At 70.3% G+C, this 56,063-nt stretch carries 55 protein-coding genes and 1 tRNA gene (1 of these 56 running past the window's edge); 29 read left to right on the top strand and 27 right to left on the bottom strand.

The annotated features are described in order from the left end of the window. On the top strand, positions 1 to 180 hold the 3' portion of the coding sequence (locus IA22_RS0106510) for a helix-turn-helix transcriptional regulator (protein WP_014155379.1). 834 nt of this gene lie to the left of the window's left edge; 180 of the gene's 1,014 nt are visible here — the last part of the coding sequence; its start codon lies off the left edge, out of view; the stop codon is at positions 178 to 180. Positions 181 to 208: 28 nt separating this feature from the next. Here the strand turns inward: IA22_RS0106510 and IA22_RS0106515 are convergent, their stop codons facing one another. From IA22_RS0106515 to dnaK, 4 genes are all read right to left on the bottom strand, one after another. After that, positions 209 to 655 (bottom strand): heat shock protein transcriptional repressor HspR, encoded by a 447-nt coding sequence (locus IA22_RS0106515; RefSeq protein WP_014155378.1) that lies wholly within the window; start codon positions 653 to 655, stop codon positions 209 to 211. Between the two features lies 1 nt (position 656). Then, entirely contained in the window at positions 657 to 1,850 is a 1,194-nt protein-coding gene (gene dnaJ, locus IA22_RS0106520; RefSeq protein ID WP_014155377.1) for a molecular chaperone DnaJ, read from the bottom strand. Between the two features lie 93 nt (positions 1,851 to 1,943). Next, entirely contained in the window at positions 1,944 to 2,594 is a 651-nt protein-coding gene (grpE, locus tag IA22_RS0106525; RefSeq protein ID WP_014155376.1) for a nucleotide exchange factor GrpE, read from the bottom strand. Continuing rightward, positions 2,591 to 4,444, bottom strand: coding sequence for a molecular chaperone DnaK (gene dnaK / locus IA22_RS0106530; protein WP_014155375.1), 1,854 nt, complete (start codon positions 4,442 to 4,444; stop codon positions 2,591 to 2,593). The genes grpE and dnaK overlap by 4 nt, the downstream gene beginning before the upstream one ends. A 393-nt stretch (positions 4,445 to 4,837) precedes the next feature. Between dnaK and IA22_RS0106535 the strand changes: the two genes are divergently transcribed. From IA22_RS0106535 to IA22_RS0106545, 3 genes are all read left to right on the top strand, one after another. Continuing rightward, positions 4,838 to 5,467 carry a sugar transferase gene (locus IA22_RS0106535; RefSeq protein ID WP_014155374.1) on the top strand — a complete coding sequence of 210 codons (630 nt, stop codon included), beginning with the start codon at positions 4,838 to 4,840 and terminating at the stop codon, positions 5,465 to 5,467. 92 nt (positions 5,468 to 5,559) lie between these two features. Further along, positions 5,560 to 7,827: a (Fe-S)-binding protein gene (locus tag IA22_RS0106540; protein ID WP_030122991.1), complete on the top strand. Its 2,268-nt coding sequence runs from the start codon at positions 5,560 to 5,562 to the stop codon at positions 7,825 to 7,827. A gap of 245 nt (positions 7,828 to 8,072) precedes the next feature. Next, positions 8,073 to 8,999, top strand: coding sequence for a Yip1 family protein (locus tag IA22_RS0106545; RefSeq protein WP_014155372.1), 927 nt, complete (start codon positions 8,073 to 8,075; stop codon positions 8,997 to 8,999). A 98-nt stretch (positions 9,000 to 9,097) separates the two neighbouring features. Here IA22_RS0106545 and IA22_RS0106550 read toward each other — a convergent pair whose 3' ends face one another. Further along, positions 9,098 to 9,598 (bottom strand): phosphoribosyltransferase, encoded by a 501-nt coding sequence (locus IA22_RS0106550; protein ID WP_014155371.1) that lies wholly within the window; start codon positions 9,596 to 9,598, stop codon positions 9,098 to 9,100. Between the two features lie 6 nt (positions 9,599 to 9,604). Beyond that, on the bottom strand, positions 9,605 to 10,180 hold the full coding sequence (gene dcd, locus IA22_RS0106555; protein ID WP_014155370.1) for a dCTP deaminase: 576 nt from the start codon (positions 10,178 to 10,180) through the stop codon (positions 9,605 to 9,607). 465 nt (positions 10,181 to 10,645) lie between these two features. Between dcd and IA22_RS0106565 the strand changes: the two genes are divergently transcribed. Continuing rightward, positions 10,646 to 10,719 (top strand) — tRNA-Gly (locus IA22_RS0106565). 446 nt (positions 10,720 to 11,165) lie between these two features. After that, the gene (locus IA22_RS0106570; RefSeq protein ID WP_030122992.1) at positions 11,166 to 12,587 is read left to right on the top strand and encodes an ATP-binding protein; all 1,422 of its coding nucleotides are present in this window, start codon (positions 11,166 to 11,168) and stop codon (positions 12,585 to 12,587) included. 835 nt (positions 12,588 to 13,422) lie between these two features. On the opposite strand, the gene IA22_RS0106575 is transcribed toward IA22_RS0106570, so the two are convergent. Beyond that, complete coding sequence (locus IA22_RS0106575; RefSeq protein WP_030122993.1) at positions 13,423 to 14,541, bottom strand: fatty acid desaturase family protein; 1,119 nt, start codon at positions 14,539 to 14,541, stop codon at positions 13,423 to 13,425. A gap of 7 nt (positions 14,542 to 14,548) precedes the next feature. Continuing rightward, the gene (locus IA22_RS0106580) at positions 14,549 to 15,604 is read right to left on the bottom strand and encodes a ferredoxin reductase (RefSeq protein ID WP_030122994.1); all 1,056 of its coding nucleotides are present in this window, start codon (positions 15,602 to 15,604) and stop codon (positions 14,549 to 14,551) included. Positions 15,605 to 15,690: 86 nt separating this feature from the next. On the opposite strand from IA22_RS0106580, the gene IA22_RS0106585 reads away from it, so the two are divergent. The 6 genes from IA22_RS0106585 (at position 15,691) to IA22_RS0106610 (ending at position 20,676) form a co-directional block, all read left to right on the top strand. Continuing rightward, complete coding sequence (locus IA22_RS0106585) at positions 15,691 to 16,830, top strand: PucR family transcriptional regulator (protein ID WP_030122995.1); 1,140 nt, start codon at positions 15,691 to 15,693, stop codon at positions 16,828 to 16,830. 259 nt (positions 16,831 to 17,089) lie between these two features. Beyond that, on the top strand, positions 17,090 to 17,428 hold the full coding sequence (locus IA22_RS0106590; RefSeq protein ID WP_030122996.1) for a thioredoxin family protein: 339 nt from the start codon (positions 17,090 to 17,092) through the stop codon (positions 17,426 to 17,428). Between the two features lie 711 nt (positions 17,429 to 18,139). Further along, complete coding sequence (locus IA22_RS0106595) at positions 18,140 to 18,520, top strand: hypothetical protein (protein ID WP_157840920.1); 381 nt, start codon at positions 18,140 to 18,142, stop codon at positions 18,518 to 18,520. 349 nt (positions 18,521 to 18,869) lie between these two features. Further along, positions 18,870 to 19,085, top strand: coding sequence for a DUF6243 family protein (locus tag IA22_RS0106600; protein WP_030122998.1), 216 nt, complete (start codon positions 18,870 to 18,872; stop codon positions 19,083 to 19,085). 200 nt (positions 19,086 to 19,285) lie between these two features. Beyond that, on the top strand, positions 19,286 to 19,657 hold the full coding sequence (locus IA22_RS0106605; RefSeq protein WP_030122999.1) for a DUF4259 domain-containing protein: 372 nt from the start codon (positions 19,286 to 19,288) through the stop codon (positions 19,655 to 19,657). Between the two features lie 185 nt (positions 19,658 to 19,842). Next, positions 19,843 to 20,676 carry a PIG-L family deacetylase gene (locus IA22_RS0106610; protein ID WP_030123000.1) on the top strand — a complete coding sequence of 278 codons (834 nt, stop codon included), beginning with the start codon at positions 19,843 to 19,845 and terminating at the stop codon, positions 20,674 to 20,676. 149 nt (positions 20,677 to 20,825) lie between these two features. Here IA22_RS0106610 and IA22_RS0106615 read toward each other — a convergent pair whose 3' ends face one another. Together IA22_RS0106615 and IA22_RS0106620 are read right to left on the bottom strand one after the other, a co-directional pair. After that, positions 20,826 to 21,587, bottom strand: a complete 762-nt coding sequence (locus tag IA22_RS0106615) for a polysaccharide deacetylase family protein (protein WP_030123001.1) — start codon at positions 21,585 to 21,587, stop codon at positions 20,826 to 20,828. A 268-nt stretch (positions 21,588 to 21,855) separates the two neighbouring features. Further along, the gene (locus tag IA22_RS0106620; protein WP_015577817.1) at positions 21,856 to 22,452 is read right to left on the bottom strand and encodes a hypothetical protein; all 597 of its coding nucleotides are present in this window, start codon (positions 22,450 to 22,452) and stop codon (positions 21,856 to 21,858) included. 287 nt (positions 22,453 to 22,739) lie between these two features. Between IA22_RS0106620 and IA22_RS0106625 the strand changes: the two genes are divergently transcribed. Next, positions 22,740 to 23,486 carry a DUF1838 family protein gene (locus IA22_RS0106625; protein ID WP_030123002.1) on the top strand — a complete coding sequence of 249 codons (747 nt, stop codon included), beginning with the start codon at positions 22,740 to 22,742 and terminating at the stop codon, positions 23,484 to 23,486. A 202-nt stretch (positions 23,487 to 23,688) separates the two neighbouring features. On the opposite strand, the gene IA22_RS37980 is transcribed toward IA22_RS0106625, so the two are convergent. After that, positions 23,689 to 24,897: a S8 family peptidase gene (locus IA22_RS37980; RefSeq protein ID WP_030123003.1), complete on the bottom strand. Its 1,209-nt coding sequence runs from the start codon at positions 24,895 to 24,897 to the stop codon at positions 23,689 to 23,691. 377 nt (positions 24,898 to 25,274) lie between these two features. Between IA22_RS37980 and IA22_RS0106635 the strand changes: the two genes are divergently transcribed. The 3 genes from IA22_RS0106635 (at position 25,275) to IA22_RS0106645 (ending at position 29,204) form a co-directional block, all read left to right on the top strand. Beyond that, positions 25,275 to 26,393 carry an NADH:flavin oxidoreductase gene (locus IA22_RS0106635; RefSeq protein ID WP_030123004.1) on the top strand — a complete coding sequence of 373 codons (1,119 nt, stop codon included), beginning with the start codon at positions 25,275 to 25,277 and terminating at the stop codon, positions 26,391 to 26,393. A gap of 383 nt (positions 26,394 to 26,776) precedes the next feature. Beyond that, positions 26,777 to 28,441, top strand: coding sequence for an ABC-F family ATP-binding cassette domain-containing protein (locus tag IA22_RS0106640; RefSeq protein WP_030123005.1), 1,665 nt, complete (start codon positions 26,777 to 26,779; stop codon positions 28,439 to 28,441). Positions 28,442 to 28,559: 118 nt separating this feature from the next. Then, positions 28,560 to 29,204 carry a class E sortase gene (locus IA22_RS0106645; RefSeq protein ID WP_038271881.1) on the top strand — a complete coding sequence of 215 codons (645 nt, stop codon included), beginning with the start codon at positions 28,560 to 28,562 and terminating at the stop codon, positions 29,202 to 29,204. 29 nt (positions 29,205 to 29,233) lie between these two features. Here IA22_RS0106645 and IA22_RS0106650 read toward each other — a convergent pair whose 3' ends face one another. From IA22_RS0106650 to IA22_RS37985, 3 genes are all read right to left on the bottom strand, one after another. After that, on the bottom strand, positions 29,234 to 31,663 hold the full coding sequence (locus IA22_RS0106650) for a glycoside hydrolase family 65 protein (RefSeq protein ID WP_030123007.1): 2,430 nt from the start codon (positions 31,661 to 31,663) through the stop codon (positions 29,234 to 29,236). Continuing rightward, a complete protein-coding gene (locus tag IA22_RS0106655; protein WP_015577823.1) occupies positions 31,663 to 32,424 on the bottom strand; it encodes an HAD family hydrolase in 762 nt (253 codons plus the stop codon). The genes IA22_RS0106650 and IA22_RS0106655 overlap by 1 nt, the downstream gene beginning before the upstream one ends. 406 nt (positions 32,425 to 32,830) lie before the next feature. Beyond that, complete coding sequence (locus IA22_RS37985; protein WP_015577825.1) at positions 32,831 to 33,676, bottom strand: LysM peptidoglycan-binding domain-containing protein; 846 nt, start codon at positions 33,674 to 33,676, stop codon at positions 32,831 to 32,833. 125 nt (positions 33,677 to 33,801) lie between these two features. Between IA22_RS37985 and IA22_RS0106665 the strand changes: the two genes are divergently transcribed. After that, on the top strand, positions 33,802 to 34,167 hold the full coding sequence (locus IA22_RS0106665; protein WP_014155349.1) for a PH domain-containing protein: 366 nt from the start codon (positions 33,802 to 33,804) through the stop codon (positions 34,165 to 34,167). Positions 34,168 to 34,181: 14 nt separating this feature from the next. On the opposite strand, the gene IA22_RS0106670 is transcribed toward IA22_RS0106665, so the two are convergent. Together IA22_RS0106670 and IA22_RS0106675 are read right to left on the bottom strand one after the other, a co-directional pair. Then, complete coding sequence (locus IA22_RS0106670; RefSeq protein ID WP_030123009.1) at positions 34,182 to 34,916, bottom strand: peptidoglycan recognition protein family protein; 735 nt, start codon at positions 34,914 to 34,916, stop codon at positions 34,182 to 34,184. Between the two features lie 95 nt (positions 34,917 to 35,011). Continuing rightward, the gene (locus tag IA22_RS0106675; protein WP_014155347.1) at positions 35,012 to 35,653 is read right to left on the bottom strand and encodes a ScbR family autoregulator-binding transcription factor; all 642 of its coding nucleotides are present in this window, start codon (positions 35,651 to 35,653) and stop codon (positions 35,012 to 35,014) included. A 90-nt stretch (positions 35,654 to 35,743) separates the two neighbouring features. Here IA22_RS0106675 and IA22_RS0106680 point away from each other — a divergent pair, with 90 nt between their 5' ends. Next, a complete protein-coding gene (locus IA22_RS0106680) occupies positions 35,744 to 36,670 on the top strand; it encodes a ScbA/BarX family gamma-butyrolactone biosynthesis protein (RefSeq protein ID WP_030123010.1) in 927 nt (308 codons plus the stop codon). Positions 36,671 to 36,684: 14 nt separating this feature from the next. Here the strand turns inward: IA22_RS0106680 and IA22_RS0106685 are convergent, their stop codons facing one another. Next, the gene (locus IA22_RS0106685; RefSeq protein WP_030123011.1) at positions 36,685 to 37,449 is read right to left on the bottom strand and encodes a glucose 1-dehydrogenase; all 765 of its coding nucleotides are present in this window, start codon (positions 37,447 to 37,449) and stop codon (positions 36,685 to 36,687) included. Positions 37,450 to 37,710: 261 nt separating this feature from the next. Between IA22_RS0106685 and IA22_RS0106690 the strand changes: the two genes are divergently transcribed. Continuing rightward, positions 37,711 to 38,619 carry a quinone oxidoreductase family protein gene (locus tag IA22_RS0106690; RefSeq protein ID WP_015577828.1) on the top strand — a complete coding sequence of 303 codons (909 nt, stop codon included), beginning with the start codon at positions 37,711 to 37,713 and terminating at the stop codon, positions 38,617 to 38,619. Positions 38,620 to 38,650: 31 nt separating this feature from the next. Continuing rightward, positions 38,651 to 39,721, top strand: a complete 1,071-nt coding sequence (locus IA22_RS0106695; RefSeq protein ID WP_030123012.1) for an acyltransferase family protein — start codon at positions 38,651 to 38,653, stop codon at positions 39,719 to 39,721. Between the two features lie 50 nt (positions 39,722 to 39,771). On the opposite strand, the gene IA22_RS0106700 is transcribed toward IA22_RS0106695, so the two are convergent. From IA22_RS0106700 to IA22_RS0106715, 4 genes are all read right to left on the bottom strand, one after another. Next, positions 39,772 to 39,972: a hypothetical protein gene (locus IA22_RS0106700; RefSeq protein ID WP_014155342.1), complete on the bottom strand. Its 201-nt coding sequence runs from the start codon at positions 39,970 to 39,972 to the stop codon at positions 39,772 to 39,774. 203 nt (positions 39,973 to 40,175) lie between these two features. After that, entirely contained in the window at positions 40,176 to 41,744 is a 1,569-nt protein-coding gene (locus IA22_RS0106705; RefSeq protein ID WP_030123013.1) for a DEAD/DEAH box helicase, read from the bottom strand. Between the two features lie 305 nt (positions 41,745 to 42,049). Beyond that, on the bottom strand, positions 42,050 to 42,253 hold the full coding sequence (locus IA22_RS0106710) for a cold-shock protein (protein WP_014155340.1): 204 nt from the start codon (positions 42,251 to 42,253) through the stop codon (positions 42,050 to 42,052). Between the two features lie 304 nt (positions 42,254 to 42,557). Continuing rightward, positions 42,558 to 42,902 carry a MerR family transcriptional regulator gene (locus tag IA22_RS0106715; protein WP_030123014.1) on the bottom strand — a complete coding sequence of 115 codons (345 nt, stop codon included), beginning with the start codon at positions 42,900 to 42,902 and terminating at the stop codon, positions 42,558 to 42,560. 323 nt (positions 42,903 to 43,225) lie between these two features. On the opposite strand from IA22_RS0106715, the gene IA22_RS0106720 reads away from it, so the two are divergent. After that, entirely contained in the window at positions 43,226 to 43,810 is a 585-nt protein-coding gene (locus tag IA22_RS0106720; RefSeq protein ID WP_014155338.1) for a hypothetical protein, read from the top strand. 137 nt (positions 43,811 to 43,947) lie between these two features. Beyond that, complete coding sequence (locus IA22_RS0106725; RefSeq protein ID WP_015577832.1) at positions 43,948 to 44,166, top strand: hypothetical protein; 219 nt, start codon at positions 43,948 to 43,950, stop codon at positions 44,164 to 44,166. 14 nt (positions 44,167 to 44,180) lie between these two features. Here the strand turns inward: IA22_RS0106725 and IA22_RS0106730 are convergent, their stop codons facing one another. From IA22_RS0106730 to IA22_RS0106740, 3 genes are all read right to left on the bottom strand, one after another. Further along, entirely contained in the window at positions 44,181 to 44,579 is a 399-nt protein-coding gene (locus tag IA22_RS0106730; RefSeq protein ID WP_030123015.1) for a YunG family protein, read from the bottom strand. A gap of 83 nt (positions 44,580 to 44,662) precedes the next feature. Beyond that, entirely contained in the window at positions 44,663 to 46,357 is a 1,695-nt protein-coding gene (locus IA22_RS0106735; protein ID WP_030123016.1) for a SpoIIE family protein phosphatase, read from the bottom strand. A gap of 75 nt (positions 46,358 to 46,432) precedes the next feature. Then, on the bottom strand, positions 46,433 to 47,176 hold the full coding sequence (locus tag IA22_RS0106740; protein WP_014155334.1) for an alpha/beta hydrolase: 744 nt from the start codon (positions 47,174 to 47,176) through the stop codon (positions 46,433 to 46,435). Positions 47,177 to 47,336: 160 nt separating this feature from the next. On the opposite strand from IA22_RS0106740, the gene IA22_RS0106745 reads away from it, so the two are divergent. From IA22_RS0106745 to IA22_RS0106770, 6 genes are all read left to right on the top strand, one after another. Continuing rightward, positions 47,337 to 47,822, top strand: a complete 486-nt coding sequence (locus IA22_RS0106745) for a peroxiredoxin (RefSeq protein WP_030123017.1) — start codon at positions 47,337 to 47,339, stop codon at positions 47,820 to 47,822. Between the two features lie 106 nt (positions 47,823 to 47,928). Continuing rightward, the gene (locus tag IA22_RS0106750; protein ID WP_015577837.1) at positions 47,929 to 48,450 is read left to right on the top strand and encodes a hypothetical protein; all 522 of its coding nucleotides are present in this window, start codon (positions 47,929 to 47,931) and stop codon (positions 48,448 to 48,450) included. An 85-nt stretch (positions 48,451 to 48,535) separates the two neighbouring features. After that, positions 48,536 to 49,969 carry a flotillin family protein gene (locus IA22_RS0106755; RefSeq protein WP_014155331.1) on the top strand — a complete coding sequence of 478 codons (1,434 nt, stop codon included), beginning with the start codon at positions 48,536 to 48,538 and terminating at the stop codon, positions 49,967 to 49,969. Positions 49,970 to 50,418: 449 nt separating this feature from the next. After that, positions 50,419 to 50,832: an ATP-binding protein gene (locus IA22_RS0106760; protein ID WP_014155330.1), complete on the top strand. Its 414-nt coding sequence runs from the start codon at positions 50,419 to 50,421 to the stop codon at positions 50,830 to 50,832. Between the two features lie 164 nt (positions 50,833 to 50,996). Beyond that, positions 50,997 to 51,467, top strand: coding sequence for a cation:proton antiporter regulatory subunit (locus IA22_RS0106765; RefSeq protein ID WP_014155329.1), 471 nt, complete (start codon positions 50,997 to 50,999; stop codon positions 51,465 to 51,467). Positions 51,468 to 51,469: 2 nt separating this feature from the next. Then, positions 51,470 to 52,717 carry a cation:proton antiporter gene (locus IA22_RS0106770; protein ID WP_014155328.1) on the top strand — a complete coding sequence of 416 codons (1,248 nt, stop codon included), beginning with the start codon at positions 51,470 to 51,472 and terminating at the stop codon, positions 52,715 to 52,717. An 18-nt stretch (positions 52,718 to 52,735) separates the two neighbouring features. Here the strand turns inward: IA22_RS0106770 and IA22_RS0106775 are convergent, their stop codons facing one another. Both IA22_RS0106775 and IA22_RS0106780 read right to left on the bottom strand, forming a co-directional pair. Further along, positions 52,736 to 53,704, bottom strand: coding sequence for a M56 family metallopeptidase (locus IA22_RS0106775; RefSeq protein ID WP_015577839.1), 969 nt, complete (start codon positions 53,702 to 53,704; stop codon positions 52,736 to 52,738). An 11-nt stretch (positions 53,705 to 53,715) separates the two neighbouring features. Next, positions 53,716 to 54,216, bottom strand: a complete 501-nt coding sequence (locus IA22_RS0106780; RefSeq protein WP_015577840.1) for a BlaI/MecI/CopY family transcriptional regulator — start codon at positions 54,214 to 54,216, stop codon at positions 53,716 to 53,718. A 135-nt stretch (positions 54,217 to 54,351) separates the two neighbouring features. Between IA22_RS0106780 and IA22_RS0106785 the strand changes: the two genes are divergently transcribed. Next, positions 54,352 to 54,807, top strand: coding sequence for a tellurite resistance TerB family protein (locus IA22_RS0106785; protein WP_014155325.1), 456 nt, complete (start codon positions 54,352 to 54,354; stop codon positions 54,805 to 54,807). 49 nt (positions 54,808 to 54,856) lie between these two features. On the opposite strand, the gene IA22_RS0106790 is transcribed toward IA22_RS0106785, so the two are convergent. Continuing rightward, positions 54,857 to 55,924, bottom strand: a complete 1,068-nt coding sequence (locus tag IA22_RS0106790) for a PucR family transcriptional regulator (protein WP_014155324.1) — start codon at positions 55,922 to 55,924, stop codon at positions 54,857 to 54,859. Between the last annotated feature and the right edge of the window lie 139 nt (positions 55,925 to 56,063).

The raw sequence follows: 56,063 nt of genomic DNA on the forward strand, positions 1-56,063 counted from the left end.
GACGCGGTGGCACGGAAGCTGGGCATCAGTGTCCGCACCTGCCGTGCCCACATCGCCAAGCTGATGCAGGCCCTGGGCGCCGACAGCCGTACCCATCTCGGGGCCCTCATCGTGCGGTCCGGCATCGTCGACGAGGCGACCGCCCCGGGCACGCGGAAAGGGCCCGCCTCCGAGTCGTGAGACTCGGTGCGGGCCCTTTCCTGCCGACTCAGTCCTTGGGCCTCTTGGGCCGCCAGACCACCAGCGCGCTCGTCTGCTGCACGTCCTGGTACGGCACCAGGTCACGCCGGTAGGAGGCGTGCACCTGGGCCTCACGCTGCTGCATGGCCACGGCCGCGCCGTCCACCGCCGCGGAGAGCTCGGCGACGCGCTGCTGGAGCGCGGCGACCTGGTTCTCCAGCTCGATGATCCGCTTGATACCCGCGAGGTTGATGCCCTCGTCCTGCGACAACTGCTGCACGGTGCGCAGGAGTTCGATGTCACGGGCCGAGTAGCGCCGGCCGCGCCCGGCCGTACGGTCGGGCGAGACCAGGCCGAGACGGTCGTACTGGCGCAGTGTCTGCGGGTGCAGGCCCGAGAGCTGGGCCGCGATCGAGATCACGTAGACCGGTGATTCGTCGGTCAGCTGGTACGGATTGCGTCGACGGCCGTCCATCTCAAGCTCCCTTCGCGGCCTGGAACAGCTCTGCCCGCGGGTCCTCCCCCGCGGTCGCCTTCCGGTAGGCCTCCAGCGCGTCCTGGGCGTCCGCGCCGAGGTCCGTGGGCACGGACACCTCCACGGTGACCAGGAGGTCGCCGCGAGTGCCGTCCTTACGCACGGCGCCCTTGCCGCGGGCCCGCATCGTACGCCCGTTGGGCGTGCCCGCCGGGAGTTTCAGGGTGACCGGGGGCCCGCCGAGCGTGGGGACCTTCACCTCGCCGCCGAGCGCCGCCTCCGGGAAGGTGACGGGCACGGTGACGGTGAGGTTGTCGCCCTTGCGTCCGAACACCGGGTGGGCGTCGACGTGGACGACGACGTAGAGGTCGCCGGCCGGTCCGCCGCGCTCGCCCGGGCTGCCCTTGCCGCGCAGCCTGATCCGCTGGCCGTCCGACACCCCCGCCGGGATCCTGACCTGCATCGTGCGGGCGGACTTCGCCCGTCCGCTGCCCTTGCAGACGTCGCAGGGGTCCTGGGCGATGAGGCCCCGGCCCTTGCAGTCCACGCAGGGATCGGTCAGCGAGAAGCCGCCGCCGCTGCCGCGCGACACCTGGCCGGTGCCGACACACGTCGGGCAGACCCTCGGGGTGCCGTTCTTGTCGCCGGTGCCCGAACACGCCTTGCAGGGGGCCTGGCTGGACATACGCAACGGGACCGTGGCCCCGTCGACCGCCTCGGTGAAGCTGAGCGTCACCTCGGACTCGATGTCCTGACCGCGCCGCGGCTGGACACGGGTGCCCGCACCGCCGCGGTTGAACAGTCCGCCGAAGACGTCCCCCAGGCCGCCACCGCCGCCACCGCCGAAGCCACCGGCGCCGGCGGTCTGGCCACCGCCCGGGGCGCCTCCGAAGAGGTCGCCCAGGTCGAAGTTGAAGTTGCCGCCCGCACCGCCGGGACCGGCCCGGAACCCTCCGCTGCCGAAGAGGGCGCGCGCCTCGTCGTACTCCTTGCGCTTCTTGGGGTCGCCGAGGACGTCGTTCGCCTCGGAGATCTCCTTGAAGCGTTCCTCGGCCTTGGCGTCACCCTTGTTGGCGTCCGGGTGGTACTCGCGGGCGAGCTTCCGGTACGCCTTCTTGACCTCGGCGTCGGTGGCGTCCTTGGGGACGCCGAGAACCTTGTAGTAGTCCTTCTCGACGAAGTCCTTCGTGCTCATCGACGTCCCTCCTTCCGGACGATCGGCCGTGCGGCCGGCCCCGTGGCCGGCCGCACGCCCCGTCGGTGTTCACCGCAGTGGTCGGACGCGATGTCAGACCTCCTCGGTGCCACCGCTCTCCTCGTCGTCTGCCTTCTCTTCCTTCGCCGCCGCGGGCGTGGCGCCCGGCTGCGGCTCGGCCACGGCCACACGCGCGGGGCGGATGGTGCGCTCCCCGATGCGGTACCCGGGCTGCAGGATCGCCACGCAGGTCGTCTCGGTGACGTCCGGCGCGTACGAGTGCATCAGGGCCTCGTGGATCGTCGGGTCGAAGGGCTCGCCCTCCTTGCCGAACTGCTGGAGGCCCAGCTTCGCGACGACCGTCTCCAGGGATTCGGCCACCGACTTGAACCCGCCGACGAGCTCGCCGTGCTCACGGGCCCGGCCGACGTCGTCGAGCACGGGCAGGAGTTCGGTCAGGAGACTCGCTGCCGCGACCTCCTTGACCATCACCCGGTCGCGCTCGACGCGGCGACGGTAGTTCTGGTACTCGGCCTGAAGCCGCTGGAGGTCGCCCGTGCGCTCGGTGAGCGCGGTACGGACCTGGTCCAGCTGAGCCGTCAGTGCCGCTGTCTGCTGTACGTCCCCGGCCGGGGCCGCCGCCTCCTCCTCGGAGGGGGTGGCGGCCTTCGGCTCGGCGTCGTCGGAGCTCGCGCCGGAGGGGACGTCAGGCTTCTCGTCGAAGCCCGGAGTCTCCTCGGTCACGCCGCACCGCCCTTCGTGTCCTTCTCGTCGTCGACGATCTCGGCGTCGACGACGTCGTCGTCGGCCTTGCCCTGGGCGTCGCCCGGAGCCTCGGCACCCGGGGCCGCACCCTCGGCCTGGGTGTTGGCGTACATCGCCTGGCCCAGCTTCTGGGAGACGGCCGCGACCTTCTCGGTGGCGGTGCGGATCTCGGCGGTGTCCTCGCCCTTGAGCTTCTCCTTCAGCTCGGTGAGCGCGGTCTCCACCTCCGTCTTCACGTCGCCGGGGACCTTGTCCTCGTTGTCCTTGAGGAACTTCTCCGTCTGGTAGACGAGCTGCTCGCCCTGGTTACGGGACTCGGCGGCCTCACGACGACGGTGGTCCTCGTCGGCGTACTGCTCGGCCTCTTCGCGCATCCGGTTGACCTCGTCCTTCGGCAGCGAGGAGCCACCGGTGACGGTCATCTTCTGCTCCTTGCCGGTGCCGAGGTCCTTGGCGGCGACGTGCATGATGCCGTTGGCGTCGATGTCGAAGGCGACCTCGATCTGCGGCACGCCACGCGGGGCCGGCGGCAGACCGGTGAGCTCGAACATCCCGAGCTTCTTGTTGTACGCCGCGATCTCGCGCTCGCCCTGGTAGACCTGGATCTGCACGGACGGCTGGTTGTCCTCGGCCGTCGTGAAGATCTCGGAACGCTTGGTCGGGATCGTGGTGTTGCGCTCGATGAGCTTCGTCATGATCCCTCCCTTGGTCTCGATACCGAGGGACAGCGGGGTCACGTCGAGGAGCAGGACGTCCTTGACCTCGCCCTTGAGGACACCGGCCTGGAGCGAGGCGCCGATGGCGACGACCTCGTCCGGGTTCACACCCTTGTTGGCGTCCTGACCGCCCGTGAGCTCCTTGACGAGCTCGGCGACGGCCGGCATACGGGTCGAGCCACCGACGAGAACGACGTGGTCGATCTCGGAGAGCTGGATGCCCGCGTCCTTGATGACGTTGTGGAACGGGTTCTTGCAGCGGTCCAGGAGGTCCGCGGTCAGCTGCTGGAACTGCGAGCGCGTGAGCTTCTCGTCCAGGTGCAGCGGGCCCTCGGCGGACGCCGTGATGTAGGGGAGGTTGATCGTGGTCTCGGTCGAGGACGAGAGCTCGATCTTCGCCTTCTCCGCGGCCTCGCGGAGACGCTGGAGAGCCATTTTGTCCTTGGACAGGTCCACGCCGTGGCCGTTGGCGAACTGCTTCACCAGGTAGTCGACGACCCGCTGGTCCCAGTCGTCACCACCGAGGTGGTTGTCACCGTTGGTGGCCTTCACCTCGACGACGCCGTCACCGATCTCCAGGAGCGACACGTCGAAGGTGCCGCCACCGAGGTCGAAGACGAGGATCGTCTGGTCGTCCTTGTCGAGGCCGTACGCCAGGGCGGCGGCGGTCGGCTCGTTGACGATGCGCAGGACGTTCAGGCCCGCGATCTCACCGGCCTCCTTGGTCGCCTGACGCTCGGAGTCGTTGAAGTACGCCGGAACGGTGATCACCGCGTCGGCGACCTTCTCGCCCAGGTAGGACTCGGCGTCGCGCTTCAGCTTCTGCAGGATGAAGGCGCTCATCTGCTGCGGGTTGAAGTTCTTGCCGTCGATCTCGATCTTCCAGTCAGTGCCCATGTGGCGCTTGACCGAACGGATCGTCCTGTCGACGTTGGTGACCGCCTGGCGCTTGGCGACCTCGCCGACGAGCACCTCGCCGTTCTTGGCGAAGGCGACGACGGACGGCGTGGTCCTGGCGCCTTCGGCGTTGGTGATGACGGTGGGCTCGCCGCCTTCGAGAACGCTGACGACGGAGTTAGTCGTGCCCAGGTCGATGCCGACCGCACGTGCCATTTCAATTCCTCCAACTGACTACTTGAGTGGATCTGACTCAAGGATGCACGACACCCACCCCGGAGTCAAAGGACCTGAGCCACTTACGCTCAACTTATGTGCTCACACATGCCCTGAGCAGGCAATTCTCGTATGGAGTGGTGACGAAGCCGCACCGGGAGCGGCGGCCTCAACCCGCTCCGACCCCCGGACCCGCGACACCTTCCCGGCGTGGCGCGCCGCACACACCCACCCACCATCGCACCGTGGGATCGTTCTGTCACAAAATGCATCGAGACGGTCATACCGTCACGTCATCGACTCCGGGCAGGCGCAATGCGGAACGCGAGGCAGACTGCGGCACGAGGTGGACGGCGCCCCACCGCGCCGAGGGCCGGCCCGTCACCGGCGACCGTGGCGGCCCGGCGCCTCGCCCTGGTGGCGGACCGCGCCGCGCGCGCACTGGGGACCCTGACCGTCAAACGGACCCTGGACCTGGTGCTCGGCTCGACGCTCCTGCTCCTGGCGGCCCCGGCACTCACCCTGGGCGCCCTGGCCCTGGCGCTCCGCGCACCTGCCGGCAGAAGGGGCGGCCGGAGCGGCGTACTGAGGCGCGAGGTACGGGTCGGCCTCGGCGGCCGGACCTTCGAACTGCGCTCACTGCGCACCCGGCGGTTCCGGCTGGACCTGCTCTCCCGGCTGCCCCATGTCGTACAGGGGGAGCTCTCCCTCGTCGGCCCGGCCCCGCTCACCCCGGAGGAGTCCGCCGCCCTGGGTGCCGCCGCCGGGCGGTGGCGGGAGCGGCTGCGGCCCGGACTGACCGGCCTGGCCCAGGTCAGGGCACGCTCCGGAATGCCCTGGGACGAACCCGCCCTCCTCGACGCGCACTACGCAGAGCATCATGGGACCGGGCTCGACCTGGCGATCCTGGCGCACTCCGCACGCATCCCCCTCCGGGCGGCGGTACGTGGACTGCGGCTCCCGGGAAAGGCTCACCTGAGCGACACAGATCACCGACTGCCCGGCTACAGCGTGGCGGAATAAGTGGATAGTGTCAGCACAGACTGATTAAGTTACTGCTTAGTAATCGCTTGTACGCGCTGGATCCCACCCTCGCAGGCCCGAGGAGCCCCCAAATGCAACTCGCCGCGATCATCGTGTCGCTGGTTCTGATCGTGGTCGGCGTGGCACTTTTCGCCCGCGCCCTCCTGCAGATCTACACCTTCATGCGGCTCGGCCAGAACGTGCCCGCGGGCACCCGCACCGATGAGCCCGTACAACGCACCGTCACCGTGGCCAAGGAGTTCCTCGGCCACACCCGCATGAACCGCTGGGGCATCGTCGGTGTCGCGCACTGGTTCGTGGCGGTGGGCTTCTTCTCGCTGCTGCTGACGATCGTCAACGCCGTCGGCCAGCTGTTCCAGGCCGACTGGCTGCTCCCGATCGTCGGCGAGTGGGCTCCGTACAACGTCTTCGTCGAGTTCATCGGCACGATGACGGTGCTCGGCATCGTGGTCCTGATCGTGATCCGCCAGCTCAGCAGGCCGGACAAGCCGGGGCGCAAGTCCCGCTTCGCGGGCTCCAACTTCGGCCAGGCGTACTTCGTCGAGGCCGTCATCCTCATCGTCGGCGTCTGCATCTTCATGCTCCACGCCCTCGAAGGCGCCCAGCACCACGTGGACAGCTACGAGGCGTCGTTCTTCATCTCGTACCCGGTGGTCTCCTGGCTCGAGGGCATGGACGTCTCCACGCTCCAGAACCTCACCTACTTCTTCGCCGGGCTGAAGATCGCGACCTCCTTCATCTGGATGATCACGGTCGCCCTGAAGACCGACATGGGTGTCGCCTGGCACCGCTTCCTCGCCTTCCCGAACATCTGGTTCAAGCGGAACGCCGGCGGCGCGGTCTCGCTCGGCGCGCTGCTGCCGATGACCTCGGGCGGCAAGGAGATCGACTGGGAGGACCCGGGCGAGGACGACACCTTCGGTGTCTCCCAGGTCGAGCAGTTCTCCTGGAAGGGCATCCTCGACTTCTCCACGTGCACCGAGTGCGGCCGCTGCCAGTCGCAGTGCCCCGCCTGGAACACCGGAAAGCCACTGTCCCCGAAGCTCCTGATCATGTCCCTGCGCGACCACGCGCACGCCAAGGCCCCCTATCTGCTGGCCGGCGGCGGCAAGGACATGGAGGGCAACGAGAAGGCCACGGAGGAGCAGCTCAAGGACGTTTCCGCGGCCGCCCTCGCGGAGGCCGAGCGCCCGCTGATCGGTACCGCCGAGGAGAACGGCGTCATCGACCCGGACGTGCTGTGGTCCTGCACCACCTGCGGTGCGTGCGTGGAACAGTGCCCGGTCGACATCGAGCACATCGACCACATCGTCGACATGCGTCGCTACCAGGTGATGATCGAGTCCGCGTTCCCGTCCGAGGCGGGCACGATGCTCAAGAACCTGGAGAAGAAGGGCAACCCCTGGGGGCTCGCCAAGAAGCAGCGCGTCGAGTGGACCAAGGAGGTCGACTTCGAGGTCCCGATCGTCGGCAAGGACGTCGAGGACCTCAGCGAGATCGACTACCTGTACTGGGTCGGCTGCGCCGGCGCCCTGGAGGACCGCGCCAAGAAGACCACCAAGGCCTTCGCGGAGCTGCTCCACATCGCGGGCGTCAAGTTCGCGATCATGGGCGGCGACGAGAAGTGCACCGGTGACTCGGCCCGCCGCCTCGGCAACGAGCCGCTGTTCCAGCAGCTCGGCCAGGAGAACGTCGCGATGCTGAACATGGCGTTCGGCGAAGATGACGAGGACGACTCGACCAAGAAGTCGAAGGCGTCGAAGAAGATCGTCGCGACCTGCCCGCACTGCTTCAACACCATCGCGAACGAGTACCCGCAGCTCGGCGGCGAGTACGAGGTCATCCACCACACGCAGCTGCTCCAGCACCTGGTGGACGAGGGCAAGCTCGTGCCGGTCACCCCGGTCGAGGGCCTGATCACGTACCACGACCCCTGCTACCTGGGCCGTCACAACAAGATCTACACGCCCCCGCGCGAGATCATCGCCAAGGTCCCGGGTCTGCGGAACGAGGAGATGCACCGCCACAAGGAGCGCGGCTTCTGCTGCGGCGCCGGTGGTGCCCGGATGTGGATGGAGGAGCGGATCGGCAAGCGCATCAACAACGAGCGCGTCGACGAAGCCCTCTCGCTCAACCCGGACATCGTCTCCACCGCGTGCCCCTTCTGCCTCGTCATGCTGACCGACTCGGTCAACGGCAAGAAGAACGACGGCAAGGCGAAGGAGTCGGTGCAGGTCGTCGACGTGTCGCAGCTGCTCCTGGAGTCGGTGAAGACGCCCGCCGACCCGGCGGGCGACGAGGAGTCGGCCGACCAGCCGGAACCGGAACCCGTCCAGTAGCTGTCTCCCACCACGGAAGCGGCCGGACCTGCCTCGGGGGCAGGACCGGCCGCTTCGGTCTTCCAGGAGCCGCTCGGGGCGTTCCTGGACACCACCGGCCGCCCCGGGAGGGACGCGGACGTCACTCCGCGGGGTGGGGCCGGCCCCCCGGGGTCCCCCTAGGGGATGTCACAGCTAGGCCGCAATGGGCCCCTTGTTCCCCCGGCCCCCACACCGCACCCGCAGGGACCAGGTACGTTCGACGTGTGGCTGGATTCAGGATCGGACGCGGCCGGGACAACCGCACACCGCAACAACACCCGCAGCAGCAACAGCCGTACGGCGCACCGGCATCACCGCCGCCGCACGGCGGGCAGTCGTGGCCTCCGGCAGGAGGCGGCGGCACACCGTACAGAGGCTCCCAGGGCGCTCCGTACGGCGGCGGGCACGGCGGCAACGGACACGGGGGTGGGAACGGACACGCAGGCGGACACGGCGAACCGGAGTACTTCGGCGACCCGCACCACCAGCCCTCGCAGCACGACCCGTATGCCAACGCCCCGGGTCACACCCAGGCGTTCAGCATCCACGAGGACCCGTACGGCGACGGGAACACCTACCAGGCCGGCCAGGCCCCCGCACAGCCCTCGGGGCCCAGGCTGCACTGGAAGCAGCTGCTGAGCGGCATCGTGCTGCGGCCGGGTCCGACGTTCTGGCAGATGCGCGACTACCCCGTGTGGGGCACCGCGATCGCCGTCACGTTCGTCTACGGGCTGCTCGCGCTCTTCGGCTTCGACCAGGCGCGCGACGAGGCGATCCACGCGGAGGTCTCGACGGCCGCCCCGTACGTGATCTTCACCGGGGTCGGTTTCGTCATCGGCGGCCTGGTGCTCGGCGCCGTCACCCACACCCTGGCCCGCCAGCTCGGCGGCACGGGCGCCTGGCAGCCGACCGTGGGCCTGTCGATGCTCATCATGTCGATCACGGACGCGCCCCGCCTGATCTTCGCCCTGTTCCTCGGCGGCGAGAACTCCCTGGTGCAGATCCTCGGCTGGATCACCTGGCTGGCGGCCGGAGCGCTCTTCACATCGATGGTGAGCAAGTCGCACGACCTGCCCTGGCCGAAGGCCCTGGGCGCCTCGGCGATCCAGCTGATCGCGCTGCTCTCGATCATCAAGCTCGGCACGATCTGACCCGACCCGGTCCGACGTGCGAAGGGGCCCCGGTGCACTGCACCGGGGCCTCTCCTGCGTCCACGCACACCCCGCGGTCCGGGGCGTGCGGACGACGTCTACGAGTCGAGGACCTGGCCGTCACGGCGTACGACGGGCTTCTCCACGCTCCACGGGAAGTTGATCCACTGGTCGGTCTTCTTCCACACGTACTCGCACTTCACGAGCGACTGCGGCTTCTCGTAGATGACCGCGCTGCGCACCTCGGCCACATGGTCGATGCAGAAGTCGCGGACCAGCTTCAGCGTCTTGCCGGTGTCGGCGACGTCGTCGGCGATCAGGACCTTCTTCTGCGTGAAGTCGATGGCGTTCGGGACCGGCGCCAGCATGACCGGCATTTCCAGGGTCGTCCCGACGCCGGTGTAGAACTCGACGTTCACCAGGTGGATGTTCTTGCAGTCCAGGGCGTATGCCAGACCGCCGGCGACGAACACCCCGCCGCGCGCGATGCTCAGCACGACGTCCGGCTCGAAGCCGTCGTCGGCCACCGCCTGTGCCAGCTCACGTACGGCATGCCCGAAGGCCTCGTACGTCAGATTCTCCCGCGCTTCACCAGCCATGCCGTATCACACCTGAGTCCGATGGAAGTTCATGTAGGAACGCGAGGCGGTAGGCCCTCGCTGGCCCTGATAACGCGATCCGTAACGCTCGGATCCGTACGGGAATTCGGACGACGAGGAAAGCCGGAACATGCACAGCTGCCCGATCTTCATTCCCGGCCAGAGCTTTATCGGCAACGTCGCCAGATTGGACAATTCGAGGGTGACGTGGCCCGAGAAACCGGGGTCGATGAACCCGGCGGTGGAATGCGTCACCAGCCCGAGCCGGCCGAGCGAGCTCTTCCCCTCCAGCCGCGACGCGAGGTCGTCGGGGAGCGAGATGACCTCGTACGTCGAGGCCAGGACGAACTCCCCGGGGTGGAGGATGAACGCCTCGTCGCCGTCCGGCTCGACCTGACGGGTCAGGTCGGTCTGCTCGACGGCGGGATCGATATGCGGATAGCGGTGGTTCTCGAACACCCGGAAGTAGCGGTCCAGCCGCACGTCGATGCTCGAGGGCTGCACCATCGAAGCGTCGAACGGGTCAATGCGAACCCGCCCGGCATCGATCTCGGCCCGGAGGTCCTTATCTGAGAGAAGCACGCACCGAGGATACGCAGAACGCGCGAGTCGCCCCCAACCGGACCGCCCCGCGCGCCTGCGTCATTGCTCTAGCGCTCCTCGAACGCCACGGGAACAGCCTGCCGCAACCGAGCACAGCGCGGGCATCGGATCAGCCGCCCGGGCCCGATCCGCTGCGACCCGAGCTGCTGCATCGGGAACGACGACGCGGCAAAAACGTGCCCTTCGGCACAGCGGACGACGGTGCGCTCCATCGACTCCATCAAGTCCCTTCCCCAACCAGCTATGGACGAGACCGCCACATTAGGGGATGAACAGGACGCCACTCCAGGCGGCACTCCGCCCACCCACGCTACGCCCTCAACTCCCGCCACCCACAACCGCGTCCACCCCGCGGAACGACACACAGGCCCCACGGCGGACACGCCGGGGGCCTGCGATGGGGTACAGTGTGGGACGGTGCACAGCCGATCATCGGTGCGCTTCGCGGGTGTAGTTTAATGGTAGAACATGAGCTTCCCAAGCTCAGAGCGCGAGTTCGATTCTCGTCACCCGCTCCATGAAAAAGCCCCAGGCCAGCGGCCGGGGGCTTTCTTGCTGTTTCAGACCGGCCTGACCATCCCGTATCACCTCCGCACCTTGCCCCTCTTCCCGCTGTTCAGCGCCCTTCCGCCCGGCCATTACGCCCCAAGCCCGGCTTCAAACAACATCTACAAGGCGAGTCCGGTCTGGCGGGTCGGCATGCGCCGACTGCCGGAGGCGCGCGGACGCAGCCCTGTCACGCACACCTCCCGGCACCCGGCGCCCGCCACTGACGCCGATCGACCCCGGGCACCGACGAGTTGGCGTGCCATAACACGGGCCCACTGCATGCAAACCGGCCTTGATCTTCTCGAGTCTCACGGGACGTCGGCAGCAACTGCACCAGAAGCATTGCATTTGCGCAACTTGCATTGAAGAACGTAACATGCCCTGCAGAGGATGAACGATCGGCGAGGTGGAACCTGTGAACGGATTCGTTGGGCGTCGTACGGAGCTCGGCCTTCTTGATGACCTACTGGCTCCTGTACGGACTGGCGGACGCAGCGGGCGGCCCGGGCGCGCCGTACTGATCCGAGGGCGCCGACGTGTCGGCAAGTCCCGGCTCGTGGAGGAGTTCCTGGAACGCTCCGGGCTTCCTCATGTCTTCTTCACCGCAGTGGGCGGCGCGAAGGCCGAGGACCTGGCAGGCTTCGCCGCCGAGCTCGCCGTCTCTCCACTCCCCGACGCCGGCCGCGTCGCGGACTTCGCCACCCCGCAGACCTGGGACGCGGCTTTGAGCCTGCTCGCCAGTGTCCTGCCTCCGGACACGCCCAGCGTGGTCGTGCTCGACGAGATGCCCTACCTCGTACGCGAGGACCCCGCTTTCGAGGGCGCGCTCCAGAAGGCATTCGACCGGACGTTGTCCAAGCTCCCCGTACTGCTCGTCCTCATCGGCTCGGACATCGCGATGATGGAGCAGCTGAACACCTACGGTCGCCCCTTCTACCAGCGCGGCACCGAGATGGTCGTACCTCCGCTCAATCCGACCGAGGTCGCCGCCATGCTCGACCTCCCGCCGGCTGAGGCGTTCGACGCCTTCCTGGTCTCTGGCGGCCTCCCGCTCGTCCTTGAGGAATGGCCTCCGGGTGCCACCCTCTGGGACTACCTGGAGCAGGCGCTGGCCCGTCCGACGTCCGCCCTCCTCGTCAGCGGCGAGCGCACTCTGGCCGCCGAGTTCCCCACAGAGGCACAGGCCCGCACCGTGCTGAGTGCCATCGGACACGGGGAACGCACCTTCACCCTGATCGGCCGGGCAGCCGGCGACCTCAATCCAGGCTCTCTGAAACGTTCCCTGGGGCTACTCACCAGCCGACGCATGGTGGCGGCCGACCTTCCGCTGTCCACCAGGCCGAGCCGCGAGAGCCGCTACCACGTAGCCGATCCATACCTGCGCTTCTGGCTCTCCTTCCTCGGGCCCGGCATCCCCATGATCGAGCGCGGGCGTGGACACCGTGTACTCGAATCGATCCGCACCAGTTGGACGTCCTGGCGAGGCCGCGCCGTCGAGCCTGTGATCCGCGAGGCTCTGTGGCGCCTGACCGACGACCGGCTGCCCGAGGCCACCAACGTGATCGGCGGCTACTGGACCCGCACCAACGACCCTGAAATCGACCTCGTCGGCGCCGACCGATCTCCTATCGCCAAGAAGATCACCTTCGTCGGATCCATCAAGTGGCTGGAGAACAAGCCCTTCGACAACCGCGACCTCGCCCGACTCGTCACCCACCGCTCACAACTGCCCGGCACCGACGACTCCACCCCCCTGCTCGCCGTCGCCCGCAGCGGAAGCAGTGCCAACGGCGTCCTCAGCCTCACCCCCGACGACCTCATCACCGCTTGGGCGTGACACGCCAAGGGCCGTCTCCCCCGCAGTGACCGCGTTCGTGCCCCATCCGTGCCCTTCGGAGCGGACAACAGCGGTCAAGCCCGGTGCCCGGAGACCACACCGGCCTTGCCCGACCCGGCCAAACATGCAGGGCAGAGTCACTGCAGCCGTTCAAGGACCGTTGATTCCCAAGCTCAGAGCGCGAGTTCGATTCTCGTCACCCGCTCCATGAAAGAGCCCCAGGCCAACGGCCAGGGGCTTTCTTGTTGGCCCGGAGCGGAATCCGGATGTCGCCGACTGGCTTCGGTCAGCCAGGCCGGGGTGTACATCGGCTCACCATGGGGCCAGCCGCGCCGCCCCGCCCTCGTGCTGTACCAGCGACCTGCTCACGACACTGTCGCGTTCGATGCCGTGCGGTCCATCGGGTGACGTGCAGCCGAGCCCCAGGGCGCGCACCGGGTACGAGTGGCGGGCTGCGAGTTGCTGGGCCAGGTGTCGGCCCGTGGACGTGCCGTAGACGCCGGCCCCGTCGACTTCTTCCCTCTCACAGGCCGGATTCAGCACGCGTCACGGCGCCGAGAGCGTCCGGCCGGCCCTTTGCCGATCGGAACCACCCACCATTCGATACGGCAGGCACCGTGTCATCAGAGCGTTCACCGCGGTCATGGTCCACGTCGTCACCCTTCGCATCTGGCGTGGACTTCTCGTGGAAGCCGGAGAGAAGCGCCCCTTCAGTTGCTGTCCGGCGTGCGCTCACCAAGCTGTAGGCCCCGGCAGCAGGAAACTCCACTGGCCGAGCAGGCCGTCGTGTCGCAGCAGTGACGTCACACCAAGGGCTTGAGGCGCGGCCAGGGAGTCAGGCGGCGATGAGGTCCTGCTCGCGGTCCGGCGTTCCGGCCTTGGGCTGCTTGTTCGGCAGCGCGAGCCGGAAGACCTTGTGCCACGCGGAGAACACCTGCTTGGGCAGCTGGCCGGTGACGTACTCCAGCTCGTACTTCTCGAAGAGCGCGCGCACCTTCACCGCGACCTCGGCGTACCGGTTGCTCGGCAGGTCCGGGAACAGGTGGTGCTCGATCTGGTGCGACAGGTTGCCGGTCATGAAGTGCATGGCCTTGCTGCCGCTGATGTTCGCCGAGCCCATCATCTGGCGCAGGTACCACTGGCCGCGTGTCTCGCCCGTGATCGACCGGCGCTCGAAGACCTGTACGCCCTCGGGGAAGTGCCCGCACATGATCACCGAGTGGGTCCAGAGGTTGCGGACCAGGTTCGCGGTGAACGTGGCGGCGAGTGTGGTGAGGAACGAGGGGCCCGACAGCAGGGGGTGGATCACGTAGTCCTTGAGCACCTGCTTGCGGATCTTGCGGCCCACGGCCCTGGCCCGCGCGCGGAACTCCGGGTTCTTGCGGCGGCGCTTGTGGAGGTTCTTGCCGAGCTCCAGGTCGTACGCCGCGATGCCGTACTCGAAGAAGCAGGCGTTGAGGAAGTTCCACAGCGGCTGGCCGAGGTGGAAGGGGTGCCACTTCTGGTCCTCGTCGACGCGCATGATGCCGTAGCCGAGGTCGTTGTCCTTGCCGATCACGTTGGTGTACGTGTGGTGCAGCTCGTTGTGCGAGTGCTTCCACTGATCGGACGGCGAGACGTGATCCCACTCCCAGGTGGTGGAGTGGATCTTCGGGTCGCGCATCCAGTCCCACTGGCCGTGCAGGACGTTGTGGCCGATCTCCATGTTGTCCATGATCTTCGCCACGGACAGCCCGGCGGTGCCGATCAGCCACGCGGGCGGGAAGATCGAGAACAGCAGCAGACCCCTGCTGACCAGCTCCAGCTTGCGCTGCGCCGAGATGACCCGGCGGATGTAGGCGGCGTCCTTCTCGCCGCGGTTGGCGATCACCTCGTCGCGGATGGCGTCCAGCTCGCGGCCCAGGTCCTCGATCTGCTCCGCGGTCAGGTGGGTGGTGGGGTCGATGGCGGTCAAGGTGCTCCTACCGTTCGATGTCGCAGGGGCCCGCCGCGGCGGACACACAGGTCTGGATGAGGACGCCCGGCTCGGCCTCGGTGATCTCGCCCGTACGCAGGTCGCGGACAGCGCCGGCCTTGAGCGGCGTGACGCAGCCGAAGCAGATGCCCATGCGGCACCCGGAGGGCATGAGTACGCCGCCCTCCTCGCCGATGTCGAGCAACGGCGTGGCGCCGTCCGCGTCGATGGTCTTGCCGGTGGCGCTGAACGTGACCTCGCCGCCTTCGCCGGCGAAGATGATGCCCGTGCGGAACCGTTCGGTGTGCAGGCGTTCTTGGACGCCCTGTTCGGTCCAGTGCTCTTCGGCGGCGTCGAGCAGACCTGCGGGCCCGCAGGCCCAGGTCTCGCGCTCGGCCCAGTCGGGCAGGAGTTCCCGGAGACGGGCGATGTCGAGCTTGCCGTCGGTGTCGGTGTGCACCTCGGTGAGCCGAAGCTTCTTGTCCGCGACCAGGCTGTGCAGTTCATTGCGGAAGATCACGTCCTGAGGCTGTGGCGCGCAGTGGACCATGACGACGTCGTCGAGTTCGGTGTCGCGCAGCATGCCCATCACGGGTGTGATGCCGCTGCCGGCCGTCAGGTAGAGCACCTTGGCGGGCTTGGCCCGCGGCAGGACGAAGTCACCGGTCGCCTGGTCGAGCTGGATCAGCGTGCCCGGTTTCGCTCTGCGGACCAGATGATTGCTGACCTTGCCGTCCGGGATCGCCTTCACGGTGATCGTGATGCGGCCGTCCTGGCGGTTCGTCGGCGAAGTGATGGAGTAGGCACGCCACAGGCGCACCCCATCGACGTCGACCCCGATCCGCACGTACTGGCCGGCCGTGTGGCCGCGCCAGCCCCGCCCCGGCCTGATCACGACAGTCGCGGCGTCACTCGTCTCGGGGTGCACGGCCTCGATGCGCCCCCGTAGGTCAGCGCCCGTACGGAGCGGGCTGACCAGGTCGAGGTAGTCCGACGGCAGCAGCGGCGTCGTGACCATCTCCAGCAGTTTCCACGCCCTGCCGCGAAGGGCTGTACTCGTCATGACCCCAGCTTGCTGTGCCCCCAGGCGTAAAGTCCTGACCACAGGACGTAAATCTGGTCGACTGAATTGTTCACAGGGGACAAAAAATGAGCTATGCAACCCGGAGAGCCAGCGAACTGACCCTGGATGAGACGACGGTCACCGTCCTTCGGGCCGCACTGAAAACCACCGCCGACGAAGTCGTCCAGGCGATCATCGAGGAGGTTCCTCCCTACGCCCGTGCCTTGTCGGGCCGCATGGGCGCCACCATCCGCAGAGCCGTCCGCACCGCCCTGGGGCACTACCTGGATCTTGCGAGCGGGAACACCACAGGCGGCGACGCCGGGGACGCCGCCTACGAGCTGGGCCGCGGCGAGGTGCGCGACGGCCGATCGATGGACGCCCTGCTCAGCGCCTACCGCGTCGGCGCCCGGGTCGCCTGGCGATGTCTGGCAGCGGGTGCCGTACCCGCAGGTCTGCCCGCCGCCGAGGTCGCAAAGTTCGCCGAGCTGACCTTCGCCTACATCGACGAGCTCTCCGCCGCGAGCGCCGCGGGCCACGCCGACGAACTGGCTGCCTGGGGCAGAGACCACGAGCGCCATCTGGAACACCTGGCCCGCGATCTCCTCGCCGGCGCGAGCCCGGACGCGCTGCTGGCCTCCGGCCACCGGGCCAGGTGGCAGCCTCCGGTTTCGCTAACCGCCGTCCTGCTGCCCGCCGCCCAGGCCCGGCCTGCCTACCGGACAGTCGACCCGAACACCCTCGTCCTCGACGATCTGCCGGATGACACCGGTGTGCTCCTCGTCCCCGATGCCGACCGATCACGTCTCCTACGGCAGCTGACCGACCGCGCCGCCGTGGTCGGCCCGGCCCGGCCGTGGACCCACGCGTCCGCCTCGTACGCACGGGCCCTACGCGCGCGCTCCCTTTCCTCCGACATTCGCGACACCGAGGACCACCTGCCCGACCTGGTGCTCAGCGCCGACGCGGACGCGTTCGCAGACCTGCGCGCCGGAGCCCTCGCACCGTTGCAGACCTTGCCTGCCGCAACGGCACGACGGCTGGAGGAGACGTTGCGGGCGTGGCTGCTGCACCAGGGCAGGCGGGACGAGGTCGCGGCGGCGTTGTTCGTCCATCCCCAGACGGTCCGATACCGGATGTCGCAGCTGCGGGAGCTGTTTCCCGATCTCGTATCACCACGCCGGGTCCTTGAACTGACGCTGGCGGTCGGTCTCCGGGTCAGCTGACGCGTCACCTCGTCTACCGCCGCGTCCACGAGCGTCCAGAAATCGTGCTCGTTCCCGGTGCCAGACCGTTATGCCCCTGGAAACGGCCTTCCGGGCGCCGTGACAAGGGCCGGGCCGCTCGGCCCAGGGGCCGCCGCCGCCCTGCGGCGGCCCGTGCCTACCTCCTCCCGGCAGCCGGCCGGACGACCGGCCAGGGCCGAGCTGGCACCCGCGCGAGGGATGATGGGATGGAGTACGAAGCGTGAGGTCAGGAGCTCCCATGACAAAGCTGGTTCACCGACCTCGTGAGGACGCGGAGTTCGATTTCATCCTCGGGAGAAGCAAGGTTCCGGTTCTCGCGTATTTCACCGGGGCATGGCCCAAGGCAATCGAGCCCTGTCGGGTGATGGATGTCGTCGTGGGCGACATCGCCGCCGCCTACACGGGCCGCCTGACGGCCGTCCGGACCGACATCACGCGTTGCCCGATGGCAACCGAGCGATACGGGATCACCGGAGCCCCGTCCTGCCTCCTGCTGAAGGAGGGAGCGGCGGTGGCGCACGGCACGGGGCCTATGACCATCGACGAGGTACGGAAGTTCCTCGACGTTCACCTCTGAGCAGCCGCTGCGGCGCCCGGACCGCCGCTTCTCGTCGCGTTCGAAGCGGACGCGGGCGGTTGGCAGCCCACCTCCCGCATCACCACCGCAGGGCGGTTCGAGGTCGTACGCGAGACCGTGCTCAGGTATTGGCGGGACCATGCGGCCTCTGGTCAGAGCTTCGCTTCGTGAGCCGGTCATCGGGCCGGTCGGGTGGTGGCGAGTTCGCAGGCGCATTCAGTGCCGATAACCGCTGTACGTTCGATCTTCGACCCCGTTTCCGGGTCCACGGGTCAGGAATCGACATCGAATTCGCCTTCGTCGTGACGGCGCTCCGCGATCTGCTCCCGAGAACTCTCGTCACGACGTCCACCCCCACACCTACATCCCGCCTGGAGACTGTCTCGTACGCGGCCGTCGCGGAGGTGGTCTCGCTGGGGAACTGCTCGACTCGGCCGTTGAAGCCCTTGGCCGCCGCCTCCGCTCGTGCCCATCAGTGCCCAGCAGAACGGGCACCAGCGGTCAGGGACGGTGCATCGACCCGTCGCGCTGAGCCGCAAGCTCCTCGCGATGCTGGGAGACTCCGAAACAGATCAGGTCGCGGTGGCCTGACCGTCGCCAACCTTCCCGAAGGGCTGCGGGCCGCCATCGGCGGCCCCGCTCACGGTCTGTGACAGGAAAATGATTCAGGCATTCAAGTTTCGGTTTCGGTGTGCGGCGGGCGGGCTCGCGGTGGATCTGCGGGCAGAGGCCTGCGGGACCGAGGCCGGCATCCCCGCACACAGCGTGCGGATCCACAGGAACATCTGGCTCGGCCTGCCCGCATCCGGCCTGTACTGGAAGGACGCGGCCTGGTTGGCGTTCGGCGTCTCCCTCAACGCCCACGCACTGAGCGAACTCCTGCCCGACGGAATCCTCGTCCAAGTCACCTCGCTCGAATGCCCGTTGAGTGACCACCGGTCCCAAGCAGCAGCGCTGGCGATGGACGGGTGGCTGCACCAGCAGTTCGCTGTGCGCAGCTCAGGGGCCGGCGTCACATACGACCTCGCACAGGGCCGGTTCGCCTTCACCTGGGGGCAGACCGCTCAACCGTTCTCCGACGCGCCTCGGTGAAAAGCTCGGCCCTCACCGTCACAGACGTCGTCCCATCTCCCTCCGCCGGTACCGACGAGGCGCCGCCGGCCTGGGGCGGCCCGCCGCTTCGGGCCGAGCGGGAGGCATCGCGCACGTCCGCGTGGATCACCGCTGCCTCCCCCTGGTGCCGGCTGATCGCCCGGCGGACTTCGGGGCGGAAAAACGTGGCGTGCGGGGGCGTGGGAACCGGGTAACGTCATTGGCATGTTCTTCCAGACGCCGATTTACGAGTGAGAGCGTGACGGGCCCCTGCTGACGTCCCTCGATGTCGCCGGGTCCGTCCCCCACCGAGAATCCGTAGATCACTTCACATCACTCGGGAGAACCCATGACCGTGAGCAAGAACATCAACAACCCCGTGGGTATGGGCGGCGGTAAGCGCAAGAGGCTGTCCCGCGCCGAGCGGCAGAACAACGGTCCGCACCGCAATCTCGACCGCAAGGGTGCCGCCGACCTGAAGGCGGATCTGGTGCGCAAGATGCGCGAGAAGACGGGCGCGGCCGAGGCCGCCGGAGAGTCAGGCGACGACACCGCACAGAGCTGACGCACCGCCGCCGGACGGCGGCATACGGAGCAGGGCCCGGACCGCTACGCACGGTCCGGGCCCTGCTGCCGTACCGGGCGCCGCGCTCCAACCCGTGCGGAGGGGGAGGATTCCCGGGCTCCGCGTTCCGGCCCCCGCTGTCAGTGCCCTCTGCTGTGATGGCCGCAGGGAACGACGGCGCACGACGAGGAGGCGGACCGGTGGGCACGTGGGGCGCGGGGAACTTCGACAGCGACGCGGCGGCGGATCATCTCGCGGGGCTGGTCGACCGGCTGGTGACCGAGGTCACGGACGTCATGAACGGCGATCCCGTGGAGCTGGAGCCGGACGAGTACGGGGGCATGACCGTCCCCTGCAATCTGGAGCTGCTGCTCGTCCTGGCCCGGCAGGGGTGGGTGGGCGTGGCCCTGCCGTCGCCCGAGGTGATCCGGGCCTGGCAGGAGACGTTCCTGGCCGTGTGGGAGCGGACGATCGACGGCCTGGAGCCGAGTCCCGCCTACAAGGACGAACGCAGGGCGGTGCTCAACGGGACGTTCGAACAGCTCGCCGCGGCGTCGGCGGCGGTGACGTAGCGGCCGCGCCGGGAACAGGAGGTCCGGCCCGCGCGGTTGCATCGACCGAGGACCGGCTCCGTACGGGCGGGACGCACGGAGGCCGCGAGGCCGGCCGCCCGCCACGATCCGGGCCCGCCCCCAGGACCGTGGTGAGCCCGCCGCGTGTCCGGACCAGGACATAGTTCCGCAGGAGGACTTTTCTCATGACTGACCGGCCCTTGACGCTGATGGCAGTACACGCCCACCCCGACGACGAGGCCACCGGAACCGGAGGAGTCCTCGCGCGGTACGCCGCCGAGGGCGTCCGCACGGTTCTGGTGACCTGTACCGACGGCGGTTGCGGTGACGGGCCGGGGGGCGTCAAGCCGGGCGACCCCGGGCACGACCCGGCGGCCGTCGCGGCGATGCGCAGGAAGGAGCTGGAGGCGAGCTGTGAGGTCCTGAAGATCAGCGATCTGGAGATGCTCGACTACGCCGACTCCGGGATGATCGGCTGGCCGAGCAACGACGCCCCCGGCTCCTTCTGGAACACACCCGTCGAGGAGGGCGCCGCCCGGCTCGCGGAACTCATCGAGCACTACCGGCCCGACGTGGTCGTCACCTACGACGAGAACGGCTTCTACGGCCACCCCGACCACATCCAGGCCCACCGCATCACGATGGCGGCGCTGGAGAGGACCGCGCTCACCCCGAAGGTGTACTGGACGACGATGCCGCGCTCGATGATGCAGCGGTTCGGGGAGACGATGCGCGAGTTCCAGGAGGACATGCCGGAGCCGGATCCCGCCGAGGCCGCCGCGATGGCCGAGATCGGCCTCCCCGACGACCAGATCACCACATGGGTGGACACCACCGCGTTCAGCGACCAGAAGTTCGATGCGCTGGCCGCCCACGCCAGTCAGGGCGAGAACATCTTCTTCCTCAGGATGGGCAAGGAGAGGTTCGGCGAGCTGATGGGCACGGAGACCTTCGTCCGCGTCAAGGACGCCACCGGCGCCGCCGTACCCGAGACCGATCTGTTCGCCGGGTTGCGCTGACCCGCCCGCCCGGGCCCGTCTCCGGAACCGCTCGCCGGTCTCCTCGACGCCCGTGACCCGCCCATGCAGAAGCCCCCGGCCGGGCGGCCGGGGGCTTCGGGACGTTCGCGGCGGTCGGGTGTGTCTGTCGCAGCGTGCGGGGTCCGTGGTCAGCGCACGGGGAAGCCGAAGGAGTACCCCTGCTCCTTCAGCCAGGGCAGCACCTCGCGCAGAGCGGCCAGGGTCTCGGAACGCTCGCCGCCCGCGTCGTGGAAGAGGATGGTCGGTCCGTTGGAGATCTCGCTCTTGACGGTGGCGACCATGTTGTCCACGCCGGGGTGCTCGAAGTCCTTGGTATCGACGTTCCAGCCCAGCGGGCGCATTCCCCGGGACGCGGCGAGCTGCCGGCTGTACGGGGTGAAGGCACCACCAGGGGCCCGGTAGTACTGGGGCCGGACACCTCCGGACGCCTCCGTGATCATGCGTTCGGCGTCCAGGATCTGCTGGGACTGGTAGGCCTCGGACTTGGTGTCCATGGCGGTGTCGTGCGAGACGGTGTGGTCGCACAGCCTGTGTCCGTCCGCCACGACCTTCTTGACCAGCTCGGGATAGGCCTTGGCCTGCGTGCCCACCATGCAGAAGGTGGCCTTCACCCCGCTGTCCTCGAGCAGTTCGAGCACCTGCGGCGTCCAGACCGGGTCAGGCCCGTCGTCGATGGTGATGTTGACGCCCCGGGGCCCGCGGTCCGATGCGTGCGCGATGTCGGCCGCCACCTCGGTCACGGCCTGCTCCTGGGACCGGGCCTCGGGCTTCCGCCCCCCGGTGGGGTCGGCCTGAGCGGTCCACACGGAGGTGGCTGCGGCCAGCGCCGTCACTCCGAGCCCTGCCGCGAGAAGCCGGCTGTGCCATCCCCTTCCCTTGTGCTTCGCCATGTCCGCCCCGCCCCTTTTTACTGACTCCACCGATGCCGAGCCCCATCAAGTCACACGAACACCCTGATCAGGTGCCTCTGTTACGGATCGCTTACGAACCCGCCGGGGAGCAGCGACAAACGAAGAGGTTCCGCGACAGACGCAGAGCCAACGCAGAGGCAACGGACGAGGCCCACGGCGAACGGGAGGAGCACGTCAGCAAACGGGAGGAGCCCGTCAGCGAACTGACGGGCTCCCACGGGGCAATGACGCCTAACCTGCTGTCAGATCAGATCGTCGGTGTGTCGTCCACGACCTCCTTGTGCGGCTCCACCACGAACTTCCAGCCTTCGCTGGGCTCCAGGAACCGCACGCGGGTCGGGTAGATGTCCAGGGCACGGCGGTCACGGTTCTGGGCACCGTTCTTCCGCCCCCGGGCCGGCTCCTCGTAGAGGTCGATCTTGACGTCCGGTACGGCGACGGTCTCCTCGCTCCAGCGCTGGACGATGCCCGCGCCGAACGCGTCACGCGCGGCGGCGTAGAGCGAATCCAGGGATGCCGCTCCGCCGTCGGGCACGAAAAGGGCGAGGTTCAGGAGGACACCGGCGCTCCGCAGGACCTCGATCTCCTCCCCCGTCTTGTCAGCGACCCATATTCCACGCTCTTCGGCGTTGTCCGGGAGGACATGAATTTCCTTGCCGAAGATCGTCCTCGCGGCGAAGGAACCGCCCTCGAAGTTCTTACCCGGCTCCGTGAGAAATGCCGGGGCAAAGCAGTCGAGAGGAAGGTCATCCATCTCCGCCGAGACGAAGATGCCGTCCTGGAGGCCCAGTTCCGCAACCTGTTCGGCCGTGAGACGTCGAGCCGTAACCTTCTCGGTATTCACGCCATTCCCCTTTTTTCGAGGCGTCCTGTAAATTCATTATGACTATATCACGGAAATGATCACCCAGTTCCATGCGGGAGCCTTGGCACGCTCAGCGACACGACGGATGTGCCCTGTAATTCCATCCGCGGAGGCGCGGGAGGTGAATAACTGCGCATTGCCGGAGAAATTCGACCTCCGTCGAGAATTCACGGGGCGTGACGCGCCGCACCGGTCCGCCGGGGAGGCGCCGACGGGGCCGCGGAGGTACTTTCGCCGGACCCCGGCGGCCGCGCAGAGTGGTCCGTATGACGACACCCGCGGAGCTGCTCCGCTCCTTCGCCCGCACCCGCGCCTCGCTCGACGGCGAGGAGATCACGTACTGGTGGTCAGGGGACGTGTACGCATGGGCCCCGGACGAGCCCTACCGGCGCGTCTTCGGCTTCGAGGGGCTGAACGTCGCCCGTCTGGTCGAGGACGTCGAAGCCGGCCCGGACGCCTGGCAACTCCTCACCCGCGAGGCCGCCTTCTATCTGGACCCGGCCTCCCGCGAGATCCTGGAGACCTGGCAGGACCAACCGGTGGTGCACGTCTGGAACGATCCGGCGAACCAGAAGTGGCGCCCCTTCCCGGTCCCGACGACCGAGCTGGGCGGTCAGGTCTGCTTCAGCCTGGAGATCCCGCTCTCCTACCCCTCGCCGCTGCCGGTCGCCCAGTACCCCGTCCACTCGGCCGGCGACACGTACAAGGCCCTGGAGCTCTTCCAGTTCTTCGCCGACCGCGCCGATCTGGAGGGAACGGCCGCAAGCGTCCCGGCCACCATGTCGTGGACCCGGATGTCCCCCTGGCTGCCGTGGATGGCCCGCGGGCAACGGCCCGGCGGCCTCACCTTCCACTGCCGGGGACGCAAGCTCGCTTCGTACACGGAGGTACCCGGGCGGACCCGGGCCTACATCGCGGAGCACCACCCGGAGTTCGCCCACGCACCCGAGAGCTGGACCGAGCCGAACGAGACCAGCTGGACGTACTTCCGCAGGCTCAACCCACCGGAGTAGCGGCACGGCGGGCGGCTCCGAGGTCTTCCGCGCGCCCTCCCGCGGAGCCGGGGCTCCTGCCCTCGGAGCGGGGTGGAGCCGGCTCCCGGACGACGTGGGCCGGGGTCGCGTACGGCGGGTTTCCCCGTACGCGCTCCCGGCCGGCCGTGTCCCGTGCCTTCACGGGACCGGTGTCACAGGACCGGCCTTCACAGGGCCGGCATCACGGAACGAGCTTGAGGAGCTTGTTCGGGGAGCCCGTCCCGACGCCGGTGAGGACACCGGACGTCGCGCCGTTCACGAGTGCCGAGGCCACGGTCGCCGGGGCGGCTCCCGGGTGGCTCGTCAGGTAGACCGCCGCCGCCCCGGAGACGTGGGGCGCGGCGAAGGAGGTGCCGTTACCGGTGTAGGTGGCGGAGTCGGAGGTGTTCCAGCCGGCCGTGATGGCGGATCCGGGGGCGAAGATGTCGACAACGGGGCCGTAGTTCGAGTAACTCGCCCTGGCGTCGGTGCGGGTGGTGGCGCCCACGGTGATGGCGGTGTCCACCCTGGCCGGGGAGTACGCCGACGCGAGCGCGCCCGAGTTGCCCGCCGCGACCGAGTAGGTGACCCCGGAGGCGATCGACCGGCGTACCGCGTTGTCCAGTGTGGTGCTCGCGCCGCCGCCGAGCGAGACGTTGGCGACGGACGAGGCGACGTGGTTGGCGGTGATCCAGTCGACGCCGGCGATGACACCCGCGGTGGTGCCGGAGCCGTCGTTGCCGAGGACCCGGACCGCGACGATCTTCGCCTTCTTCGCCACGCCGTAGGTGCTCCCCGCGACGGTCGTGGCGACATGGGTGCCGTGGCCCGCGCCGTCCTGTGCGGTGCTGTCGTTGTCGACGAAGTCGTAGCCGTACGAGGCCCGGCCGGCGATCTCCTGGTGGGTGATGCGTACGCCGGTGTCGAGGACGTACACGGTCGCGCCGCCGCCACCCGTGTCCGGGTAGGTGTACGTGCCGCTCAGCGGGAGGTTCGTCTGGTCGATCCGGTCGAGGCCCCAGGGCGCGCTGCTCTGGGTGGCGGTCGAGTGGACCCTCTGGTCCTGCTCGACCGAGGCGACCGCCGGGTCCGCGGCGAGCCGCTTCGCCTCGGCGCTGCTGAGCGTGGCGGCGTAGCCGTTCAGCGCCGACGTGTAGGTCCGCTCGATCGTTCCGCCGTGGTCGGCTATCAGCCGCTTGCCCTCCGCCGCGGACGCCTTGAGCCCGGACGTCGGCGCGAGCGTGACGATGTAGCTGCCCGGCACCGCCCCGGCCGCCCCCGCGTGCAGGACTCTGCCCTCGGGTCCGGCCGCCTGGGCGGGTAACGCCGCCGCGCCGGCCGCCCATGCCGCGGTCGTCGCGACCGCGATCGCCAGCGCGATCCGCCTCCTGGTGTTGCGCACTGCTGCCATCGAGAGGTCCTCCTCGAACAGGGGCGCGCCACGGGTTCGACGCGCCGTCGGGTCGCGGCGTACGGACTCGTACGCCGCGGTCCGACGATGGCGGGGTGCGTCCGGGCGGACAAGGAATCCCGGGAAGCTGTCATGGGCGCGCCATACTGGTGACCGTGCGTCCATCCGGCGTCACACGGGGCAACACGCGCTTCACAGGGGCGCTGTCCCGCGGCGGGCCGCAGGACGGACCCGCACCGCACCGCGCCGCGTACGGACCTCCCTCGCGCCGTCCGGACGGGGAGACCTTGACCACATCCGGGGAGGCGCCGGGATGCCGGGGAGGCGTCCCCGTGTTGGCGACGGGTGGACCTGACCCCACCCGAACAGGACACGCAGTGACTGACGAGAACGCCCGACGCGCGGCAGACGCCCTCTCACGCCCCTTCTCCGTCCGCGGACTGACCTCCCGCAACCGGATCGCCATGGCGCCCATGACCCGGCAGTTCTCCCCGGGCGGCGTCCCGGGCCAGGACGTCGCGGAGTACTACGCGCGCCGGGCCGCCGGAGGCGTGGGGCTGATCATCACCGAGGGGACCTACGTCGATCACGCGTCCGCCGGTACGAGCGGACAGATCCCGGTGTTCCACGGCGAGGACGCGTTCGCGGGCTGGTCCGGCGTGGTCGACTCCGTGCACCGGGAGGGCGGGGCGATCATTCCGCAGCTGTGGCACGTGGGCGTCACGCGCGCCGAGGGCGCGCCGCCCGTGGCGGAAGCGGAACCGGTCGGCCCGTCGGGTGTCTCCCTGTCCGGCGAGCCCAAGGGCCGCGCGATGACGCAGCAGGACCTCGATGACGTCATCGCCGCGTTCGCGGACGCGGCCGCCGCCGCGGAGCGCCTCGGCTTCGACGGTGTCGAGCTGCACGGTGCGCACGGCTACCTGATCGACCAGTTCCTGTGGGAGGGCAGCAACCGCCGCACCGACGCGTACGGCGGCGGCATCGTCGCGCGTACCCGTTTCGCGGCGGAGATCGTGGCGGCGTGCCGCGCGGCCGTGTCCGACTCCTTCCCCCTCTTCTTCCGCATGTCCCAGTGGAAGATGGACGCCTACGAGGCGAAGCTCGCCCGGACCCCCGAGGAACTGGACGCCCTCCTCACGCCGTTGGCGGAGGCCGGCGTCGACGTCTTCCACGCGTCCACCCGCCGCTACTGGCTGCCGGAGTTCGAGGACTCCGACCTGAACCTCGCCGGGTGGGTGAAGAAGATCAGCGGCAGGCCGACGGTCACCGTCGGCTCGGTCGGCCTGGACGGGGACTTCTTCAGCGCCTTCCAGGGCGACAGCTCCTCGGTCACCGGCATCGACCAGCTGCTGGACCGGATGGAGCGGGACGAGTTCGACATGGTCGCCGTGGGCCGTGCGCTGATCGCCGACCCCGAGTGGGCCGCCAAGACCCTGCTCGGGCGCACGGCGGACATCACACCGTTCGGGGCGGAGATGCTGAAGACCCTGCGCTGACGTGACCGGGCCGCACGGAGTCGCGGCCCACGACGTCGCCCGGACGCGGGACAGGACCTGTGAACGCTCCAGGCCCTGTCCCGCGCCGTTCCGCCCCCGCCCGGACGCGGCGCGGTGTACTGTTTTCGAGTCCTGTTGTCTCCGATAGAGGTGGACGTTGCGCATCTGAGGTCCGCGATCATCGCGCGGTACGGCCCCTGCCGTAGCCCGTCACGCCCTGTCGGCTTTCCTGCCGCCCCGTGACCCTCCGCGTGGATGCGACCTCGGTGCATGAGCCGTCCCCCGTATGTCCGGGCAGGCCTCACCCATCCCGTCCCGGCCGGTCGCCGCGTGGTGCTCGCACACGAAGCCCCTGTTCACACGCTTGCGACTGCGAGGACCACATGTCACACCCCACCGCACCCGCCGCCTCCCTCACCTGCTCCGCCCTGTCCTTCCGGTGGCCGGACGGCACCGAGGTCTTCGACGGGCTGTCCCTCGCCGTCGGCAGGGGCCGCACCGGGCTCGTCGGGACCAACGGCTCCGGCAAGTCCACCCTGCTGCGGCTGCTGGCCGGCCGGCTGAAGCCTTCCGCGGGCTCGGTGGCCGTCGGCGGGCATCTCGCCTACCTCCCGCAGAACCTCACCCTCGACACGGACCTCCGCGTCGAGGACGCCCTCGGCATCACGGAGCGGCGTACGGCGCTGCGCGCCATCGAGGCCGGCGACGTCGCCGAGAAGCACTTCGAGACGGTCGGCGACGACTGGGACGTCGACGAGCGGGCCCTGGCCACCCTGGGATCGCTCGGTCTCACGGACATCGGTCTCGACCGCACCGTGGGGCAGATGTCCGGCGGCGAGACCGTGCTGCTGCGGCTCGCGGCGCTGCTGCTGGAGCGTCCCGACGTCCTGCTGCTGGACGAACCGACCAACAACCTCGACGTGTTCGCGCGCCGACGGCTGTACGAGGCCGTCGAGTCGTGGCGCTCCGGCGTCCTCGTCGTGGTCAGCCACGACCGCGACCTGCTGGAACGCGTGGACCGCATCGCCGAGCTGCGCACCGGGACGGTCAGCTGGTTCGGCGGCGGCTGGTCCGCCTACGAGGAGGCCGTGGCCACCCAGCAGGAAGCGGCCGGACGCATGGTGCGGTCCGCCGAGTCCGACGTACGCCGTCAGAAGCGCGAGCTGGAGGAGGCCCGGATCAAGGTGGCCCGCCGCCAGCGGCACAACAAGAAGCTGGACGCCCAGCGGCGTGCGCCGAGGATCGTCGCGGGCGCGCACAAGCGGTCCTCGCAGGAGGCGGCGGGCAAGCTCCGCGGCCTGCACGAGGACCGGCTCCAGGAGGCACGGGAGCGGCGCGACGCGGCGTCGGAAGCCGTCCGGGACGACGACGAGATCAGGGTGCGGCTCCCGCACACCGCCGTCCCGGCGGGTCGTACGGTCCTGAGCGCGCAAGGGCTCCGCCTCCGTTTCGGTTCCCTGCGCGACGGGACGCTCCACGTCCAGGGCCCCGAGCGCATCGCCCTGATCGGGCGCAACGGGGCGGGAAAGACGACCCTGCTGCGCACCCTCACCGGGGAGCTCGCACCCGCCTCCGGAGAGGCCAGGGCCCACGTTCCGCTGCGCTTCCTGCCGCAGCGGCTCGACGTGCTCGACGACGCGCTGAGCGTCGCCGGGAACGTGGCTCGGACGGCGCCCGGGACCACCGACAACGAGATCCGCAGCCAGCTGGCCCGCTTCCTGTTCAAGGGGGCGCGCGCCGAACAGCCCGCGGGCACCCTCTCCGGCGGTGAGCGCTTCCGCGCCGCCCTCGCCGCCACGATGCTCGCCACACCGGCCCCGCAACTGCTGGTGCTGGACGAGCCGACCAACAACCTCGACCTGGCCGGCGTGCGGCAGCTGACCGGCGCGCTCACGTCCTACGAGGGCGCGCTGATGATCGCCGGGCACGATCTGGCGTTCCTCGAGTCGGTCGGGATCACCCGCTGGCTGCTCGTGGGTGAGGAGATCACGGAACTGACCGCGGAGGAGGTCCACGAGCTGCTCGACGCACCCGACACGTTCGTCTGACCGGTGGTGTACTGGAGGGTGCGGGCCGCGTCCGGGGCCCGCACCAGGTACCCACCGGCTACCGAAACCGGGTCCCGCCATGCACCCTGCTCATGCTTTCCGAGGCGTTCCCCGGGCCGTGGCGGGCACGGCCGTCGTGCTGCTCGCGGTCGCCGGCCCCGCCGACGCGGCCGGTGCGGACGCTCCGCCGACCGCCCCTCCGGCCGCCACCGCCCCGTCTCCCGGTCCGCCGTCCGACCGGACCGACCCGCGCTCGGAGACCGCCGAGCTCGGCATCCCGTCGATCGGAGTGCGCGACCTGCGCGTCGTACCGTACGAGGGGACGACGGACGACGGGCCGGGGACCAGGATCCAGGACCGCGGTGTGGCGGCCTCCCCGTACGGCGAGGACGGCGGCGTCGGGCCCGGTGAGGTCGGCAACTACCTCGTGACGGCCCACCGGTTGTCCGCCGGGGGTCCGTTCCGGGACCTGCCGGCACTGGACGAGGGGGACAAGGTCCTCGTGACGGAGGGCGGCACGGTGTACGAGTACCGGATCACCGGGACCCGGCAGACGTCCTTCCGGTCCGAGCACTCGCTGGCCGAGCAGCGGGCCGCGGTGCCGGGTGAGCCGGGTGAGAAGCCGACCCGGGCGATGATCACCCTCTCCACCTGCGCGACCCCGGAGGACGACGCGGCCGGACGCTTCTGGCGCGACGCCCACCACAACCCGGAGCACCGCATCGACAAGATCGGCGTGCTGGTGTCCTCCCTGCCCGCGTGAACGGGAAGCCGGTCGCGCCGCAGGCGTGTTCACCGACCGCCGGACAGGTCGTCGGGCAGCTCCAGCCACCGTGACGTGCCGGGATCGACGACGTACGCGCTGCCGTCCAGCCTGACGCGTACGCCCGGCCGTTCCGAGTCCGGTACCGCGATCCGCAGGCGCTCGGCGCGCAGGCGCAGGTCCACGTCCCAGTGCCGGCGGAAGCGGAGCCGCATCCGGAACTTCGAGAGCTGCGGCAGGGTGGCCGGAGCGAGCCACAGGGCGTCGTCGCGGGTCTCCAGCCCCGTCATCCCGCGCTGCACGAAGTCGAGGGTGCCCGCCATCGCCCCCAGGTGGATACCCTCCTCGGTCGTGCCGCCCTGGATGTCGACCACGTCCCCGATCAGCGCCTCCTCGCAGTACCGCCAGGCCTCGTCCCGGTTGACCCTCGCCAGGACCCAGGCGTGGACGAGGGAACTGAGGGTGGAGCCGTGGCTCGTCCGTCCCACGTAGTAGTCGACGGTGGCCCGCCACGCCTCGTCGTCGAGCGTGTGGCCGAGCCGGCCGAACAACGCGGCGAGTTCCTTCGGTGAGAAGAGGTAGCCCAGCATCAGCACGTCGGCCTGCTTGGACGCCTGGTAGCGGTTGGCCGTGTCACCCTCCGCCTCCAGGATGCGGTCGAGGCGCCGGATGTCCCCGTACCGCTGCCGGTACGCCTCCCAGTCCAGCTCCTTCAGGTCCCCGTAACCGGCGAACTGGCTGATGACCCCCTGGTGGTGGGGCACGTACAGCTTCCGGGAGACGTCGTCCCAGCGGTCCGTCTCCGCCGGGTCCATCCGGAGCCGGTCGAGGAGCTGCCGGTACCGGCTCGCCGGCAGGTCACGGGAGAGATCGCCGGCCCGCGCCAGCACCCAGGCAGCCGTCACGTTCGTGTACGTGTTGTCGTCGAGTCCCGGCGCGTCGGAGTCCGGATAGGCGTCGTGGTACTCGTCGGGTCCGACGACGCCCCGGATGCGGTACCGCTCCAGGCCGTCGTCCCACTCGGCGCTGTCCGCCCAGAAGCGGGCGATCTGTATCAGCATCTCCGCGCCCTTGGAGTAGAGGTACTCCGTGTCGCCGGTCGCCTGGCAGTACTGCCACACGTTGTACGCCACCGCCGAGCCGACGTGGTGCTGCAAACGCGAACGGTCGGGGAGCCAGCGTCCCGAGCGCGGGTTGAGATGGACCTCCTGGGTCTCCTCGCGCCCCTCGTCGGCGCTCTGCCACGGGTACATCGCCCCCGTCCTGCCGACCGCCTCCGCCGCCGCGCAGGCCGCGGGCAGCCGCCGGTGGCGGTAGTCCAGCAACCCCCGGGAGACCTCGGGGAGATGCAGGTTCAGGAAGGGCAGGACGAACAGCTCGTCCCAGAAGACGTGGCCCCGGTAGGCCTCCCCGTGCAGACCTCTGGCCGGTACCCCGACGTCGAGCTCCGCGGTGTGCGGGGACAGGGTCTGGAGCACATGGAAGAGGTGCAGCCGCAGGATGCGTCCGGGCTCGCCCGGCACCTCCAGCTTCACCTGCTGCCACAGGTCCGCCCAGGCCCGGCGGTGCGAGGACCGGAGCCGGTCGTACACCGGAGCCTCCCTCGCCGACGCCACCGCGGCCCGCACCGGGCTGCCGATCGCCGGGTCCCGGGTGGTGTGGAGGCCGACCGTCTTGTCGACGACCGCGTCGGAGTCCGGGGCGAGCGGGAGCAGCAGCGTCTGGTGGACCGCGCGGGGCTCCTGCCGGGGTTCGGCCCGGTGGTGGCCGTCGCGTTCCGGTCCGCAGGAGGCCACGGTGCGGGCGGCCAGGGCGATACCGATGTCCGACTCCACCGTGTGGCAGCGCAGCCACACCACGGAGCCCGGTTCCGTGCCCGTCTCCCAGCCGGTGAGATGCCGGTCGGCCAGGTCGCGGTAGCGCGCCACACCGCTGTTGCGTACGTCGCCGTCGATCCCCGACTCCACCTCCAGCTCCCCCGACCACCCTTCGGCGGTGAACACCGTGTGCAGCGCCGCGAGATGGGGATCGCCCATGTGCACCAGGCGTTCCTGCTCCACCGTCAGCCGCCGGCCGGAGCCGTCCTCGTAGACCGAGCGGCGGGTCAGGATCCCGCCGCGCAGGTCGAGCGACTGCCGGTGGTCCACGAGGTGCTCGTGGTCGGGGGTCAGCCACGGGCCGGGGCGGGCGTCTGCGGGGTGCATGCGGTAGCGCAGCGGCAGCCAGTCGGGGAGGTTGACCATGTCCTCGTTCTCGACCTGGCGTCCCTGGACGGAGGAGGTCAGCCGGTTGTAGCAGCCCGCCACATAGGTGCCCGGGTAGTGGATCCCTCCTGCCGGTGTCTCGGGCGCGGCTCCCCTGGTAGCGAAGTAGCCGTTGCCGAGCGTGCACAGGGCTTCGCGCAGCCGCTCCTTCTCCGGCTCGTATCCCTCGTACGTCCAGGTCCAGCCGCGTGCCATCAGTCCTCCCCGGTGATCAGCAGGTCCCCGGGGTCGGCCACCACGAGGTCCGCGCCGTGCCGCCGCAGATCGCCGGCGCCCTCGGGACTGTCCGTACGGTCCACCCCGACGACGAGCCCGAAGCCGCCTCGCCGGCCCGCTTCCACTCCGGCCAGCGCGTCCTCCACGACGGCCGTGTCCCCGACGGGTACGCCCAGTCGTCGTGCCGCCTCGGTGAACAGCGCGGGGTCCGGTTTGCCGGGCAGTTCCAGTCGCCGCGCCTCGTTGCCGTCGACCACCGCCGTGAAGAGGTCCAGGAGACCGGCACCTGCCAGCAGCTCGGTCGCGTGCCGGGACGCGGACGCGGCGGCGATCGGCACCCTCGCGTCGTGCAGCACGCGCAGGAGACGGACCGTTCCCGGCCAGACGGCGACCGGATGGGCGCGGATGCTCCGGGTGAACTCCTCGTCCTTGCGGGCGGCGACGGCGCGGACCGTCCCGGTGCCCGGTGGGTCGTCGGGGCCGCCCTCGGGAAGGGCGAGGCCTCTGGAGGCGAGGAAGGCGGCGGCACCGTCCATGCGTGACCGGCCGTCGACGTGGCGCCGGTAGTCCTCCGCCTCGTCGAAGGGCGGCTGGCCCTCGTGGAGGTCCAGACAGGCGTCGAAGGCGATCTTCCAGGCCGCGGCGTGCGTCGGAGCGGAGTCGGTGATCACACCGTCCGTGTCGAAGACGACGGCGTGGACGGAGAGCAGGACTGCGGCCGGTGACGGTGCGCGTGCCATGACCGGGGTCCCTTCGTCGACGCGTCGAGCGAGAAGTCGGAAAAGTGTCCTGGAGTGCCCTCCGGGATTACCGTGAAGACATGGCCAGTACCGAGCGTCAGACCGACAGGCGGGCTGAGTACGTGTGTCCGGCCTGCAAGCAACCCGTCGCGACCGTGCCGGCGCGGCACAAGACCCTTGGCATCTTCGTCCCGCACTGGGGTCCGGGGCCGTGTCACAACGCCGATTGCAGCAGCTACGAGGCCAGGTCGTCCGAGGACTCCGGCGCCGACCGTGGGGCGGGTTCCGCACACCGGTGAGGAGCACCGGGCACCGGGACCGGTCCCGCCGTCATGACCGGGCGTCCGGATCGCGCGTACCGCGCGCCGGGAGCAGGTGTACCGGGGAGCCATCGTGACCTCACGGTTCAGACGTTCAGGCTGAGGCGCTGACCGGGGAAGATGAGGTGCGGCCCCTGGTCCAGGACCTCACGGTTCCTCTCGTACAGCGCGTGCCATCCGCCGGAGACGTCCGCGCGCTCGGCGATCGTCGAGAGGCAGTCACCGGACTCCACGACGTACGACTCCTCGTCGACGAGGTCCTCGGAGTGGTGCGTCACGCTGCTGCCGCCGGACGCGGAGCTGCCGTTCGCGCCGTTGTCGGTGCGGCCGGAGGCGGAACCGCCGGACGACGTGCTGCCGGATCCCGAGCCACTGGACGCGTTGTCGTTCGAACTACCGGCCGACTGACGGGACGGCGCCGACGGGGCGGCCTCGCTCCGGTCCGCATTGCCGGACGACGACTGGCCGGCCGAGGAGGACGGCGAGCCCGACGTACCGCTCGCACCGAGGCGGCCGCAGGTGGGCCAGGCGCCCATTCCCTGTGAGCGGGCGACGCGCTCGCCGACGGCGATCTGCTCGGACCGCGTGGCGAGGTCGGCGCGGGGTGCGTACTGCCCGCCGCCGTAGGCGCGCCAGGTGGAGGGGGCGAACTGCAGTCCGCCGTGGTAGCCGTTCCCGGTGTTGGTGTTCCAGCGGCCGCTGCTCTCGCACTGCGCGATGCGGTCCCAGTCCGTGCCGGCCGTGACGGTCGGCGCGACGACGGTGGGCGCGACGACGGCCCGGGCGGGGGCGGCCTGGGCGGGGATCGTGGCGGGTGCCTGGGCGGGGGCGTCAGCGGCACTGCGGCCGGCGAGGCCGAGCACGCTCAGGAGGACGAGCAGAAGGGCGAGCACCGATTCGACGGGCCGCTTGGCGAGGGGTGATGCCGGCATGACGGTATGTCCTCCGCTGTGCTCGAGAGACGTACAAGGGCACGAACAGATAAGCCGCCGATAATCTTTTTCTGGGGCTTTGACGCGTTCAACGCCCGCACATTCACTCGGGTGGAGGTTCTTCCATGGCACTGTTCGGCAACGCGCACACCGTCGATCCGGCCGCGGCACAACGCGACTACGCACGTCTTCTGGGGCAGGGCGAGCAGGTGCACGCCGCGTACCTGCTGATCCGCGACACGATCCTCTTCACCGATCGCAGGCTTGTCCTCGTCGACAAGCAGGGAATCACCGGCAAGAAGGTGGAGTACCACTCCGTGCCGTACCGCAGCATCACGCACTTCGCGGTGGAGACGGCGGGGACCTTCGACCTGGACGCCGAGCTGAAGATCTGGGTCTCCGGCTCCGCCACCCCGATCCAGAAGACGTTCACCAAGGGGGTCGACATCTACGAGGTGCAGGCCGTCCTCACCCAGTACGTCGCGGGGTAGACGCCGGGGAGGGCTCAGCTCTTCCTGGCCCGCAGCCTCGCCATCTCCTTCCGGATCGCCGGGAGTTGTGCGTAGAGCGCCTCGCCCGGGCAGTACGTCTGGAAGGTGTCGCGGTGGCCGGCGACAGCGTGGAGATAGACGGCCTCACCGCGCTCGTAGAGGCTCTCGTCGTTCGTCGAGACCATCCGCACGAAGCCCAGGGGGTCGACGCTCCGGTCCAGCTTCCACGCGCCCACCTTCGCGATGCCCTCGATGAGCGCCTTCGGCACCGGAACACCGGGGTCGAAGGTGCCGAGGGCCGCGATCCCCACACTGTGCGCGTTGAACCCGGTGGTGTGGGCCCCGCGCACGGACCGTGCGACACCGCCCGCCCGGCCTTCGTAGATGGTCCCGCAGCGGTCGACGACGAAGTTGTAGCCGATGTCGTCCCAGCCCTCGCCCCGGACGTGCATCTCCTCCATCGCCCGGAGCATCCTGGGGGCGTCGGCGCAGTCGTACCGGTTGGTGTGGCCGGTGTGGTGGACGAAGACGGCCTTGACCGTCCCCGTGTACACCGCGTCCTCCCGCACCATGCCCTCGTCCGCGTGCCACTGCGCCCGGCTGACGATGGCGGGCCGGGGGGCCGCCGTCGGCTCCGCCGGATTCGCGGCGGCGCGATCGGGCCCCACGAGCCGTACCGGCGCGTCCCGGAACACCAGGAAGGCGAGCGGCACGACCATGGCGCACACGACTGTTCGGCGAAGCCACATAGGGCCACCATGCGCGCTGACCAGCCACGTCGCAGGCACCAGGCGCCCGATCGGGTGACATCCGGCAGCCGACCGGACCACCGCCGTCCGGGCGGTCAGGAGGCGGCGACCGCCTGCTGCTCCATGATCCGTGCCGCGCGGTGCGGGGACGTGTCGAGCCGGGCCAGCACACCGGGGACCACGGCGTTGGGGAGGATGAGTTCGAAGAGGGCCGATATCTCGGCGACCAGATCCGGCGGCTCGGCCATGGACTCGGTGACCAGCTGGACCCCGGTCCACGCCCCGACGACCAGCCGGGAGGTGGCCTCGGGGTCCACGTGCGGAAGGAGCTCGCCGCGCTCCTTGGCCTCGGTCAGCAACTCCGTCCCGATGACGATCCAGTCCGGCCAGCGGGTGCCGAAGAGTCCGCGCGCCCGCGGGTCGACCGAGAGCCGGATCGAGGCGCTGAGCAGGGGCTCCCGGGGCAGCCGGTAGGCGAGCAGGAGCGCCATGTCCACCCACTCCTGCAGCTTGAAGGTCTGCGGAGTGACCCCGTCCGAGGTCACGGCCTCCTGGAGGACACCACGGGCCAGCTCTTCCTTCGACGTGAAGTGGAAATAGAGGGAACCCCGCGTCAGACCGGCCCGGTCGAGGATCGCGGCGATGGTGGCTGCGTCGTAGCCGTGCTCGTCGAAGACCTCGGCCGCGGCTTGCAGAAAGATTCGGCGCGTGCGGATCGCCCGTTGCTGTCGTGCCAACTCGCGCTCCCCTTTGAACGTGCATGACGCTACTTCAAAAAGTACCGGTGAGCCGGTATCATATCAGCGCCGAAACATCTATTTTGCGCCATGTCCGGGAGGGCCGTGCCCGACATACCCGCTGTTCCGCGCCTCCCGCACTCCGCGGCAGAGGGACCGGAGGGCATCCGTAAGGAGTACGTTCACCTGGGACGTTCCGAGATGGTTCTGCTCACTTCCTGGTGGTGCAAGGAAGATGGCGAGTTCTCGCTCTCCGCACGGTGGCCCGCCCCCGCCGCCGGCCTGGCGTACGACCAGCGGATGCTCACACAGACCGTCCGGCAGAGTGGTCTGACCATCGCGCACGCGGCGTACGGCGCACCCCTTTCCGATCACACCGTGCTGAACTACTTCGACTTCACCGTAGCGCCCGGATTCCAGGTGCCCTCCGACGCGCCCTGCGACCTCACCGTCGAGGTCACCGTGAAGAACGCCAAGACGCGTGGGAACAGGGTCAGTTCACTCGACATGGACTTCCGCGTCTACCGGGACGGCGACATGGCCGCCCGCGCGGAATCCGAGTTCGGCTGGCTGTCCACGCGCGTATACCGCCGCCTTCGCGGCGAGCACTTCGAAGTCGACTGGAACACCTGGCCGTTGCCCGACCCGGTCGAACCCCGCACAGTCGGCAGAAGCGCACCCGTCGACGTGGTCCTGTCGGCCGGTGACCGCCCCCGGCACTGGCAGTTGCGCAACGACGTGGAGAACGCGGTGCTGTACGACCACCCGGTCGACCACGTCCCGGGGCTCGCGCTCATGGAAGCGGCCCATCAGGCCGCGAACGCCGCCCTGTACCCGGCACGGTTCGAACAGACCACCGTGACCAGCGCGTTCGAGCGCTACGCCGAGTTCGACCGGCCCTGCTGGATCGAGGCGGACGTCCTGCCCGCCGCCCCCGGGGAGACCTCGGTCCTGGTGACGGCGACACAGGACGGGGAGACGGTCTTCCGGAGCCGGCTGGACGGGCCCTGCGGCTGACGACGGCCGACGGCCTACTGGTTGACGAACCCGCCGTCCACCGGCATGACCGTGCCCGTGAGGAACGGACAGCGGTCGCTGAGCAGCCAGGCGGCCGCCTGGGCGATCTCCTCGGGCTCCGCCGTACGCCCCTGCGGGGTCATGCCGTTGACCATCTCCTCCAGGCCCGGATTGCGCCCGAACCAGTCCGCCGTGATCTCGCTGCGCGTCGTTCCCGGCGCAACGGCGTTGATTCTGATGCCCTGTTGGGCGTACTCGTCCGCGGCGGCCCTGGTGAGGCCCACGACGGCGTGCTTGGCCGCTATGTAGGGCGCGGCCGCCGGTATGGCCACCAGCCCGCCCACACTGCTGTTGTTCACGACGGAGCAGCCTCGGGGGTTCCGCAGCATGGCCGCTATCTCGTGGCGGAGGCAGTTCCAGACGCCGCGCACGTTGGTGTCCATGACCGCGTCGTAGACGTCGTCACCCATGAGGTGGAGGGGGGTCCGGTCGCCTCCCAGGCCCGCGTTGTTGAAGGCGGAGTCCAGCCGGCCGTAGGTGTCGACCGTGAAGTCGACGGCACGCGCGGCGTCCTCCGCGACCGTGACGTCACAGACGACGTAGGAGGCCCGAGCCCCCTTGTCCTTCAACTCCGCCACCAGCGAAGCCAGTCGGTCCTCCCGGCGGGCGGCCAGGACGACCGTCGCGCCTTCCTGCGAGAACACCCGGGCCGCCGCCGCACCGATACCGCTGCTCGCCCCGGTGATCAGGACGACTCTGTCATGGAGAAGATCGCTCATGGCGGCAGTCTGGCAGGACGGATCAGCCGTGGCCACGGGCTGTCGCGGACCGCGCGGTCCTGCCGGGGGACGCCCCCGCTGCGGTGCGTGCGGGACGCCGGCCGTTACGGCAGAGGCTGTCCGTTCCGTGCTCCTGGATGTCGACCCGGAGCGACGACAGAAACAGACCGTATGTCCTGTTTTTGGCTTCGCTCCTGACGAAAAAGGACAAGGAGAGCGCGACCCCAGGACCTCCGGAGCGCCCCCGCGGTACGGTGCGGCATGCTCGCGATCCAGTTCGACCACTTCGGTGGTCCCGAAGTACTCCGCCCCGTGGAACTGGCCCCTCCCGTGCCCGGCCCCGGAGAGCTGCTCATCACCGTCGAGGCCGCCGGGGTGAACTTCGCCGACACCCACCAGACGGACGGCTCCTATCTGGGCGCCGACGCCCTTCCGCACGTCCCCGGCAGCGAGGTCGTGGGCCGCACCCCGGACGGGAGGCGGGTACTGGCCCGGGTCTCGCACGGGTACGCGGAGCAGGTGACCGCCAAGGAGTCCGCCGTGGTGGAGATCCCCGAGGACCTGGACGCGGCCCGGGCGCTCGCCCTCATGGTGCAGGGGCTGACCGCCTGGCACCTGCTGCGGTCGTCCGCACGGCTGCGTCGCGGGGAGAGCGTCGTCGTGCACTCCGCGGCGGGCGGCGTCGGCAGCCTCGCCGTCCAGCTGGCGAGGGAGTTCGGGGCGGGCCGGGTGCTCGCACAGGTCTCCGGCCCGGCCAAGGAGCGGCTGGTCCTGGACCTCGGCGCGGACGCGGTGATCACCTACCCCCTCGCGGAGAAGGCGGACGTCGTCCTGGACGCCGTCGGCGGGGAACTCTTCGACCAGGCCCTGGACTCCCTGGCGTCCTTCGGCCGGCTGGTCACCTACGGCAATTCCGCGCGGGCCGGCTTCACTCCCGTCGACCCGGCCCGGCTCGGCCGTCTCAACGCCTCCGTCGTCGGATTCTGGCTGCGCCCCACCCTCGCCGCCCCCGACGCGGTCGCCGGACCCCTGAAGGAGCTCCTCGCCCTGGTCGCCGGGGGCCGCCTCACGCCCGTGACCGGCGGCAGCTACCCGCTCGCCGAGGCCGGGCGGGCCCACGAGGACCTGCTCGCGCGCCGGACCACGGGGAAGCTCATCCTCACCCCCTGAACGGACGGGACAGCCCTTATAGGGTGGCCCGATGCCCTCGCTGACCTCACACCCCCCGGGACCGGCCGGATCGGGAGCACCGGCCGCCGTGCTGCCCCGCCCCGGCCGTGACCCGTTCTTCGACAACGCGAAGTACCTGGCCATCGTGCTCGTCGCGATGGGGCACTCCTGGGAACCGCTGCCCGGCAGCGGGCGTCTGGTGGAGACGGCCTACACCTTCGTCTACACCTTCCACATGCCGGTCTTCATCATCCTCGCCGGATACTTCTCGCGCGGCCTCGAGCTGCGGGCCGACCGGGTGTGGAAGCTCGTCACCGGTCTCGTCGTGCCCTACTGCGTCTTCGAGGTGGCCTACACCCTCTTCGAGCGGCTCACCGGCTCCCCGCAGTTCCCGCTGAGTCCGCTCACCCCCTACTGGCTGCTGTGGTTCCTGCCCGCGCTGTTCCTGTGGCGCCTGACCACACCCTTCTGGGAGACGGTCCGGTGGCCCGTGGCGGTCGCCCTGGTCATCGCGGCCATGGGGGCGGTGACCAGCAACATCGGCGGGGACCTGCATCTCCAGCGGATCCTGCAGTTCCTGCCGTACTACGTACTCGGTCTCCAGCTGCGGCCCGCGCACTTCGACTTCGTACGCTCGCGGGCCGTACGCGTCGCGTCGGTCCCCATCTGCCTGGTGGCGCTGGCCGCCGCCTACTGGGCGGTGCCGCGCACCACGACCTCGTGGTTCTTCCGCAGGTACGGGGCCGAGCAGCTCGGCTCCCCCGCCTGGACGGGGGCCGTGGTGACCCTGGTCCTGTTCACCTGCGCCCTGGTGCTCAGCGCCTGCTTCCTCGCCTGGGTCCCGAACCGCCGGCTGTGGATGACCGCGCTGGGAGCGGGCACCCTCTACGGCTACCTGCTGCACGGCTTCGTCGTCAAAGGCGCCGTCAAGCTGGATCTCTACGAGGCGGACGTCCTCTCCACACCGCCGGGACGGATTCTGGTGTCCGTCGTCGCCGCCGTCGTGGTCACGGTCCTCTGCAGCCCGCCCGTCAGACGGGTGTTCCGGTTCGCCGTGGAGCCCCGGCTCGACCGGGCCAGGAAGCCGAGGCCGGCGCCCTGACGCCCCGGCCACCGCGCCGCGCCTGCCCCGGCCCGCCGCCCGGTGCCCTCTCAGCCGGTGACGTGCGTCGTGCCGAGGACCGTGGCGTGCTCCAGGACGTCCTCCAGGGGGTCGTCGATCTGGCCCGTCGCGATCAGCGCCACCTGCGGCCCGTTGTGCGACCCGGTGTGGGTCTCGTCCGCGCGGGCCGCCCCGGCCGGCAGCAGGGTCGCCAGGACGGCCGTCCCCAGCACGGTCAGCTTGCTCTTCATCTCGTCCCGTTCCCCTCGCCTGCCGCCGTCCGTCCGGCGCCGGAAGGATCCTCCCGGCACACGGCCGGGCGCGGACGCGGACACGAGCCACCACCGGGGATTTGTTACATACGTTCCCGGCGTCGTTCTCCTCCGCACGCGGCGCACCCCCGGGCCAGAAGGCCTCGGGGGTGCGCCGTGTGCGACGAAGGACGACCGGGTGGTTACGCGACCTTGTTGGTCCGGCGCTGAGCCGCTGCGGCACGCGCCTCCGGCGTCGGCGTCCCGGCGTTGGAACGACGCCCCTGACCGGGGCGCGCGCCGCGCCGGCCGCGGGGACGGGAGCCGTTGCCCTTGCCCCGCTCCGTCACCGGCGAGCTGATGGTCACGGGCACACCGGACGGCGCCTGCGCGCCCGTGATGCGGCTCAGCTCGGCCTCGCCCGAACGGACCTGGGCGACCTGCGGCGTGATCCCCGCGTCGGCCATCAGCCGGGTCATGTCGCGGCGCTGGTTGGGCAGCACGAGCGTGACGACGCTGCCGGACTCCCCGGCACGCGCCGTGCGCCCGCCGCGGTGCAGGTAGTCCTTGTGGTCGCTGGGCGGGTCGACGTTGACGACCAGGTCGAGGTTGTCGACGTGGATGCCCCGGGCCGCGACGTTCGTGGCGACGAGCACCGTGACGTGGCCGGTCTTGAACCGGTCGAGCGTGCGGGTGCGCTGCGGCTGCGACTTGCCGCCGTGCAGGGCGGCCGCCCGCACACCGCTGCTCAGCAGGTGGTCGGTGAGCTTGTCCACCGCGTGCTTGGTGTCCAGGAACATGATCACCCGGCCGTCGCGGGCGGCGATCTCGGTCGTCGTCGCGTACTTGTCCGCGCCCTGGACGTAGAGCACGTGGTGCTCCATCGTCGTCACCGCACCGGCGGCGGGGTCCACCGAGTGGACGACCGGGTCGTGCAGGTAGCGGCGGACCAGCAGGTCGACGTTGCGGTCCAGGGTGGCCGAGAACAGCATCCGCTGGCCCTCGGGGTTGACCTGGTCCAGCAGCTCGGTGACCTGGGGCATGAAGCCCATGTCAGCCATCTGGTCGGCCTCGTCGAGGACGGTGATGGCGACCCGGTCGAGCTTGCAGTCGCCCCGCTCGATGAGGTCCTTGAGCCGGCCCGGGGTGGCGACCACGACTTCGGCGCCCCCGCGCAGCGCGCTGGCCTGGCGGCCGATCGACATGCCGCCGACGACCGTGGCGAGCCTGAGCCTGAGGGAGCGGGCGTACGGGGTGAGCGCGTCGGTGACCTGCTGGGCCAGTTCCCGGGTGGGCACGAGGACCAGGGCCAGCGGACGGCGCGCGTCGGCACGGTTGCCCGCGGTACGGGCGAGCAGGGCCAGTCCGAAGGCGAGAGTCTTGCCCGAGCCGGTGCGACCGCGGCCCAGGACGTCCCGCCCGGCGAGCGAGTTCGGCAGGGTGGCCCCCTGGATGGGGAACGGCACGGACACGCCCTCGGCGGCCAGTGCCGCAAGCAGGGGCGCCGGCATGTCGAGGTCCGCGAAGGACTCGGCGGCGGGGAGAGCCGGGGTGATGGTCACCGGCAGCGCGAACTCACCGGTGACGGCGGAGGAACGGCGGCCGTAGCCGCCGGAGCGCTTCGGGCCGCCGGAGCGTCCCTGCGAACCCGGGGCGCCCGGCCGGCCGGACCCCGCGGAGCGGAATCCGTTGGCGGTGCGGCTGCCGGCGGACCCGCCGGAGCGGGTCCGAGAAAATCGGTCATTCGTGCGAGCGGTGCGATCGCGGTTCAACTGGGAACCCTTCCCTCGAATGGCACGTATCGAGGGATTCTTTCCGGGCGGCTGCAGCCATGTACGGCGCCAAGAATCGCAAGAACGAGCCGGTGAAATAAAGAAGAACGAAGTCTGCCCATCGGATGAACAATCCGAATTCGGCACTCCATCATGACTGCATATAAGACCGCGGGGCCCGTGACCCGCACACATCAGGAACTACCCTGCGAGGTGCGCCGGTCACGCCACGGCCGGGAAAAACACAACGAGCTGGGGCCCGCACCCCAAGGTGCGGGCCCCAGCTGCGCCGTGCGGCCTGATGATCAGGCGGGGGTGATGTTCTCCGCCTGCGGGCCCTTCTGGCCCTGCGTGACGTCGAAGTTCACCTTCTGGCCTTCCTGCAGCTCGCGGAAGCCCTGGGCGGCGATGTTCGAGTAGTGGGCGAAGACGTCAGCGCCGCCACCCTCCTGCTCGATGAAGCCGAAGCCCTTTTCCGAGTTGAACCACTTCACGGTACCGGTAGCCATGTCATATCTCCTTCGGGGCGTTGCTCGTGGGCCCACACCGTGCAGGCCCTACGTCGCCGCAAATGATTGCCCCGTCCGGAAGAGACCGGAAATACAAAAGTGCCCCCACCGGAGTGAACCGGCGAGTGCACTTGAAGTTTTGGGAACCACAACTGCAACTGAGATCAACAGTAGCACGATTCGGTCACAAGTGAGCTGTAGTCCATATCACTGTGCCACCGCGCCGTCGGGAACGGTATAAACTCTCACCGCTCATTGCGCGTATTTCTGTGCCCGCTGAAACAGATATGCGCCCGCAGGCCCCTCAGGAATCGGGGTCGCCCCGGTCGGCCGCCGGCCGGCGCAGTTCCTCGTTGAGGCGCAGGGCCTCCTCGAGCTGGTCCTCCAGGATGACGATGCGGCAGGCCGCGTCGATCGGGGTGCCGGCGTCCACCAGCTCACGGGCCCGTGCGGCGATTCGGAGCTGGTAGCGCGAGTAACGGCGGTGACCGCCCTCGGAACGCAGGGGCGTGATCAGGCGGGCCTCACCGATGGCCCTGAGGAAGCCTGGCGTCGCACCGATCATCTCCGCGGCCCGCCCCATCGTGTAAGCGGGGTAGTCGTCGTCGTCGAGACGGTCCGTGGCACGCGACGGGGATTCCGGGGGCATCTGCACCTCTTCTGCTGCGCACCGGCCACTGATATGACCTGGCTGCACAAGAAACCCTAGGCGTACCGATAAGTCATGTCTATCGCCACCGGCACAGGTTTCCGCCGTCCCCGCCGCCGCCCGCGCGTGGACAGCTGCGGCGCGACGCCCTCCGGCAGCCCTTCGTAGCCAGGTGGCCGGCCCAACGAGGCTGACCGACCGGTCAGTTGTCGGCGGACCGGCGAACGGTCATACTGCACGCGTAGCCCTTCACGCATCCCCCGTCGTGAAGGGCTACATTGACGCGCGGCCGGCGACCTCGCGCGGACTGGAGCACACACGGCATGAGCGGCACCGGAACGACCACGACGGTGGCCCGTGCGGTCACGGACGTCCTGCAGCCCCGCAACGTACTGCTCCTCGGCATGCTCGCCATCGGACTCGCCTCGGCCGGTGACTGGACCGGGCTCCCCTGGGGCTTCCTCGGCGCCCTCTGCGCCGGCCTCGTCCCCGCCGGCTACATCGAGTGGGAGCGCGGGCGCGGTACCTGGGGCGACCGTCACGTCGTGGACCGGACCCAGCGGGCGCCCATCTTCCTGGTGATCCTCGGATCGCTCGGCACCGGCGCGCTGATCATGGTCCTGGGCGACGCGCCGTCCGGCATCCTGATCGCGACGGTCTCCCTGTGGGTGATGACGACCGTCCTCCTGGCGGTCAACGCGTTCTGGAAGATCTCGGTCGACTCGGCGGTCGCGTCGGCCGTGGTCGCCCTTCTCGGCGCCGCGCACTCGCTGTGGTGGCTGTGCGCGGGCGTGGCGGCCCTGGCCGTGTGCTGGTCACGGGTCGCGCTGGGCTACCACTCGGTGGCCCAGACCGTCGCGGGAGCCGCGGCCGGCGCGGCGACGGCCGCCGGTTTCCTCTTCGCCTGACCCCGGGCGGCCGGTTGCCACGGCGGCTGCGCGACCGCCCTCACCGCGACGGGCCGGACGGCCCCGATTGCGGACCCGCCCGGAAGCCGGTTACGTGGACGAGGGGGCCGCGCAGCGACGCAACCGGAGGCACACGGATGCCCAGGAAAGCAGCGAACTCCAAGGTCGGTCTGCTCATGAGCCTCGGCAGCAGCGCGATCGCCGTCGTCCGCACAGTCAAGCAGCTGCGCAGGGCCCGGGGGACTCAGGACAAGCTGACCGCCGCCGACACCCTGGCGGGGCTCCTGCCGCTGGTCACCTCCGCGCTGCTCGTCCTTCGCCGGCTGCGCAGGCGCTCCCCGCGGTCCTCGGGGTGACCTGCGGAGGCGGGTCACCGTGGTTCGCGGACCCGCTCCCGCAGCCTCTCCAGCACCCGGGCGCCGAGCAGCTCGTACTCCTCGCGGAGCCGCACGATCTCCGCCGGCCGTTCCACGGGCACGCCCCCGGTCACGATCTCGTGCGGGGCGAACTGCTCCCGGGTCAGGTCGATCTCCAGGCCGGCGCCCAGGCGGTTCCACCAGTGGAAGTCGACGCGCTCGCCGTCGACCCGCACCTCGCCCCGGATCAGCTCGCCGCCCAGCAGGTCGTTGAGGACGAGGGCCGTGACGCCGCACTGGTCGCGGGCCGGATTGCCCGGGTGCCAGTACGGCCGGTGCACCGGTGTGGTGGTGTCCGCGCCCCAGCTGCTGCGGACGGCGGCTTCGATGTCGGTGAGGAGCAGAGGTCCCATGCGGGGAATCCTCGCACCGGCCACCGACAACGCCCCCGGGTGCAGGCGCCGCCACCCGTGACGCCCGTGTGCGGAACGGCCGTTCAGTAGCCCCGGCTCCGGGACACCAGTACCGCGATGTCGTCCTCGGCCGTGTCCGCGAACCGGTCCACGACCTCGTCCAGCAGGTCCTGGAGCCGGCCACCGGCGGGCAGCGTGAGCCGGGTGAGCCGCTCGATGGAGAGGTCGATGTCCTCGCCCCGGCGTTCCACCAGTCCGTCCGTGTACATGAACAGCACCGTCCCGGGACCGCACGGCACCACGGTCGTCCGGTACCCGCCGAAGCCCGTGCCCAGCGGAGGCCCCGCCACCAGCGGCGCCACCCGTGCCCGGGGCGCACCCGGGTCGATGAACACCGGGGGCGGGTGACCGGCGCTGGCGACCTCGCAGACCCCCTCGCGCCGGTCGACGACCGCGACCAGACAGGTCGCCGCCCGATCCAGTCCCGACTGCTCCACCGCCTTGTCGAGCCGTTCGAGGATGCGGTGCGGCGGCTGGTCGTCCTCGGCCATGATGCGCAGCATCGACCGGTAGTTGCTCATGGCGACCGCGGCCTCCACCCCGTGGCCCATCACGTCGCCCATCACCTTCAGATGGCGCCCGCCCCGCAGCGGGATGGCGTCGAACCAGTCGCCGCCCACCAACGCCCCGGCCCCCGCGGGCAGATAGAGCGACGCGATCTCGATGCCGGGATTCGGTCCCCGGGGCTCGGAGAGCAGGGACCGCTGGAGTTCACCGGTGATGCGGTGCTCGTGGGTGTAGCGGTGGGCGTGGTCGATGTCGACCGCCGCCCGGCCCGCGAGCGTACGGGCCACGACGACGTCCAGGCCCTCGGTGAAGGGGGGCGAGGCGCCGGCCCGCAGCAGGCTGAGCACACCGAGCGGCCGTCCTCGCGCGGTGAGCGGTACGGCGACCGCCGAGTGCAGCCCGATGGCGCGGTAGGCGCCGACCCGTTCTGGGGTGGGCGCGGAGCGGCCGAGCTGCTCGTCCCCGTACAGGTTCTCGATCACCGGCTCGTCGGCTGCCAGGCAGCGGGGCACGGCCGCGTCCTCCTGGTAGTCGATGTCCGTCCCGGCGCCACCGAACCGGGCGACGGAGTCGGCGAGTCCCGGCACGGTGGCGACTCCCGCCCGGCGCAGCCGCAGCGCCCCGGGCGGTGGCTCGCGCCGGGTGCGCACGTCCTCCTCGGGTATCAGCTCCACCACGGCGACGTCGGCCATCACGGGCACCACGAAGTCCGCGAGTTCCTGGCAGGTGGTCCCCGCGTCGAGCGTCGTACCGATGCTGACGGCCGCGTTGTCCAGGAGCGTCAGATAGCTCCTGGCCCGCAGCAGTTCCTCCCGCTCGATCTGCGTGGCGGTGATCTCCTGGGTGATCACCATCAGCCCGCTCACCCGCCCGCCTTCCTGGAGCCGGTGGCAGGCGCCGCGCCAGTAACGCCGCTCGACCGCGGAGTCCGCCCAGGTCCGGCCGCTCGCGGTGAGGTCGCGGGGCCGTCCGTCGGCCAGCACCCGGCGCATGACGTCCAGCCGGACGTCGACGTCCGGCAGCACCTCGCCGACGGTCCGGCCCAGGTGCGCCGCCGCAGGGACACCGTTGATGCGTTCGAGTGCCGGGTTCACGTACACGTAGCGCAGGTCCCCGTCGAACACGGCCACCCCCGCCGGGCTCCCGCCGAGGAGCGCGTCCAGCCACGCCGTGTCGAGGGGCGGCCGGTCGGCGTGCTCTTCGGCCTGCAACGGAGCCTCCGGAGGGATGCGTACCCGGCGGGTGCGGAGAGGTCGGTCCGCACGGGCCGGCCTGCGAGCGGACCCTCATCCTCCGCCGCCGCGCACCGCCCCGCATCTCCGCCGGCGCTGTCCGCCGGCGTCGAGCCCGTCCAGGGACAGCGTGCCCTCGGAGGCCGCCGCGCCCGGCGGCAGCCCGAAGGCCGCCTCGACCCGGCCGGGCACCGGAGTCATCCCCAGCAGCCCCGAGACCAGCAGCCCCGCCAGGTGGTGCCAGGCCGGAGCCCTGCGGATCATCGCGTGGTCACTGCCCGGGATCGTCACCAGACAGGTGCGGGCGCCCGCGCGGCGTGCCCGGGCCGTGAGGGACTGGGACGCCAGCGGGCTGGTCACCCGGTCCCGGGTGCTGTGCAGCAGGACGACGTCCCGCCCGGCCAGCTGCGTCACCGGATCGCCGGGCGGACACCACGGGGCGAGTCCGACCACCGCGCGGACCAGCGGATGCCCCGCGGCGTGGAGCGCGGCACGGGCCCCCATGGAGTGGCCGAGGAGGACCACCGGGATGTCCCCCGCCTCGCGCCGCAGGGCGTCGAGCACCCTGATCGCGTCGTGCAGGGGGTCCTCGCGGGAACCGTTCCAGCCGCGGTGCGTGTAGCGGACCCGCTGCACGCGTACGCCGGAGTCGCCGCGCACCGCGCGGGCCACGACGCGCGCGACCGGCAGCATGCGCAGGCCGGGGAGGTTCAGGGCCCCCGGGGCCGGCGCCTCGATGCCCGTCTCGTAGCCGCCGTGGAGGATGAGCACCGCTGCCGACGGCGTTCGTTCGGCCACACGTACCTCCAGATCGGGGCGCCGGGCTCAGGCGCCCGCGCTCTGGTCCATATTCGGTGCCGGACGGCGTACGGATGGGTCGAACGCGGCGATGTGCGGAAAGTGCCGTTCACTGGACGAGGCACGAAGACCTTTCCGTACGCGACCCAAGGAGCCACTCATGGCGTCAGGACCTCAGATCGGCAGCCTCGCACCGGACTTCACCCTTCCCGGAGGCGTGCTCACCGGCGACACCTTCGAACGCCGTGACCACACGCTCTCCGCCGCACGCGGCCGGGCCGTCGTCCTCGCCTTCTACCCCGGCGACAACACGGCGGTCTGCACCAAGCAGCTCTGCTCCTACTCCTCGGGCCTGGAGACCTTCGAGGGGCTCGACGCCGAGGTCTGGGGAATCAGCCCACAGGGTGTGGACAGCCATGAGTCCTTCGCCCGCGACCACGGCCTGCGCATGCCGCTGCTCGCCGACACGGGGCGGGAGACCGCCCGGGCCTACGGGGTCACCGCGCCCGGCATCGGAGTGCGCCGCTCCGTCTTCCTGATCGGGCCCGACGGTGTGCTGCGGTGGAAGCACGTCGCTCTGCTCGGCGCCACGTTCCAGTCGCTCGACACGCTCGCCGAGCAGCTCTCCGGCATCAGGACGGCGTAAAGACTGCCGGACTCCGGCAGTACCCCTGGCGGGCACCGTATGGGACCATTCACCCAGTTCGACGGAAACATTTCGGGGGATTTCCGAACAGCGGGGGAGAGTTCATATGACCGTTCTTCTCGGTCTCGGCATCGCGGGAATCGTTCTCCTCGTCCTCTCACTGATCTTCGACGGGATCCTCGAAGGCCTCCTCGGTGATGCTCTGGGCGGCATGCTGAACGGTTTCTTCGACGGCCTGCTGTCGCTGCCCGTCATCGCCGGATTCCTCTCCATGCTCGGTTTCGGCGGTGCGATCGTCCTCGGGACCACGGGCGTCGGAACACCGCTGGCCGTCACCGCCGGTGCCGCGGCCGGGGTCGTCGCGGCCTGGCTGACCTGGAAGTTCAGCCAGGCCCTGATGAGGGATCAGACCACGGCCACGCCGCGCGGCGACGACCTCGTCGGCACCTCGGGATCCGTCGTCACGCCGATCCCGGCCGACGGCTACGGCGAGGTCCTGCTGCGACTCGCGGGCCAGACCGTGAAGTTCGCCGCGAAGAGCGCCGTCCCGGTCGAGCGCGGCGCCGAGATCTGGGTGGAGGGCACCCTCTCGACCACCTCGGTCACGGTCCGCCCCGTCGAACGCTGATGCACCACCGAGCCTCACGTCTGTCCGAAAGCCGTACAGCCGCACACACCGCCGTCCCGTCGGGAGGGCAAGGGGGACACCACTCATGAGTCCAGTAGTGATCGCCGTCATCGGGATCGTCGTGCTTCTCGTGCTCCTGGCGCTCGCCGTGATCACGCGGTACAAGGTCGCGGGGCCCAGCCAGGCCTTCATCATCACGGGGCGTCGCGGCAAGAAGTCCACCGACCCGGTGACCGGCCGCACCAGCATCGACAACAGCGGTCAGAAGGTCGTCGTCGGGGGCGGCGTCTTCGTCGTGCCGTTCGTCCAGCAGAAGTTCACCCTGGACCTCTCCAGCCGGCACATCCCCGTCGCCGTGCGCGGCGCGGTCACCCTGCGCGGCGTGAAGTCCAACCTCGAAGGCGTCGCGATCGTCAAGGTCGGCGGCAGCGAGGACGCGATCCGCGCGGCGGCGCAGCGATTCCTGCAGCAGCAGAACGGCATCGTCGGCTTCACCCAGGAAGTGCTCTCCGGAGCCCTCCGCGCCATCGTCGGCCGCATGTCCGTCGAGGACATCATCCGGGACCGGGCCGCGTTCGCCGGCCAGGTCGCCGAGGAGGCCGAGGCCAGCCTCTCCGGCCAGGGCCTCATCCTGGACGCCTTCCAGATCCAGGACATCACCACCGAGGGCTCCTACCTCGAGGACCTCGGACGCCCCGAGGCCGCCCGCGCCAAGCAGGAGGCCGACATCGCCGAGGCCATCGCCCGGCGCGCGTCCGAGCAGGCGCGGCTGAAGGCGGCCGAGGAGATCGCCGTCGCCGAGCGGACGTTCTACCTCAAGCAGGCCGAGATCAAGGCCGAGACCGAAGCCGCCGCCGCCAAGGCCAACGCGGCCGGCCCGCTCGCCGAGGCGGCCCGTCAGCAGGAGGTCCTCGCCGAGCAGGAGAAGGTCGCCGAGCGGCAGGCAGCCCTGACCGACCGCGAGCTCGACACCAAGGTCCGCAAGCCCGCGGACGCCGCCCGCTACCGGGCGGAGCAGGAGGCGGAGGCCCGTCGCATCGCCCAGGTCAAGGAGGCGGAGGCCGACGCGGAGCGCTCCCGCCTCACCGGCCAGGGCGAGAAGCTCCACCGCTCCGCCCTCGCCGACGCCGTACGCATCGAGGGTGAGTCCGAGGCGGCCGCCATCGCCGCGAAGGGTGCGGCGGAGGCCGAGGCCATGCAGAAGAAGGCCGACGCCTTCAAGCAGTACGGCGACGCGGCCGTCCTGCAGATGCTGGTCGAGGTGCTTCCGCAGGTCGTCGCCAAGGCCTCCGAGCCGCTGAGCGCCATCGACAAGATGACGGTCATCTCGACGGACGGGGCCAGCCAGCTGTCGCGCACGGTGACCGACAACGTGGCTCAGGGCCTGGAGCTGCTCAACTCCACCACGGGTGTGGACCTCGGTGCGCTGCTGAAGAACCTCCAGGCCAAGACGGGCGGCTCCGCTCCGGCGGTCCCGGCCCCGGCCGCCAACGGCGAGAGGATCGAGATCAAGGACTGATCCCGCGTCCACCGCACGGACAGGAGGCCGGCCCTCACGGGCCGGCCTCCTGTGTCCGCACGTGGAGCTTGCGCTCACCGTGCGCTGCCGATGGCGGCCCCTGAGCGTGCGGGCCACCCGGTCCGGTCGTCAGCCCCGTCGCCGTCCTGCGAACACCCTGGCTTCGGTACTCCACCACCGCACCGTCATGCGTGTACTGCCACCCGGAGGGAATCCCCTTCCGGGTGCCCCGGTCTCTTGACCACGAAGGCGACGCTAGTGCGGGAAACGGCAGATGTCTACTGCCGCCACGACAGATTTTCTGTCCGGCCGGTTGACGCACTTCTGCCGCTGCCACTGTTCGAATTCGCAAACGGAACGGGTGCCGGAGTAGTAGAAACCGCCCGAGCGGGCACGCGTTCATTTCAGGCAACGAGTGGTACGACCGATCACAGGTGGGGTGCACGCGTATGACGCACACGATGATCCCCGAAGCCTCGACGCCCTCCACGCGGACGGTGGAGGGCGACAGCACGGACAGCATCCACTGGGCCCGCAAGGCCGCCCGCACGTTCACCGACCGTCTGTCCCCGGCACCGGACCCGGCCCTGGCCGACACGCTCGTACTCGTGGTCTCCGAGCTGGTCACGAACGCGCTGCGCCACGGCGGCGGACGGTTCACCCTCCGGCTCTCCGCGGGCCCCGGCACCGTGACCGCCGCGGTCAGCGACCCCAGCCCGGCGCCACCGCACGCGCGGACCCCTGACCTCGACGGCGCCACGGGCGGCTTCGGATGGCACATGGTCCGCCGCCTCACGCAGGCCCTGACCGTCACGCCCGGCCCGGGATCCGGCAAGACGGTGCGCGCCCAGTTCGCGCGGTAGCACCCGCCTCCACACTCCCGGCAGCGAGCTTCCCCGGTCCGTACGGCGCTCTCCGGCGCCAGAAGCACCCACATGGGTGGTTTGCGCGGCCCGATAAGGTAATGGGCGACTAAAGAGATCATCAAAAGCGTTGCTCCGTCGCCGCGCGCCCTCGGGAGGAAGCCATGGGAACCCACCGCACATCGCTGCCGGGAGTCGGCGTCCAGTACGACTACACGACCGAATCCGGCCAGCACATCTCCGTGGTCGTGCATCACGACGGGCGGCGCTTCCTCGGGTTCTACGAGAAGGACGACCCAGATTCGTGCCTGCTCTCCGTACCCCTGACGACCACCGAGGCCACCGGGCTCGCCCACCTCATCGACGCGGCCCCCATCGACGCCGTACGGACCGAGGGGATCGATCTGGTCACCGAGCACATCCCGCTCGGGGCCCGGTCCCCGTACGGCGGCCGGCTGCTGGGGGACACCCGGGCGCGCACGCGCACGGGGGCCTCGATCGTGGCGGTGCTGCGCACGCACAGCGCGCACCCTTCGCCGGGGCCGGACTTCCGGCTGGCCATCGGGGACACGCTCGTCGTTGTAGGTACGCGTGAGGGCGTGGACACGCTCTCCGAGATCATTGCGGAGGGCTGACCGTGCACGACACGACTGCACTGCTGGTGGAGCTGGGCTCCGTCATTCTGGGGCTCGGCATCATCGGCAGGTTCGCCGGGCGGATAGGCCTCTCACCGATCCCCCTCTACCTGCTGGCCGGTCTCGCCTTCGGGGAGGGCGGTCTGCTGCCGCTCGGCGCCAGTGAGGAGTTCACCGCCATCGGGGCGGAGATCGGCGTCATCCTCCTGCTCCTCCTGCTCGGGCTGGAGTACAGCGCCTCCGAGCTCGTCACCAGTCTCAAGACGCAGTACCCGTCCGGGGCCGTCGACTTCGTGCTCAACGCGACCCCCGGCGCGGCCGCCGGCCTGATGCTCGGGTGGGGTCCCGTGGGGGCCGTCGCGCTCGCCGGGGTCACCTGGATCTCCTCGTCCGGCGTGATCGCCAAGGTGATGACCGACATGGGCCGGCTCGGCAACCGCGAGACGCCCGTCATCCTCGGTGTCCTCGTCATCGAGGACCTGGCCATGGCCGTCTACCTGCCGCTGCTCACCGCGATGCTGGCCGGTGTCGGTCTGGCGGGCGGCAGCATCGCCCTGCTGATCGCGCTCGGCACCGTCGGCTTCGTGCTGTACCTGGCGCTGCGTCACGGCCGGCTCATCAGCCGCGCGGTGTCCTCCGACAACCCGGAGATGCTGCTGCTCGTCGTCCTCGGACTCACCGTCCTGGTGGCCGGGGTGGCCCAGCAGCTCCAGGTGTCCGCTGCCGTCGGCGCGTTCCTCGTGGGCATCGCCCTGTCCGGCGAGGTCGCGGAGGGCGCGCGCAAGCTGCTGACGCCGCTGCGGGACCTGTTCGCCGCCGTGTTCTTCGTGTTCTTCGGGCTCTCCACGGACCCCGCGGAGATCCCGCCGGTGCTGCTCCCGGCGGCGCTGCTGGCGATCGTCACGGTCTTCACGAAGATCGGCACCGGCTGGTACGCGTCCCGGCGGGCCGGGATCGGACCGCGGGGCCGCTGGCGCGCGGGCGGCACGCTCGTCGCACGCGGGGAGTTCTCCATCGTCATCGCCGGTCTGGCCGTGGCGACGGAACCGCGGATCGGGCCCATCGCGACCGCGTACGTGCTCATCCTGGTGATCGTCGGCCCGCTCACCGCCCGGTGGACGGAGCCGGTCGCCTCGAAGCTCCAGGCGGTCCTGGCGGGCAAGGGGAAGAAGCCGGCCGTCGTGGACGACCGGCCGATGCCCTCGCACGACGACCTCACGCCGGAGCACGCCGGGCGCGACTCCGACTGAGGGTCCGCTCCCGGAGGGTCAGAGCGGGGTGGCCGCGTGGAGGATGCCGACGAGCGTCACCGTCGCGTTGAGCGACGACAGCGCCGAGGCCGCCGTCCCCACCGTCGCGGTCGCCGCCGCCACGGCCAGATGCGCCGAGGCCGGAGGCCACAGCCCGGCCGAGGGTTCCGGGTCGAGCAGCGCCGCCACCCGGCGCGGCACGGGGCCGGCCGCCGCCGCGAAGCCCGGGAGGACGGCGGGCCCCGGCTCACGGTTCGCGAACAGGGCCGCCTTGCCGACCGCCGTGGCCACGGTCCGGCGGCTGCCGACCGTGTACGCCGCCTCCTCGTCCGCCCAGCGTTCGGTGCTGTACGCCACCGCCGTGCGCAGCGGCAGGAGGAACGGGTTGGCCCGCGCCGCCAGTTGCGTCGCCAGCAGATAGCGGTGGTGGCGGCCCGTCAGGTGGGCGCGTTCGTGGGCGACGAGCGCCCGCCGTTCGCGGGGGTCCAGGCACTCCATCATCGCGGTGGAGACGACGACCTGTCCGACGTCACCGCGGCCGCGCCCGCGTCCTCCCGGGAGGGCGTACGCGAACGGGTCGGGGGACGGGATGACGGTGAGGTCCCCGGCGGCGCCGTTCCCCGCCTCCGGACCCAGCGCGTGGGCCGCGCGGATCCGGGCCCTGGTGTGCCGCAGCAGGGTGCTGCCGCAGGCCGCCAGCACCGCCCCCAGGACACCGATCGCGATCAGGCCCGCCTTCTCCTCGTAGGGCACCGCGGCACGCACCTCCGGGTCCGACCACCCGTCGGGCAGCGGATTACCGGGGAGCTGGGCCGTTCCCACCACCATGAGCAGGGCCAGACAGAGCGTGCTGCACAGAGCCAGCGTCGAACCGGTGACGGCCAGCAGGCGGGTGGCGCTCCTGGGGTGCAGATGCTGTTCGGCGAGGCGCGCCATGGGCAGTGCGGTCAGCGGCAGGACGAGTGGCAGGTAGACGAAGACGCCCATCGTGGTGGCTCTCAGCCTTCCGGAGCTGCGGAGTCGTCGGTGTCGCCGGGGTCGTCCGGGCCGTCGTGGAGGCCGTCCGTGCCGGCCGGGCCTTCGTCGGTCCCCTCGGCCGCGCGGGAGAGCAGCTCGCGCAGCCTGGCCTCGTCGCCCGGGGACAGCGCGGAGACGAACCGGGCCAGGACGGCTTCCCTGTCCCGCTCGCCGTCCAGGACGCGGCGCATGCGCAGGGCGGCGAGTCCCGCCTCGTCGGAGGCCGGGGTCCAGACGTAGGAACGGCCTTTCCGGGTCCGGGTCACGGCCTTCTTCGCGTAGAGGCGGGAGAGGATCGTGATGACCGTGGTGTAGGCGAGGTCGCCGTCGAGGTGCTCCTGCACCCAGCCGGCCGTCGCCGGGCCGCCCGCCGAGCTCAGCACCGTCAGGACCTGGGACTCGAGCTGTCCCTGGGCGCGCCTGGGCAACCGGGGTCCCTCCCGGGTGCCGCCGTCGTCGTCCGTACCTGTGGGCCTGTTCATCCGCCGCATCCTACTGAGTGGCCGATTACCGCCCCGTCCGCCGCCGTGCGGCCGTTGTCCGCCCCTGGTTCTTCTACACGGCTGTAGAGTTCGAGCGGTCACCGCATCACAGGCAACACGACACATGGAGACGTCATGGCCCTTTGGGATCGGATCAAGGAATCCGCGTCGACGATGCAGACGCAGCTGGAGGCGAAGAAGAACGACCTGAAGAGCGGGGCGTTCCGGGACGCGAGCATGGCCATGTGCGCCCTGGTCGCCGCCGCCGACGGTTCCATCGACCCGTCCGAGCGGCAGCGCGTCGCCACCCTGATCGCCACCAACGACGTGCTGCAGAACTTCCCCGCGGACGATCTCCAGCGCCGGTTCAACGACTACGTGAACAAGCTGACGGCGGACTTCGCCTTCGGCAAGGTCAGCGTGCTCCAGGAGATCGCCAAGGCGAAGAAGAAGCCCGCCGAGGCCCGTGCCGTGATCCAGATCGGCATCGTGATCGGCGGCGCGGACGGCGACTTCGACAAGTCGGAGCAGGCCGTCGTGCGCGAGGCGTGCTTCGCGCTGGACCTGCCGCCGCACGAGTTCGACCTGTAGGACCGTGCCGCGGGTGCGGCCCACGCCCGCGGGCCGCACCCGCAACGGTTCAGATCTCCTTCGCCGGCCAGTCCAGCAGCCGGGCGCCGATCACCGCCGTCTGCAGCGTGTACCGGTGCATCGGGTCGGACGGATCGGATCCGGTCAGCTGGTGTATCCGCTCCAGCCGGTACGTCAGCGCACGCACGCTGAGCGACAGCCGGCGCGCCGTCTCGGCGGCCACGCAGCCCGCGTCGAAGTACACGGACAGCGTCCGCAGCAGCGGTTCCGCCCCGCCCCGCGCCTCCTTGAGCGGGCCGAGCTCGCTGCGCACCAGATCGGCCATCGCCTGCCGGTCCCTCGTCAGCACCGGATAGACCAGCAGGTCGGCGGCGTACAGGACGGGGTCGTCGAGCTCCATCCGCTGTGCCAGGTCGAGGGCGTCGAGCGCCTCGTCGTAGGAGTGGACCACCCCGCCGGGGCCGCGGTGCGGGCGGCCGACCGCCACCTGGTGGCCGTCGGTGGCGGCGTGCGCCTGCTTGGCGAAGTACCTCAGGACGTCCGGCTGGCTGCCGGGGGCTATGCAGACCAGGCGCCCGTCCTTCGTCGTGAGCAGGATCTTCCGCCCGCCGAAACGCGCGAGCAGCGCCGCCTCCACGCTCCGGGGCACGGCGTCCGACTCGTTGTACGCCTCGGGGCCCGCCGCCACCGCGACGGCGTGCGCCCGCGAGAGCCGCAGCCCGAACCGGGTGGCACGCTCGGCGAGTCTGCCCAGGTCGCTGCGGCCGTAGAGCAGGTCGTCGATGAACTCCCGCCGCGCCGCCTCCTCGCGCCGTACGGTGAGGCGCTGCGCCCGCTCGAAGCCCTCCGCGAAGGCGTCGACCACCTGTTCCACGGCGGCCAGCACGGAATCGGCGGACGACGAGCGCGCCGCCTCGACCGGCCAGGCGGCGCGGGTCTCCGCGAGATGCCGCCGCACCAGCGCCCGCAGCTGGTGTCCCGCCTCCGCGGCCTCCCGGCCGAGCGCGCGCCGCGTCTCCAGCTCGTCCCGGGTGAGCCGCCGGCCGGTCTCCGCGACCTCGGCCAGGATCCCGGCATAGCCCTCCAGGAACCGCTCGGAAATCTCGGGCTCCGCCACGGCGCACTCCTCCGTACATCAACAGCACTGTCGTCCCGACAACGCGCGAACACGGATGCCGGTGCCCGGCAGGCGGGACCCGTCAAGCCTGCCGGACTCCGGCAATGCGCCGGAGACGCCCCGGCTGGCACGATCGGTG

Origin of the sequence: Kitasatospora papulosa (assembly GCF_000717245.1) — a bacterium.
In the GTDB taxonomy this organism is placed as follows: domain Bacteria; phylum Actinomycetota; class Actinomycetes; order Streptomycetales; family Streptomycetaceae; genus Streptomyces; species Streptomyces papulosus.

Coding starts and splice junctions, on each gene's coding strand:
- IA22_RS0106515 (WP_014155378.1), bottom strand. CDS start 655: ATGGACGGCCGTCGACGCAATCCGTACCAGCTGACCGACGAATCACCG.
- dnaJ (WP_014155377.1), bottom strand. CDS start 1,850: ATGAGCACGAAGGACTTCGTCGAGAAGGACTACTACAAGGTTCTCGGC.
- dnaK (WP_014155375.1), bottom strand. CDS start 4,444: ATGGCACGTGCGGTCGGCATCGACCTGGGCACGACTAACTCCGTCGTC.
- IA22_RS0106540 (WP_030122991.1), top strand. CDS start 5,560: ATGCAACTCGCCGCGATCATCGTGTCGCTGGTTCTGATCGTGGTCGGC.
- IA22_RS0106550 (WP_014155371.1), bottom strand. CDS start 9,598: ATGGCTGGTGAAGCGCGGGAGAATCTGACGTACGAGGCCTTCGGGCAT.
- IA22_RS0106580 (WP_030122994.1), bottom strand. CDS start 15,604: ATGACGAGTACAGCCCTTCGCGGCAGGGCGTGGAAACTGCTGGAGATG.
- IA22_RS0106585 (WP_030122995.1), top strand. CDS start 15,691: ATGAGCTATGCAACCCGGAGAGCCAGCGAACTGACCCTGGATGAGACG.
- IA22_RS0106590 (WP_030122996.1), top strand. CDS start 17,090: ATGACAAAGCTGGTTCACCGACCTCGTGAGGACGCGGAGTTCGATTTC.
- IA22_RS0106600 (WP_030122998.1), top strand. CDS start 18,870: ATGACCGTGAGCAAGAACATCAACAACCCCGTGGGTATGGGCGGCGGT.
- IA22_RS0106610 (WP_030123000.1), top strand. CDS start 19,843: ATGACTGACCGGCCCTTGACGCTGATGGCAGTACACGCCCACCCCGAC.
- IA22_RS0106615 (WP_030123001.1), bottom strand. CDS start 21,587: ATGGCGAAGCACAAGGGAAGGGGATGGCACAGCCGGCTTCTCGCGGCA.
- IA22_RS0106625 (WP_030123002.1), top strand. CDS start 22,740: ATGACGACACCCGCGGAGCTGCTCCGCTCCTTCGCCCGCACCCGCGCC.
- IA22_RS37980 (WP_030123003.1), bottom strand. CDS start 24,897: ATGGCAGCAGTGCGCAACACCAGGAGGCGGATCGCGCTGGCGATCGCG.
- IA22_RS0106640 (WP_030123005.1), top strand. CDS start 26,777: ATGTCACACCCCACCGCACCCGCCGCCTCCCTCACCTGCTCCGCCCTG.
- IA22_RS0106650 (WP_030123007.1), bottom strand. CDS start 31,663: ATGGCACGCGGCTGGACCTGGACGTACGAGGGATACGAGCCGGAGAAG.
- IA22_RS0106655 (WP_015577823.1), bottom strand. CDS start 32,424: ATGGCACGCGCACCGTCACCGGCCGCAGTCCTGCTCTCCGTCCACGCC.
- IA22_RS37985 (WP_015577825.1), bottom strand. CDS start 33,676: ATGCCGGCATCACCCCTCGCCAAGCGGCCCGTCGAATCGGTGCTCGCC.
- IA22_RS0106665 (WP_014155349.1), top strand. CDS start 33,802: ATGGCACTGTTCGGCAACGCGCACACCGTCGATCCGGCCGCGGCACAA.
- IA22_RS0106670 (WP_030123009.1), bottom strand. CDS start 34,916: ATGTGGCTTCGCCGAACAGTCGTGTGCGCCATGGTCGTGCCGCTCGCC.
- IA22_RS0106680 (WP_030123010.1), top strand. CDS start 35,744: ATGTCCGGGAGGGCCGTGCCCGACATACCCGCTGTTCCGCGCCTCCCG.
- IA22_RS0106685 (WP_030123011.1), bottom strand. CDS start 37,449: ATGAGCGATCTTCTCCATGACAGAGTCGTCCTGATCACCGGGGCGAGC.
- IA22_RS0106690 (WP_015577828.1), top strand. CDS start 37,711: ATGCTCGCGATCCAGTTCGACCACTTCGGTGGTCCCGAAGTACTCCGC.
- IA22_RS0106695 (WP_030123012.1), top strand. CDS start 38,651: ATGCCCTCGCTGACCTCACACCCCCCGGGACCGGCCGGATCGGGAGCA.
- IA22_RS0106700 (WP_014155342.1), bottom strand. CDS start 39,972: ATGAAGAGCAAGCTGACCGTGCTGGGGACGGCCGTCCTGGCGACCCTG.
- IA22_RS0106710 (WP_014155340.1), bottom strand. CDS start 42,253: ATGGCTACCGGTACCGTGAAGTGGTTCAACTCGGAAAAGGGCTTCGGC.
- IA22_RS0106715 (WP_030123014.1), bottom strand. CDS start 42,902: ATGCCCCCGGAATCCCCGTCGCGTGCCACGGACCGTCTCGACGACGAC.
- IA22_RS0106720 (WP_014155338.1), top strand. CDS start 43,226: ATGAGCGGCACCGGAACGACCACGACGGTGGCCCGTGCGGTCACGGAC.
- IA22_RS0106725 (WP_015577832.1), top strand. CDS start 43,948: ATGCCCAGGAAAGCAGCGAACTCCAAGGTCGGTCTGCTCATGAGCCTC.
- IA22_RS0106730 (WP_030123015.1), bottom strand. CDS start 44,579: ATGGGACCTCTGCTCCTCACCGACATCGAAGCCGCCGTCCGCAGCAGC.
- IA22_RS0106745 (WP_030123017.1), top strand. CDS start 47,337: ATGGCGTCAGGACCTCAGATCGGCAGCCTCGCACCGGACTTCACCCTT.
- IA22_RS0106750 (WP_015577837.1), top strand. CDS start 47,929: ATGACCGTTCTTCTCGGTCTCGGCATCGCGGGAATCGTTCTCCTCGTC.
- IA22_RS0106755 (WP_014155331.1), top strand. CDS start 48,536: ATGAGTCCAGTAGTGATCGCCGTCATCGGGATCGTCGTGCTTCTCGTG.
- IA22_RS0106760 (WP_014155330.1), top strand. CDS start 50,419: ATGACGCACACGATGATCCCCGAAGCCTCGACGCCCTCCACGCGGACG.
- IA22_RS0106765 (WP_014155329.1), top strand. CDS start 50,997: ATGGGAACCCACCGCACATCGCTGCCGGGAGTCGGCGTCCAGTACGAC.
- IA22_RS0106775 (WP_015577839.1), bottom strand. CDS start 53,704: ATGGGCGTCTTCGTCTACCTGCCACTCGTCCTGCCGCTGACCGCACTG.
- IA22_RS0106780 (WP_015577840.1), bottom strand. CDS start 54,216: ATGAACAGGCCCACAGGTACGGACGACGACGGCGGCACCCGGGAGGGA.
- IA22_RS0106785 (WP_014155325.1), top strand. CDS start 54,352: ATGGCCCTTTGGGATCGGATCAAGGAATCCGCGTCGACGATGCAGACG.